General features: G+C 61.2%; 49 protein-coding genes (1 of these 49 only partly in view). 15 read left to right on the top strand and 34 right to left on the bottom strand.

The window, feature by feature from the left end; translation table 11 throughout:
* Positions 1-147 precede the first annotated feature (147 nt).
* The 26 genes from HX807_RS04095 to HX807_RS03970 form a co-directional block, all read right to left on the bottom strand.
* Positions 148-495, bottom strand: a complete 348-nt coding sequence (locus HX807_RS04095) for an Hpt domain-containing protein (protein WP_003214564.1) — start codon at positions 493-495, stop codon at positions 148-150.
* 30 nt (positions 496-525) lie between these two features.
* Entirely contained in the window at positions 526-2,244 is a 1,719-nt protein-coding gene (locus tag HX807_RS04090) for a fused response regulator/phosphatase (RefSeq protein WP_177049306.1), read from the bottom strand.
* Positions 2,241-2,546 carry an STAS domain-containing protein gene (locus HX807_RS04085; protein ID WP_003214569.1) on the bottom strand — a complete coding sequence of 102 codons (306 nt, stop codon included), beginning with the start codon at positions 2,544-2,546 and terminating at the stop codon, positions 2,241-2,243. Before HX807_RS04085 ends, HX807_RS04090 begins: the two co-directional genes overlap by 4 nt.
* An 88-nt stretch (positions 2,547-2,634) precedes the next feature.
* Positions 2,635-3,084 carry a flagellar export protein FliJ gene (gene fliJ / locus HX807_RS04080; protein WP_008434833.1) on the bottom strand — a complete coding sequence of 150 codons (450 nt, stop codon included), beginning with the start codon at positions 3,082-3,084 and terminating at the stop codon, positions 2,635-2,637.
* Positions 3,085-3,087: 3 nt separating this feature from the next.
* Positions 3,088-4,446, bottom strand: a complete 1,359-nt coding sequence (gene fliI, locus HX807_RS04075; RefSeq protein WP_087694334.1) for a flagellar protein export ATPase FliI — start codon at positions 4,444-4,446, stop codon at positions 3,088-3,090.
* On the bottom strand, positions 4,436-5,200 hold the full coding sequence (gene fliH, locus HX807_RS04070) for a flagellar assembly protein FliH (RefSeq protein ID WP_008434837.1): 765 nt from the start codon (positions 5,198-5,200) through the stop codon (positions 4,436-4,438). The genes fliI and fliH overlap by 11 nt, the downstream gene beginning before the upstream one ends.
* A 10-nt stretch (positions 5,201-5,210) precedes the next feature.
* Positions 5,211-6,230: a flagellar motor switch protein FliG gene (gene fliG, locus HX807_RS04065; protein WP_003214577.1), complete on the bottom strand. Its 1,020-nt coding sequence runs from the start codon at positions 6,228-6,230 to the stop codon at positions 5,211-5,213.
* Positions 6,223-7,998 (bottom strand): flagellar basal-body MS-ring/collar protein FliF, encoded by a 1,776-nt coding sequence (gene fliF, locus HX807_RS04060; RefSeq protein ID WP_008434839.1) that lies wholly within the window; start codon positions 7,996-7,998, stop codon positions 6,223-6,225. The genes fliG and fliF overlap by 8 nt, the downstream gene beginning before the upstream one ends.
* 14 nt (positions 7,999-8,012) lie before the next feature.
* The gene (gene fliE / locus HX807_RS04055; protein ID WP_003214581.1) at positions 8,013-8,345 is read right to left on the bottom strand and encodes a flagellar hook-basal body complex protein FliE; all 333 of its coding nucleotides are present in this window, start codon (positions 8,343-8,345) and stop codon (positions 8,013-8,015) included.
* Between the two features lie 129 nt (positions 8,346-8,474).
* A complete protein-coding gene (locus HX807_RS04050; protein ID WP_087694335.1) occupies positions 8,475-9,857 on the bottom strand; it encodes a sigma-54 dependent transcriptional regulator in 1,383 nt (460 codons plus the stop codon).
* Positions 9,858-9,863: 6 nt separating this feature from the next.
* Positions 9,864-11,075, bottom strand: a complete 1,212-nt coding sequence (locus HX807_RS04045; RefSeq protein ID WP_032899354.1) for a PAS domain-containing sensor histidine kinase — start codon at positions 11,073-11,075, stop codon at positions 9,864-9,866.
* A 110-nt stretch (positions 11,076-11,185) separates the two neighbouring features.
* Positions 11,186-12,661: a sigma-54 dependent transcriptional regulator gene (locus HX807_RS04040; RefSeq protein ID WP_003214588.1), complete on the bottom strand. Its 1,476-nt coding sequence runs from the start codon at positions 12,659-12,661 to the stop codon at positions 11,186-11,188.
* 171 nt (positions 12,662-12,832) lie between these two features.
* Positions 12,833-13,129: a hypothetical protein gene (locus tag HX807_RS04035; protein WP_008434847.1), complete on the bottom strand. Its 297-nt coding sequence runs from the start codon at positions 13,127-13,129 to the stop codon at positions 12,833-12,835.
* Between the two features lie 24 nt (positions 13,130-13,153).
* Complete coding sequence (gene fliS, locus HX807_RS04030) at positions 13,154-13,549, bottom strand: flagellar export chaperone FliS (RefSeq protein ID WP_003214591.1); 396 nt, start codon at positions 13,547-13,549, stop codon at positions 13,154-13,156.
* 129 nt (positions 13,550-13,678) lie between these two features.
* Entirely contained in the window at positions 13,679-15,058 is a 1,380-nt protein-coding gene (fliD, locus tag HX807_RS04025; RefSeq protein WP_177049304.1) for a flagellar filament capping protein FliD, read from the bottom strand.
* 80 nt (positions 15,059-15,138) lie between these two features.
* Positions 15,139-15,495, bottom strand: a complete 357-nt coding sequence (locus HX807_RS04020) for a flagellar protein FlaG (RefSeq protein WP_177049301.1) — start codon at positions 15,493-15,495, stop codon at positions 15,139-15,141.
* Between the two features lie 74 nt (positions 15,496-15,569).
* A complete protein-coding gene (locus tag HX807_RS04015) occupies positions 15,570-17,030 on the bottom strand; it encodes a flagellin (RefSeq protein ID WP_177049299.1) in 1,461 nt (486 codons plus the stop codon).
* 266 nt (positions 17,031-17,296) lie between these two features.
* A complete protein-coding gene (locus HX807_RS04010) occupies positions 17,297-18,226 on the bottom strand; it encodes a ketoacyl-ACP synthase III (RefSeq protein ID WP_003214601.1) in 930 nt (309 codons plus the stop codon).
* Between the two features lie 303 nt (positions 18,227-18,529).
* Entirely contained in the window at positions 18,530-20,113 is a 1,584-nt protein-coding gene (locus HX807_RS04005; protein WP_003214602.1) for a flagellar hook-associated protein 3, read from the bottom strand.
* A 14-nt stretch (positions 20,114-20,127) separates the two neighbouring features.
* Positions 20,128-22,164 (bottom strand): flagellar hook-associated protein FlgK, encoded by a 2,037-nt coding sequence (flgK, locus tag HX807_RS04000; protein WP_177049297.1) that lies wholly within the window; start codon positions 22,162-22,164, stop codon positions 20,128-20,130.
* Between the two features lie 10 nt (positions 22,165-22,174).
* Positions 22,175-23,437 (bottom strand): flagellar assembly peptidoglycan hydrolase FlgJ, encoded by a 1,263-nt coding sequence (gene flgJ / locus HX807_RS03995; protein WP_177049295.1) that lies wholly within the window; start codon positions 23,435-23,437, stop codon positions 22,175-22,177.
* A 4-nt stretch (positions 23,438-23,441) separates the two neighbouring features.
* Positions 23,442-24,530 carry a flagellar basal body P-ring protein FlgI gene (locus HX807_RS03990; protein WP_032899355.1) on the bottom strand — a complete coding sequence of 363 codons (1,089 nt, stop codon included), beginning with the start codon at positions 24,528-24,530 and terminating at the stop codon, positions 23,442-23,444.
* A gap of 27 nt (positions 24,531-24,557) precedes the next feature.
* Positions 24,558-25,253, bottom strand: a complete 696-nt coding sequence (gene flgH, locus HX807_RS03985) for a flagellar basal body L-ring protein FlgH (protein WP_003214607.1) — start codon at positions 25,251-25,253, stop codon at positions 24,558-24,560.
* A 53-nt stretch (positions 25,254-25,306) separates the two neighbouring features.
* Positions 25,307-26,092 carry a flagellar basal-body rod protein FlgG gene (flgG, locus tag HX807_RS03980; RefSeq protein WP_003214609.1) on the bottom strand — a complete coding sequence of 262 codons (786 nt, stop codon included), beginning with the start codon at positions 26,090-26,092 and terminating at the stop codon, positions 25,307-25,309.
* Between the two features lie 63 nt (positions 26,093-26,155).
* Positions 26,156-26,896 carry a flagellar basal body rod protein FlgF gene (locus HX807_RS03975; protein WP_003214611.1) on the bottom strand — a complete coding sequence of 247 codons (741 nt, stop codon included), beginning with the start codon at positions 26,894-26,896 and terminating at the stop codon, positions 26,156-26,158.
* A 307-nt stretch (positions 26,897-27,203) separates the two neighbouring features.
* The gene (locus HX807_RS03970; protein WP_003214613.1) at positions 27,204-28,769 is read right to left on the bottom strand and encodes a sigma-54-dependent phenylalanine hydroxylase transcriptional regulator PhhR; all 1,566 of its coding nucleotides are present in this window, start codon (positions 28,767-28,769) and stop codon (positions 27,204-27,206) included.
* Positions 28,770-29,035: 266 nt separating this feature from the next.
* On the opposite strand from HX807_RS03970, the gene phhA reads away from it, so the two are divergent.
* The 3 genes from phhA to HX807_RS03955 all read left to right on the top strand — a co-directional run bounded on the left by phhA (position 29,036) and on the right by HX807_RS03955 (position 31,484).
* The gene (phhA, locus tag HX807_RS03965; protein ID WP_003214615.1) at positions 29,036-29,827 is read left to right on the top strand and encodes a phenylalanine 4-monooxygenase; all 792 of its coding nucleotides are present in this window, start codon (positions 29,036-29,038) and stop codon (positions 29,825-29,827) included.
* Between the two features lie 104 nt (positions 29,828-29,931).
* Positions 29,932-30,288: a 4a-hydroxytetrahydrobiopterin dehydratase gene (locus tag HX807_RS03960; protein WP_003214616.1), complete on the top strand. Its 357-nt coding sequence runs from the start codon at positions 29,932-29,934 to the stop codon at positions 30,286-30,288.
* Positions 30,288-31,484: an amino acid aminotransferase gene (locus HX807_RS03955; RefSeq protein WP_177049293.1), complete on the top strand. Its 1,197-nt coding sequence runs from the start codon at positions 30,288-30,290 to the stop codon at positions 31,482-31,484. The genes HX807_RS03960 and HX807_RS03955 overlap by 1 nt, the downstream gene beginning before the upstream one ends.
* A 149-nt stretch (positions 31,485-31,633) precedes the next feature.
* Here the strand turns inward: HX807_RS03955 and HX807_RS03950 are convergent, their stop codons facing one another.
* Entirely contained in the window at positions 31,634-32,443 is an 810-nt protein-coding gene (locus HX807_RS03950) for a UDP-2,3-diacylglucosamine diphosphatase (protein WP_003214618.1), read from the bottom strand.
* Between the two features lie 133 nt (positions 32,444-32,576).
* On the opposite strand from HX807_RS03950, the gene HX807_RS03945 reads away from it, so the two are divergent.
* Both HX807_RS03945 and HX807_RS03940 read left to right on the top strand, forming a co-directional pair.
* Positions 32,577-33,368 carry an AraC family transcriptional regulator gene (locus HX807_RS03945; RefSeq protein ID WP_102606513.1) on the top strand — a complete coding sequence of 264 codons (792 nt, stop codon included), beginning with the start codon at positions 32,577-32,579 and terminating at the stop codon, positions 33,366-33,368.
* 154 nt (positions 33,369-33,522) lie between these two features.
* Positions 33,523-34,413 carry a DMT family transporter gene (locus HX807_RS03940; protein WP_102369680.1) on the top strand — a complete coding sequence of 297 codons (891 nt, stop codon included), beginning with the start codon at positions 33,523-33,525 and terminating at the stop codon, positions 34,411-34,413.
* Here HX807_RS03940 and HX807_RS03935 read toward each other — a convergent pair.
* Positions 34,407-34,694 (bottom strand): SelT/SelW/SelH family protein, encoded by a 288-nt coding sequence (locus tag HX807_RS03935; RefSeq protein ID WP_003214624.1) that lies wholly within the window; start codon positions 34,692-34,694, stop codon positions 34,407-34,409. The two genes, HX807_RS03940 and HX807_RS03935, sit on opposite strands and share 7 nt — an antisense overlap.
* An 83-nt stretch (positions 34,695-34,777) precedes the next feature.
* On the opposite strand from HX807_RS03935, the gene HX807_RS03930 reads away from it, so the two are divergent.
* A complete protein-coding gene (locus tag HX807_RS03930; protein ID WP_177027712.1) occupies positions 34,778-36,967 on the top strand; it encodes a patatin-like phospholipase family protein in 2,190 nt (729 codons plus the stop codon).
* Between the two features lie 132 nt (positions 36,968-37,099).
* Here HX807_RS03930 and HX807_RS03925 read toward each other — a convergent pair whose 3' ends face one another.
* Positions 37,100-37,534 carry a MarR family transcriptional regulator gene (locus HX807_RS03925; RefSeq protein ID WP_004371158.1) on the bottom strand — a complete coding sequence of 145 codons (435 nt, stop codon included), beginning with the start codon at positions 37,532-37,534 and terminating at the stop codon, positions 37,100-37,102.
* Positions 37,535-37,655: 121 nt separating this feature from the next.
* Entirely contained in the window at positions 37,656-39,782 is a 2,127-nt protein-coding gene (recQ, locus tag HX807_RS03920; RefSeq protein WP_004371161.1) for a DNA helicase RecQ, read from the bottom strand.
* A gap of 276 nt (positions 39,783-40,058) precedes the next feature.
* On the opposite strand from recQ, the gene HX807_RS03915 reads away from it, so the two are divergent.
* Together HX807_RS03915 and HX807_RS03910 are read left to right on the top strand one after the other, a co-directional pair.
* The gene (locus HX807_RS03915) at positions 40,059-40,646 is read left to right on the top strand and encodes a YecA family protein (protein ID WP_004371163.1); all 588 of its coding nucleotides are present in this window, start codon (positions 40,059-40,061) and stop codon (positions 40,644-40,646) included.
* A gap of 20 nt (positions 40,647-40,666) precedes the next feature.
* Positions 40,667-41,059: a YbaN family protein gene (locus HX807_RS03910; protein ID WP_004371165.1), complete on the top strand. Its 393-nt coding sequence runs from the start codon at positions 40,667-40,669 to the stop codon at positions 41,057-41,059.
* Positions 41,060-41,176: 117 nt separating this feature from the next.
* Here HX807_RS03910 and HX807_RS03905 read toward each other — a convergent pair whose 3' ends face one another.
* Together HX807_RS03905 and HX807_RS03900 are read right to left on the bottom strand one after the other, a co-directional pair.
* Positions 41,177-41,863, bottom strand: coding sequence for an HAD-IA family hydrolase (locus HX807_RS03905; protein ID WP_004371166.1), 687 nt, complete (start codon positions 41,861-41,863; stop codon positions 41,177-41,179).
* A gap of 104 nt (positions 41,864-41,967) precedes the next feature.
* A complete protein-coding gene (locus HX807_RS03900) occupies positions 41,968-42,816 on the bottom strand; it encodes an oxidoreductase (RefSeq protein ID WP_087692746.1) in 849 nt (282 codons plus the stop codon).
* A gap of 97 nt (positions 42,817-42,913) precedes the next feature.
* Here HX807_RS03900 and HX807_RS03895 point away from each other — a divergent pair, with 97 nt between their 5' ends.
* Together HX807_RS03895 and HX807_RS03890 are read left to right on the top strand one after the other, a co-directional pair.
* Complete coding sequence (locus HX807_RS03895; RefSeq protein ID WP_177049292.1) at positions 42,914-43,810, top strand: LysR family transcriptional regulator; 897 nt, start codon at positions 42,914-42,916, stop codon at positions 43,808-43,810.
* Positions 43,811-43,834: 24 nt separating this feature from the next.
* Complete coding sequence (locus tag HX807_RS03890) at positions 43,835-44,191, top strand: DUF2784 domain-containing protein (protein ID WP_008434882.1); 357 nt, start codon at positions 43,835-43,837, stop codon at positions 44,189-44,191.
* Here the strand turns inward: HX807_RS03890 and HX807_RS03885 are convergent.
* Positions 44,178-45,146, bottom strand: coding sequence for an SDR family oxidoreductase (locus HX807_RS03885; protein ID WP_177022179.1), 969 nt, complete (start codon positions 45,144-45,146; stop codon positions 44,178-44,180). The two genes, HX807_RS03890 and HX807_RS03885, sit on opposite strands and share 14 nt — an antisense overlap.
* A 97-nt stretch (positions 45,147-45,243) precedes the next feature.
* On the opposite strand from HX807_RS03885, the gene HX807_RS03880 reads away from it, so the two are divergent.
* The 5 genes from HX807_RS03880 (at position 45,244) to HX807_RS03860 (ending at position 48,375) form a co-directional block, all read left to right on the top strand.
* The gene (locus HX807_RS03880; RefSeq protein ID WP_177049290.1) at positions 45,244-46,128 is read left to right on the top strand and encodes a LysR family transcriptional regulator; all 885 of its coding nucleotides are present in this window, start codon (positions 45,244-45,246) and stop codon (positions 46,126-46,128) included.
* A gap of 54 nt (positions 46,129-46,182) precedes the next feature.
* The gene (locus HX807_RS03875) at positions 46,183-46,761 is read left to right on the top strand and encodes a DUF4337 domain-containing protein (RefSeq protein WP_134327118.1); all 579 of its coding nucleotides are present in this window, start codon (positions 46,183-46,185) and stop codon (positions 46,759-46,761) included.
* Between the two features lie 68 nt (positions 46,762-46,829).
* Entirely contained in the window at positions 46,830-47,492 is a 663-nt protein-coding gene (locus HX807_RS03870) for a M24 family metallopeptidase (RefSeq protein WP_102606416.1), read from the top strand.
* 17 nt (positions 47,493-47,509) lie between these two features.
* Complete coding sequence (locus tag HX807_RS03865; protein ID WP_177049288.1) at positions 47,510-47,863, top strand: gamma-glutamylcyclotransferase family protein; 354 nt, start codon at positions 47,510-47,512, stop codon at positions 47,861-47,863.
* Positions 47,864-48,105: 242 nt separating this feature from the next.
* Positions 48,106-48,375, top strand: coding sequence for a short-chain dehydrogenase (locus HX807_RS03860; RefSeq protein ID WP_087692753.1), 270 nt, complete (start codon positions 48,106-48,108; stop codon positions 48,373-48,375).
* A gap of 75 nt (positions 48,376-48,450) precedes the next feature.
* Here the strand turns inward: HX807_RS03860 and HX807_RS03855 are convergent, their stop codons facing one another.
* Positions 48,451-48,734 carry the 3' portion of a DUF2442 domain-containing protein gene (locus HX807_RS03855; protein WP_134327119.1) on the bottom strand. 175 nt of this gene lie beyond the right edge of the window, so 284 of the gene's 459 nt are visible here — the last part of the coding sequence; its start codon lies off the right edge, out of view; its stop codon occupies positions 48,451-48,453.

The following is a 48,734-nucleotide window of genomic DNA, read 5'->3' as shown; positions in this document are numbered from 1 at the left end:
CTCCCACAGAAAAGCAGCTCTGCTTTCGCTCTGGTTTTTGATGGGGCAGAGCGCTTTGGTTACTGTGCCGCTTTTGCAAAGTGACTCGCTGCAAGAGCGAAACCATAAGCCGCCGTTACCGAAGAAACGGATATACACACAAAAGCGTCAGAGCTGAAACCGCCCCCGCTCATGCTCATACAACGGCCGCACCAGCGCGAATTCATGGTCAATCTCATCCACCAACTGCGCCAAATCCGCAACCACAGGCTTGGCGGACTTATCCTCGAGCAACTGACAAAGCTCAGCCAACCGCACCGCCCCAAGATTACCGCTACTCCCCTTGAAGCTATGCGCAATCCGCCCAAGCGCCTTGGCATCATCCCGAGCCCGGCGCAACGCCTCTACCCGCTTTTGCGAGTCATCGAGAAAAGTGTCGAGCAGCTTCGGATACTCGCCCTCCATGACCTCCTGCAAGCCAGTCAGCACATCGGGGTCCAGATGAATCTCTGCCACTTGTTCGCTCCTTGATCAAGAATCGGCGGATTATGCCAGAGCCTTCCATGAAAACTCCACGCACACACACCGCCCGCCGTCAGACCAGCCTACATCGCTGCTCAACTGGCGCACCAGGCTCAATCCCCTACCAGACAGACGGTCAACATCCAGCGGCCTGGCCAGCACCTTATCCACATCAAACCCGGCCCCACTGTCCTCGATCCGCAGCGTCAGACACCCCCCCTCCCCGGTCGGCACCACATCCAGGTGCACCCGCACATACCCGCTATCCAACCGCGCCAGCCGCTCATTACGCTCGCGGTAATACGCAGCAAACCCCTGTGCATCCCGCTTGAGCCGCGAATCCAGCCCCAGCACACCATGTTCAAGCGCATTGGAATACAACTCCGCCATCACGCTGTACAACGCCCCGCTCTGCTCCCGCAGCCCATGAATCTCCAACAGCAACTGCAACAAATACGGCAAAGGGTTGTAGGACTTGAGCGTCTCGGCACGAAACTCAAAACTTACCGACCAATCCAGCGGCGACGACTGCCCACTGTCGGAATACACCACCGACGACGAACGCAACGGCTCATCCGCCTGCAGGCTGATCTCCACCATGCTGATGTCATCGCGCACCTCACCGCGAAAACCCGCCAAGGCCTGTTCGATCTCCTCGAACAACCGGTCCGGCTCGCGATTGGCCGCAAACACCTGCTGCAACCGCTCGGCGCCAAACAACTGTTCATGGGCATCGGCGGTATCCAGCACACCATCCGACAGCAAAAACACTCGGTCACCCAGCGCCATCGGCCAGACTTCAGTGCGGTCATCAAACGCATCGGCCGCCAGCACGCCCAATGGCAAATGCCGCGACACCAGCGGCGTACGCTTGCCGGTGGTGACGTCATGCACGTAGCCGTCGGGCATGCCGCCATTCCACACTTCCACCACCCGTCGCTGGGCGCTGAGGCACAGCAAGGTGGCACAACAGAACATGTCCACCGGCAGGATGCGCTTGAGCTTGGCGTTCATCTCCCGCAGGGTTTGCGCCAATCCGTAGCCCTTGGCAGTCATGCCGTAGAACACTTCCGCCAGGGGCATGGCGCCGACCGCCGCCGGCAAACCGTGGCCGGTAAAGTCCCCCAGCAGCACATGCATATCGCCCGACGGCGTGTAGGCGGCCAACAGCAAATCGCCGTTGAACAGCGCGTAGGGCGACTGCACATAACGAATATTCGGCGCGGCGTTGATGCAGCCCGAGTGGGCCACCTTGTCGAACACCGCCTTGGCCACTCGCTGCTCCTGCAGCAGGTAGTCGTGGTGCCGGGCGATCAAGTCGCGTTGCTGCAACACCGTGGCCTGCAAGCGACGCAGGCGATCCATGGCATTGATCTTTGCCGCCAGGATCACCTGGTTATAGGGTTTGGCCAGGAAGTCGTCACCCCCGGCATCCAGGCACTGGGCCAGGGCTTCGCTCTCGCGCAGGGAGGTGAGGAAGATGATCGGCACCAGCGCCTCCCCCGCCCGCTGCTTGATCTGGCGGGCCGCCTCGAAGCCGTCCATCACCGGCATCAGGGCGTCCATCAACACCAACTGCGGCCGTTCACGGGTAAACACATCGACCGCTTCCTGGCCGTTGCTGGCGGTCAGCACCTGGTGGCCCTGGCGGCGCACGATGGTTGACAGCAACAACAGGTCGGCGGCGCTGTCTTCGGCGATCAACACCGTCAGCGCCTCGAGGACCGGGGCCAGGACGCTCAAGTGAGGTCGAACAGTTTGTCGAAGTTGGAAATGGCCAGGATCTTGCGCACATCGGAGTTGGCGTTGACCACCTGCACTTCGGCATTGTCGCCTCCGGCATGGTCACGCAACAGCAGGAGCATGCCCAGGGCCGAGCTGTCCATGTAGGTGGTTTCCTTCAAGTCCACCACGTAGATCTCGGGCACCTTGTAGAACCGCTCGTAGGCATCACGAAAGGCCTGGTGGCTACCGAAATCGAATCGCCCCCTGACGGTGATCGTCAACTTCGTCCCGTCCAGGGACACTTCTGATTCGACTGACATACGACTGCTTCCTTGTCATTGGCAATGTGCAACAAGGTGTAGCAGGTGATAGGGAAGTGGGCAAATCCATGTAGGAGCGAGGGCGTGGTTAATAGGGGTTTTGGCGGGGAAGACGCTGGGACAATTCATCCAGCAATTTCTGCTCGCGCTTGTCTTCCAGTGCACGGGCTTCGTCGATGTAGCGCTGCACCAGTTTGCGCAGGCCTTCGACCCGGGCATAGGCCTGTTGCCAGCTGTCGCGGGCCTTGTCGACGTTGGCCTGGTGCCAGGCCAAGCTCTGGCGCTGCTGGCCGACGGCGGTTTCCAACTGGTTGAGAAAGCCCTGGTAGCCCATCAGCCACTGCCCGGAGACGCCCTTGCTGCCACGCTCGATCCACTGCTGCTGATACTCGCCGCGAAAGCGCTCCAGGTCCCCCAGCTTGCTTTCCGCCAGGCGAACCTGGCCCTGGAAGTACCCCAGGCGCTGGACGGCGGTCTTTTCAGCTTTTTCGGCCATGTCCACTACCGGGGCAAGGCGCGCGGCGCGAGTGTTGGCCATGGTTTATCCGCCCGGCGCCGGCGCGAAGATGGTGCCCAGGTGTGCCTCGCTTTCACCCATGCTGATCTTGTCGTTGAGGCCCTGGCGCAGGTACGTCACCAGTTGCGGTTGCAGGGCAATCGCCAGGTCGGTCTCGCGATCGCCGCCGGCCACATAGGCGCCGACGCTGATCAGGTCGCGGCTCTGTTGATAACGCGACCACAGTTGCTTGAACTGCTGCGCGCGCATCATGTGCTCCGGGGTGACCACCGACGGCATCACCCGGCTGATGGAGGCTTCGATGTCGATGGCCGGGTAGTGCCCTTCTTCGGCCAGGCGCCGGGACAGCACGATGTGCCCGTCGAGCACGCCCCGCGCCGAGTCGGCAATCGGGTCCTGCTGGTCATCGCCCTCGGAGAGTACGGTGTAGAACGCAGTGATCGAACCACCACCGGCTTCGGCGTTACCGGCACGCTCCACCAGCTTGGGCAGCTTGGCAAACACTGACGGCGGATAGCCCTTGGTGGCCGGCGGCTCGCCGATGGCCAGCGCAATTTCCCGCTGGGCCTGGGCGAAACGGGTCAGGGAGTCCATCAGCAGCAGGACGTTCTTGCCCTTGTCGCGAAAATATTCGGCGATGCGCGTGCAGTACATCGCGGCGCGCAGGCGCATCAGCGGCGCGTCATCCGCCGGTGAGGCCACCACGACCGAACGCTTGAGGCCTTCTTCGCCGAGGCTGTGCTCGATGAATTCCTTCACCTCCCGGCCCCGCTCGCCGATCAGCCCGACCACGATGATGTCGGCCTCGGTAAAGCGCGTCATCATCCCCAGCAACACCGACTTACCCACGCCGGTACCGGCAAACAGGCCCAGGCGCTGGCCGCGGCCCACCGTCAATAAACCGTTGATGCTGCGAATGCCCACGTCCAGCGGCACGCTGATGGGGTTGCGCTTGAGCGGGTTGATGGTCGGGCCGTCCATCGGCACCCAGTCTTCGGCCTTCATCCCGCCCTTGCCGTCGAGGGCGCGCCCGGCGCCATCCAGCACGCGGCCGAGCATGCTCATGCCCATCGGCAGGCGGCCGGTGTCGGCCAGCGGCACCACGCGAGCGCCGGGGGCAATGCCGGCAACGCTGCCGACGGGCATCAGGAATACTTTGCTGCCGGAGAACCCCATCACTTCGGCTTCGACCTGCACCGGGTGGTAGCTGTCGTCGTTGATCACCATGCAGCGGCTGCCCATGGCGGCGCGCAGGCCTTCGGCTTCCAGGGTCAGGCCGACCATGCGCAGCAGCCGGCCCTCCAGGATCGGCTGGCCGGGCAACTCGGTGACTTCGGCATAGCCACCCAGGCGCTTGGCGAAGCTGGTGCGGTCAAGGCGCATCGGGGGTGTCCAGCTCGACGCTCAAGTCCGGCTCTGCCGGGTGCAGCGCCTGCTCGTGCAACTGATCGAACAGCTTGGCCATGATCTGCGTGATGCGCGTCTCCACCGTGGCATCGATGCGGCTGTGCTCGGTCTCGACCCGGCAACCACCGGGCAGCAGCGCGGCGTCTTCGACGATGCGCCAGGTTTCTTCATGGCGCTCGCGCAGGGCTTTGACCTGTTCGAAATCCTGCGGGTTGATGTACAGCCGCACGTTGCCGACGCCCAGGGGCAGCAGCTTGAGGGCTTCGCGCATCACGCTTTCGATTTGCGTGGAGTCCAGGGCCAATTCGCGCTGAATCACCTGGCGGGTGATGTGCTCCACCAGCCCGACCATGGCTTTTTCAATCTGCGAGTCCTGCTCGGCGATGGGCTCGAACAGGCTGCCCATCAGGGTTTCCAGGCTGGCCAGCTTGACGCTCAGCGCGGCCTCGGCTTCCTGGCGAACCTTGAGGGTGGTGCTGCGAAAACCGTCCTTCTCGCCGGTGGAGAAACCTTCGTTGTAGGCTTCCTGGCGAATGCTTTCGAGCTCTTCCAGGGTCAGTGGCTGGACTTCCTCCAGCGGCACTTCTTCCATCTCGGCCGGGGGTTCTTCTACCGGCTCCGGCTCAGGCTCCGGGCGATGCGGGTCGAAACTGGGCAGCGACCAGACGTCGAACCCTCCGACGTCCCGTGCGCGAATCAGATCGCTGGGCGTCTCATCTTTGTTCGACATGCGCGGCGCCTTAAATCATTTCTTCGCCGCCCTTCCCACCGAGAACGATTTCTCCGGCTTCGGCCATACGGCGGGCAATGGTGAGGATTTCCTTCTGTGCAGTTTCCACGTCGCTGACGCGCACCGGGCCCTTGGCCTCGAGGTCGTCGCGCAACAGTTCGGAAGCCCGCTTGGACATGTTCTTGAAGATCTTTTCCTTGACGCCCTCGTCGGAGCCCTTGAGCGCCAGCACCAGTACGTCGGAGGACACTTCCCGCAGCAACGCCTGGATGCCACGGTCGTCGACGTCGGAGAGGTTGTTGAACACGAACATGAGGTCTTCGATCTGCACCGACAGGCTGTCGTCGATCTCGCGGATCGAGTCCATCAACTGGCCTTCCACCGAGCTGTCGAGGAAGTTCATGATGTCGGCCGCACGCTTGATGCCGCCCAGGGTGGTGCGCGAAGCGTTGGAATTGCCCGAGAACTGCTTCTCGAGAATCGTGTTCAATTCTTTCAGGGCCGCCGGCTGTACGGTGTTCAACGACGAGACGCGCAGGATGATATCCAGGCGCACCTTATGGTCGAAGTGGCCGAGCACTTCACCGGCCTGGTCGGGGTCGAGATACGCCACCACGATCGCCTGGATTTGCGGGTGTTCGTAGCGGATCACATCGGCCACGGCCCGCGGTTCCATCCACTTCAGGCTGTCGAGGCCGCTGGTGTTGCCACCCAGCAGGATGCGGTCGATCAGGCCGTTGGCCTTGTCTTCGCCCAGGGCCGAGGTGAGCATCTTGCGAATGTAGCTGTCGGAGCCGACGCCCAGGCTGGTCTGGTCGCCGACGATCTCGACGAACTCGCTCATCACCTGCTCGACTTGCTCGCGGTGCACATTGCGCATTTGCGCCATGGCCACGCCGACACGCTGAACCTCTTTGGGCCCCATGTGGCGCAGCACTTGGGCGGCGTCGGTTTCTCCGAGGGACAGCAACAGCACGGCGGCTTTGTCGACCCGGGAGAGTTTGGCTACTGCAGCTCGGCTATCACTCATCTGCGTTAATCCACTCTTTCACGACCTGGGCCACACGACCCGGGTCTTCGGCCACCAGGCTCTTGATTGCGTTCAACTGAGCGTCATAACCCTCGCTCGGGCTCGGCAACAGAATGCTTTGCGGGCCACCGAGGCTCACGCGGTCGTTGGCCAGTTCGCCATCGAGGCCGCCCATGCCACCCAGTTCGACGTCGCCGCCGGCCAGGGCCAGTTGCTTCTTGCCGTGGCCGGTGATGTTGTTGAGCACCGGGCGCAGTACGCCGAACACCAGCAACAGGATGAACAACACCCCGAGCACTTGCTTGACGATGTCCCAGAACCACGGCTGAGTATAGAACGCTGCCTCGGCGATGACTTCGCCACGCTCGGCGGAGAACGGCATGTTGATCACGCTGACGCTGTCGCCACGGCTGGCATCGAAGCCCACCGCGTCCTGCACCAGGCGAGTGAAGCGCGCCAATTCATCGGCGCTCCATGGGGCGCGGGTGATGGCGCCGTCTGCGGCGTTGACCTTGACCTGGTCATCCACCACCACCGACACCGACAGGCGATTGATCCGACCCTGTTGCTGCTTGGTGTGGCTGATGGAACGATCAAGCTCGAAGTTCTTGGTGGACTGGTTGCGCTTGTCGGCCGGGTACGGCGCGAGCATGGGCTGGCCGGTGGCCGGGTCCATGATCTGCTGGCCGTTGGCGTCCAGCAGCGGCTGGCCAGGCTGCACCGCGCCTGCGGTAGCGGCAGCGCCACCGGTGGTTTGCGGGGCAGTGGCCGGGGTGGGCGGCTGGTTGCTCAGGGCACCCGGCACGCCTTGCGGGCCATTGCTGGCGGTACGTTGCTCGGTGGTCGATTGCTCACTGCGCAGGGCCGGCTGGTCCGGGTTGAACTGCTCGGAGGTCGATTCGACGGCGCTGAAGTCGACGTCGGCCGACACTTCAGCCTTGTAGCGATCATTGCCCAACACCGGTTGCAGGATGTTGTGCACACGCTGGGTCAGCATGCTTTCCATGCGACGGCTGTAGTCGAACTGCTTGCCGGCCATGGTCAGCGAGGAGTTCTCCGCGAGGTCCGACAGCAGGTTGCCCTTCTGGTCGACTACGGTGATCTGCGACTTGCTCAATTCAGGAACGCTGGTGGCCACCAGGTTGATGATCGCCAATACCTGGCCAGGCTCGAGGGAGCGGCCGGCAAAGAGTTCGACCAGGACCGAGGCGCTGGGCTTGCGTTCATCGCGCACGAACACCGAGCTTTTCGGAATCGCCAGGTGCACGCGGGCGCCCTTGACGTTGTTCAGGGCAGAGATGGTGCGCGCCAGTTCGCCTTCCAGGCCGCGACGGTAGCGGGTGGCTTCCATGAACTGGCTGGTCCCCAGGCCCTGGTCCTTGTCGAGGATTTCAAAGCCGATATTCGCGTCGGACGGGGTTACGCCGGCAGCCGCCAGCTTCATCCGCGCACGGGCCACATCGTCGGCCTTGACCAACAGGGCGCCGGAATTCGGTTCGACGGTGTAGCTGATGTCTGCCGCCGCCAGGGTTTCCATGATCTGCTTGGAATCCATGCCGGCCAGGCTGCCGTACAACGGACGGTAATCCGGTTGCTGGGACCACAGCACCACGGCAAAACCAATCGCCACGCTGGCAGCCAGGCCGACCATCAGGCCTACCTGACGCAACATGGTCATCTCGGAGAGGTTTTCCAGGAACGACAGGCCAAACAGCGGCGGCTTGCCGTCTGCCTTGGCGGGTGCGTTATCCACGAGTGCTTCTGCCATGACTCAAATCGTCCTTAAACCGGCATCTGCATGATGTCTTGATAGGCTTGAACCAGTTTGTTGCGCACCTGGGTCAAGGCCTGGAATGAAACGCTGGCTTTTTGCGAGGCGACCATCACGTCGGTGAGGTCCACGCCGCTCTTGCCGATCTCGAAGGCGGTCGCCAACTGATTGGATGCCTGCTGGGTGTCGCTGACTTTGTTGATGGCCTGGCCGAGCATGTCGGCAAAGCTGCTCTGGCCCAATTCCGGTACGGCTTGCGCGGCGGATTTCGGTTGAGCCATGGCATCCATTTGCATGGACCGCATATCCAACATCAACCGATTGAACTCAACACCTTGGCTCATGAACTTTCTCTCCGACGACCCGCAATTTTTTGACACTACACAGCGATTACAGGGGTGGTAGCAACAAGGGTGCCAGCTCCGTGGCATTCTGTAAGAAAAGGCGACTGGCCCTGTCGGCTTTGAGAATTTTCAGGTGGCGTAGAGGTAGGCTTCCACGTCCATCCCGGCGTCACGCATCTGCGCCAGCTTGTAGCGCAGGGTGCGCGGGCTGATGCCCAGGCGCTCGGCGGCTTCTTTGCGGCGCCCGCGCTCGGAGCGCAGGGTGTCGATGATCATCTGGAATTCCCGGCGACGCAGGTCGTCGCCCAGGGCGCCGGCGGATTCGGCAGGCACGGCTTCGACCTGTGGCGCGGCAGCCAGGCTCGGCTGCGGGGCTGCGCCCGCGCCCATGGCCAGGCAGAAATCCTGGGGCTGGATCAGGCCGCCCTGCTGCAAAATCAACGCACGCTGGATCGCATTGTCCAGTTCCCGCACGTTGCCGGGCCACGGGTAACTGATCAGACAGGCCTGGGCCTCGGCCGACAGGCGCGCCTGGGCATGCTTCATTTTATTGACGTGCTTGCCCAGCAGGCGCTCGGCCAGCGGGATGATGTCGGCCGGGCGCTCGCGCAACGGGCGCCAGGCCAACGGGAACACCGAGAGCCGGTAGAACAGGTCCTCACGGAAGCGCCCCGCCGCCACTTCGCCCGCCAGGTCGCGGTTGGTGGTGGCGACCACACGGATGTCCAGCTGGATCGGCTTGCGTGCGCCCACCCGCTCCACTTCGCGCTCCTGCAATACCCGCAGCAACTTGGCTTGCAGGCCCAGGGGCATTTCGGAGATTTCGTCGAGCAGGATGGTGCCGCCGTCAGCCTGCTCGAACTTGCCGGCCTGCGCCGCGATGGCGCCGGTGAACGAGCCCTTCTCATGGCCGAACAAGGTGGCTTCGAGCATGTTGTCGGGAATGGCCGCGCAGTTGATCGCAATGAACGGCTGGCTGGCACGATGGGATTGCTGGTGGATGTAGCGCGCCAGTACTTCCTTGCCGGTACCGGACTCGCCGGAGATCAGCACGGTGGAGTCGCTGCGGGCAACACGGGCCGCCAGTTCCAGCAATTGCGCGCTGGCCGGTTCGAAGGCAATCGGACCTTCACCCTCGGCAGCGCCCAGGGTGCCAAGGGCATGCCGGGCGACCAGTTCGATCAAGGCTTTGGGTTCGAAGGGCTTGACCAGGTAATCCGCAGCGCCCTGACGCATGGCGTCGACGGCACGCTCCACGGCGCCGTGGGCGGTCATCAGCAGCACCGGCAGTTGCGGCTGGCGCGCACGCAACAGGCCGAGCAACTGGTGTCCGTCCATGCCCGGCATGTTGACGTCGCTGACCACCAGGCTGAAAGACTCCTGCTCCACCGCGTCCAGGGCTTCTTCGGCAGAACCGACCGCCCGATAGTCATGGCCCGCCAGCAACAGCGTGTCAGCCAATGCTTCACGCAGGGCGCGATCGTCTTCAACCAATAAAACCTTGATAGCCATGACCTTTTACTCCGCGCTGACGGCGCATGAAAACAGCGGCAGCGTGATCAACGCGCACGTGCCACGACCCAACCGGGAATGCAGCTGCAATTCTCCCTGATGTGCACGGGCGACTGCCTTGACCACGGTCAGGCCCAGGCCGGTCCCGTTGGTCTTGGTGGTAAAAAAAGGCTCGCCGAGGCGCTGCAGCACCACCGGGTCAATCCCGCTGCCGCTGTCGCTGATGCTCAGGCGCAGGGTCTCGCCACGGTTGTACAGGTGCACCTTGAGCCGCGCCCCGGGGCCGCTGGCCTGGGTCGCGTTTTCGATCAGGTTGAGCAGCGCGCCCACCAGGGTGTCGCGGTTGCACAGCAACTCGCCGTAATGGCTGTCGCACTGCCAACGGACTGACGCTTCCTGGATATGAGTGGCGGCCGCCGCTTGCAGGGACTGCATCAAGGCGGCCGGGGTGACGCGGTCGGTCAGCGGCAATTCGCCGCGGGCAAACACCAGCATGTCGCGCACCTGATGCTCCAGTTCGTGCAGGCGCTCCTTGAGGCGGCCGGCAAAACGCTGGTGGGTGGCGGCGGGCAATTGCTCATCAGTCAAATGACTGGCGTAAATCAGCGCGGCCGACAATGGCGTACGAATCTGGTGGGCCAGGGAAGCGACCATTCGCCCCAAAGACGACAGGCGCTCATGGCGGGCCAACTGGTCTTGCAGGTGCCGGGTTTCAGTCAGGTCGTTGAGCAACACCAACTGGCCGGGCTCGGCATCCAGGGAACGCGTGGCGATGGACAGGCGGCGCCCATCCTTGAGGGAGATTTCGTGGCCGTCGTCTTCCCGCGGGGCAAAGCAGCGGGTGATGACCTCACGCCACAGTTCGCCCTCCAGCGGCAGGCCAAGCATGTTGCAGGCCGCCGGGTTGGCTTCGCGCACACGGCCCTGCTCGTCGATGACGATCACGCCACCGGGCAACAGGTCGAGGAGGTTTTGCAGACGGTTGGCCAGTCGCTCTTTCTCGGCCAGCTCTTCCATGCGCTGGGCACTGACCACGGCCAACTCGCCTTTAAGCTCGGAAACCCGGGCTTCCAGCAGGCTGTAGGAGTCAGTCAACTGGCTCGACATCTGGTTGAACAGGGAAAAAGCCTGTTCAAGCCCGAGGCGGCTGATCTGCTCTACGGAGGGAGCCGGCCCCTGAGTGTCAGGGACCGAAGATAGTTGGGCGGCGTGGGGCATCATGCTCTCTCGCTTGGCTGACCGTCAGTTAAACGGAACGTTGCGAGTGCTGTAGCAATACCCGTGCCTAAAAAAATAGGCTTGGTTTTCAGTCAGTTGAAAAACAGGCGTCAATCATCCGCCTGTTCATCACCTTCCTTGCGGCTCATGCCGTACTTGCGCATCTTCTCCACCAGGGTGGTACGACGGATGCGCAGGCGCTCGGCGGCACGGGCGACGATACCGTTGGCGTCGTCGAGTGCCTGCTGGATCAGGCCTTGTTCGAGGCTGCCGAGGTAGTCCTTCAAGTCCAGGCCTTCCGGCGGCAGCATGGCGGTGGAGCCGAAGTCCGGTGTGTGGCCGTTGATGGCCACGCGCTCTTCCAGGTCGCTGCGCAGGCTGTCCACCAATTGCTCGTCTTCGTCGTCGACGTAGCGGAATTTCTTCGGCAGCTCGACCACGCCGATCACCCCGTACGGGTGCATGATCGCCATGCGCTCCACCAGGTTGGCCAGCTCGCGGACGTTGCCCGGCCAGCCGTGGCGACACAGGGACATGATCGCCGCCGAGTTGAAGCGAATCGAACCACGCTTTTCGTGTTCCATGCGCGAGATCAGCTCGTTCATCAGCAACGGGATGTCTTCGACGCGCTCGCGCAGGGGCGCCATTTCGATCGGGAATACGTTGAGGCGGTAGTACAGGTCTTCGCGGAAGCTGCCGACCTCGATCATGCTTTCGAGGTTCTTGTGGGTGGCCGCGATGATGCGTACGTCGACGCTCTGGGTCTTGTTGCTGCCCACGCGCTCGAAGGTGCGCTCCTGCAATACCCGCAGCAGCTTGACCTGCATCGGCAGCGGCATGTCGCCGATTTCGTCGAGGAACAGGGTGCCGCCGTTGGCCAGTTCAAAACGCCCGGCACGGCTGGTGATCGCCCCGGTAAAGGCGCCCTTCTCGTGGCCGAACAGTTCGCTTTCCAGCAGCTCTGCCGGGATCGCCCCGCAGTTGACCGGCACGAACGGCCCGTCACGACGCTTGGAATGGTAGTGCAGGTTGCGTGCGACCACTTCCTTGCCGGTGCCCGACTCGCCAAGGATCAGCACACTGGCGTCGGTGTCGGCTACTTGCTGCATCATCTGGCGCACGTGCTGGATCGCACGACTGGTGCCGACGAGGCTGCGGAACAGGTTGGGTTCGCGGTGACGGCCGCGCTCGCGGGCCTGGTCGTACATCTCGCGGTAGACCTGGGCACGGTGCAGGGAGTCGAGCAATTTGCTGTAGCTGGGGGGCATTTCAAGGGTGGAGAGCACGCGGCGGCGCTGGTCTTCCGGAAGGTCCACGGAAGAAATATCGCCCATCAGCAACACCGGAAGGAACTCATCCCAGGTCGACAGTGTCTTTAACAAGCCCAGAACTGCACCAGGAGCGTTTACCGTCCCGATCAGCACACAAATGACTTCGCGGCTCGACGACAAAGAGCTGACCGCCTGCTGCCAGTCGTGGCTGCCACAGGGTAGATTTTCTTCGCCAAGAAAATTCAGGATCACCGCCAGATCGCGGCGCCGAACGCTATCGTCATCGATCAGCAGAATTTTGGTTTCACGCCACATGCAATAGCAACTTCCCTAGTAAAACTCTAATGCCCTCGAGTTGGGGCAATCTAGATTGCTGTAGGCATTTTCTGCGCTACGGCTTTCTGACGTCTGAAAATAGCACTAGTTAAGTCAAAAAATCGTGCACAGTCAAATTTATGACGCGCGGTGTTCGGATTAACTGAGCCTTCAGCCGAACATATGGTAAACCTTTGACGCATGTTTAGCTCGGTTGAACTGCGACATCTCTTCGAAAATAGCCTGTCGCTCCCCTGTCGTCGCCTCAAGCAACTGCTGGTAGACCGAAAGCAAGTCTTCCAGTTTTGCCCGAATGGCTGCCTCATCCGCCGAATCCTCGTTGAGCGCAGCATCGATCAACGCGCGGCAGCCCAAATCCAGTTCGCCGATCGCCCCCCAGTTGCGTTCAGCCAACGCCTCGGACAGCGCCTCACGGGTCTCGTCGATTTTTTGCAATGCTTGGCTCATGACATCGTCCTCAGGCCTTACGGCCTACTGTACCTCTGTGGCAATACCGTCCCAGCCTTCCTTGAGCGTAATCATCAGACCTGCGACCTCATCGATCATCGCAGCGTCATTCTGACGGTTGGCTTCCAGCAGGCGCATGGTCATGAAGGCATACAGGTTATCCAACTGCTGCAGTGCAATCGGGTCCGGGGTCTTCTCGGGGTTCAGGCCGTCACGCAACCCGACGAGGATGTCCACCGCCTTGCCCAGCATCAACCCCTTCTGCGCGATATCACCGCGAGCCATCGCACCCTTGGCCTGCGCCATACGATCCAGTGCGCCTTCCATCAGCAACTGCACCAGGCGGTGCGGGCTGGCTTCGGAGATCTGGGCGTGGGTGTTGACCTTCTGGTATTGGCGAAGGGCTCTCATGGGATTCATGTTTCTACCTCGTGACAGGCGACAGCTAAAAGGGTGGACGCTGATTATTATGTCGACGGTGTTACACAAAACTTTAGCCCGCCTGGCGCTTTGACTCAGCGCCTTCGGCGGGCTTTATCCATCCGCCAATCAGGTGGACTTCGGATTGTTCAGCGAGTTGAGCGTGGTCATGACGCTGTCGCCCTGAGCCTTGAGCTGGGCAACCAGGGAGTCCATGGCGTTGTATTTCAGGGTCAGGGAGGCCGTCAGGGCATCAGAACGCGTGTTCAGGGCGGTCTGCTGGTTGGTCAAATCCCTGAGGTTATCCTGCAGCGTCGAGGACTTTTCGGCGAACACCCCGGTCTTGCTCAGCGCAAAGTTGGCGGTGGCATTCGTCAGGCTTGCCAACAGTCCGCTGGGCCCGGTGAAGATGCTGTTGATGTCGGAGCCATTAGTGAGGACCGCCTTGTCAAACGCCACATCACTGACGCTCAGGGTGCCCGCTGTCTGGTCCGTGGTCACGCCAAACTGCGCCAGGGATGAAAACGAGCCGCTACCGGTCACCGAGTTCATCACGTTGCGGATCGACGCCATCATGCTGCGCACCGAACTGTCCCCGGTCAACGGGCCTGGCGTGACGGAACCGTCGGCATTGGTGGTGACCTGAGTCTCGGCATTCACAGCCTTGACCAACGCACTGTAGGTATCTGTGAAGCCCTTGACTGCCGACTTCAGGGTTGCGCTGTTCGCAGACACTTTGATCGTCGAAGGGGCATCGGTCCCCGAAACCCCCGTCAAGGTAATGCTCACACCACTGATTGCGTCGGGCAGGGTATTACTCTTGGACTCTTGAGGGCTGCCATCAAGGTTATATATGGCGTTCTGCGGCGCCGAGCCCACAACCGTCGCACCCGTATCCAGGCCCGAGGAGCCCTTGAAGGTGATGTCGCTACCGACACCGGTCGTCGACGATGTGACCACCAACCGCGAACCGTTGGAGTCAGTCAGGATGTTGGCACTCAAGCCCGCGTTGCCGTACTGCGAGTTGAGCGAATCGCGCACCTGCTGCAGGGTTCCGCCCGGTGGCACACTGACGCTGTAATTCTTGCCGGACTGGGAGACCGTAAACACCGTCGCCGAGACCCCGGAATTGACAACGGCCGTCGGCCCGCCAGGAATTACTGCCGTGGAGACCTTTGACGCCGTGGCCAATTGGGTGACACCCAGCGTAAAGTTGCCGGCGGCGGCACCTGGGCCCAACGTGACCGTCGCGAGCTTGTCGTTCGACAGCGCCGAACTCAAGCCGCTGAAGTTAACAGTCTTGGTCATGGTGTCCAACGCGCCCCGGAACGCGTCCAGAGCCGCCTGGATCTTGCCGATCGAAGTCAGTTGCGCAGTGGATGTTTTGGTCTGGCTGTCGATCTGCGCTTGCTTGGGTGCGGTTTGCGACCCCACCAACGACTTAACAAGACCTTGAACGTCGATGCCCGTACCCGGGCCGTTGACCGTTAGACCTGCTACGACTGTCATCGTCTTTCTCCTAATCCGGGGCTGATGCTTTATTGACGAATCACGCTCTAGGCAGTTTTCGCAACAAAGTTCATGCCAGTTTAGACCTTGGCGTCAAACAGCAAGCTGCTGGCGTCATGAAGGCTCTGGGCGAGTTTCAGGGCCAATTCCGAAGGAATCTGGCGAATGACTTCACCGCTCTCGGTTGCGATGACCTTAACCACAACCTGGTGGGTGGAGTCATCAATGGAAAAATCCAGTTTGCGCTGGGCAGCCTGGATGAATTCGTTTATGTCGTTGACGGCTTTTTTCAAGTCGGTGTGGCTCGGCTGCTGGGCATCTTTCGCGCCAGCAACGGCGTCCACCTTGGGCTTCTGCGGATCGGCACTGACAGGAGCAGGTGCATTCTGTGGCGCTGCCGCAGGGTAAGACAGGTTCAGTTTGACGCTCATGTCCATGACCAATCACCTCATTAGACAAAAGACAAAAGGGCACGTAAACGCGCCCTTCCGTCAGTTACCAAGCGCCGTTATTACTGAAGCAGCTTCAGTACAGCGGATGGCAGTTGGTTCGCCTGGGACAGGATCGCAGTCGAAGCCTGTTGCAGGGTTTGTTGCTTGGTCAGCTGAGCGGTTTCAGCAGCGAAGTCAACGTCCTGGATCACGCCACGGGCAGAAGTGGAGTTGTCCGAGATGCTCTGCAGGTTGGCGATGGTGTTGTCGAAACGGTTTTGTACAGCACCGAGGTCAGCACGCTGGGAGTCGATGGTGGACAGTGCCTGGGTCAGCACGTCAACAGCGCTCTGTGCGTTGGCAGCGGTGGTCACGTCGGTGTTGCTGACAACAACTTTCGCCGAGTTGACAGCGTTGACGCCAGTTGCACCGAACAAGCCAGCAACACCACCACCGGTACCAGTCAGCGAGTAGCTCGAGCTGGAGTTCAACGAGATAGCGCCGGTAGCAACCAGCGGACCTGCATCCAGTGGGGTAGCAGTCGCGTTGAACTTGCCGTCGCCGCCTTTGGTAGCGATGCTCATCAGCTGACCGCCAGCGTCAGCGTTATCAAAGGTGAAGTTCTCACCCGAGTCGGATTTGATCGACAGAGAGCCGGTCGACTGGTCGAAGTTAACGCTGATGCCCAGCTTGGCAGCGTTGGAGTTCAGTTGGTCGGCCAGGTCAGCAGCGCTGGTGATACCGGTGAACGAAACAGTAGTGGCGCTAGGACCGCTACCGACTGTCAGGTCGAACTTACCGTTTGGAGTAGCAGCCGGGAAGCTGGCAGGTACAGTGAACTTAAGTTCAGTGCTGGCGGAGGCCTGCAGGCCGCCGACTGCGCCGTTCAGTTGGGCAGCGATATCCTTGGCCGAAGCACCCTGTGCGATGGTCAGCGAAGCAGAGGTCTGGCCGCCACCGGTCACACTGATGGTACCGGCTGCAATACCGTTAGCAGTTGGCGTTTGAGCAGAAGACAGCAGCTGCTGCGAACCAATGTTGTTAGCCGCTACGTTGCCCAGGCTCATGTTGATGGTCTGGTTGGCGTTGGCGCCCACTTGGAAAGCGGTAGTACCGAAAGAACCGTCCAGCAGGTTACGACCACCGAAAGTGGTGGTAGAAGCGATACGGGTCAATTCAGAAGTCAGAGCCGCGTACTGAGCCTGGTTCGACTTACGGTCGTCAGCGCTGAGGGAGCCGTTAGCGGACGACAGAGCCAGGGAACGCATGGTCTGCAGGATGTTGGTGGATTGCTGCATCGCGCCTTCAGCAGTTTGCGCGATGGAGTTACCGTCACCGGCGTTCTTGATGGCAACGCCCAGGCCGTTGATCTGGCTGGTCAGACGACCAGCGATTTGCAGGCCGGCCGCATCGTCTTTGGCGCTGTTGATACGCAGGCCGGAGGACAGGCGCTGCATGGAAGTTTGCAGGGCGCTGGAAGCCTTGTTCAGGTTGTTCTGAACGGTCAACGAAGCAAGGTTGGTGTTTACTGTTAATGCCATGACGAAATCCTCGTGGGTGGTGTACTGCGGCTTCCGGCCCTGGCAACCGCCGGGTGTGGCCTAGAGAACCTTCGTAATAGTTATCGTCGTGAAAGCAGGTTGCTTGAGGACTTTTTTGATTTTTTTTACTGGCGCCGTGCCACCCCTTTTAATTCAAGCATTTACGATAGCCCAAACCCCAGCAATTGTTGGCTTTCTGGCGCCAAATAAAAAACGCCCATGATCTTTCGATCATGGGCGTTTTTTTGTGCAGCGCCTTTAAGTCGTCAAGGGCGGTGCAAAATCGCCGAGCCCCAGGACAGCCCCACACCAAAACCACTGATGGCGACGCGCTTCCAGGTGGAGTCGAGCATGTGCTTTTCCAGCAGCAGCGGAATGCTCGAGGACACGGTGTTGCCGGTCTCGACCATGTCCTTGATGAACTTGTCCACCGGCGCGTCTTCGAAACGTCGGGCCACGGCGTCGACAATCGCCGCACTGCCCTGGTGGATGCAGAACGCATCGATCTCGTCAGCCTTGAGGTCCGATTCGTTGAGCAGCTCGTGCAAATGCGCCGGCACCTTGAGCAAGGCGAAGTTGAACACCTGGCGGCCGTTCATGAAGAACACGCCATCGCTGACCTTCAAGTGCGGCGCACCGGAGCCGTCAGTGCCGAACTTGGACTTGCCCAACTGCCACGGCGCGTCTTCACCCATCCAGGTGGCGGTAGCGGCATCGCCGAACAGCATGGTGGTGTTGCGGTCTTCCGGGTCGACGATCTTCGAGTACGGATCGGCGGTCACCAGCAGGCCGTTCTTCAGGCCGGTGGCTTCCATGAAGCCCTTCATCGCATAGATGCCGTAGACGTAGCCCGAGCAGCCCAGGGAAATATCGAAGGCCGCCACGTGCGTCGGCAGGCCCAGCTTGTCCTGGACGATGGCGGCGGTGTGAGGCAAGCCCTCTTCGTCGCCGTTCTGGGTAACGACGATCAGCGCATCGATGGACTCGCGCTTCAAATCGGGGTTGTTGGCAAACAAGGCGTTGACCGCCTCGACGCACAGATCGGAGGTTTCCTGCGCGGCATCCTTGCGCGGCAGGAACGCCGAACCGATCTTGCCAATGATGAATTCTTCATCCTTGGCGAATTTGGCACCCTGGGCGTAGTTATCAATCCCGTCTGCCGGCACGTAACTGGCGATGCTTTTTATGCCAATCATTGTGGCTTCCCAATACTAAATAGCTGGAGAACACCCCGCGAGACACGTCGCCGGGTGCTGACAATAATGGGGATGACCCCGCAAAAAACTCGCCGAAAACCGCCTTTGTACCCTGGCGGCAGGCCCTCGCAGAGACCTGGCGACGACCTATCCTTTTCACACGATACAGTGAAGATGCGCTTTATGACTCACAGGTCACTCAATTTTCTGCGCTTTGTGCGAAACACGGGGACATACAAACGCCAAAAACCACAACGGCCCACCCCGTTTCCAGGGTGAGCCGCCGGTTTGCAGCTGCAGACATCACATTTTGTTGAACAGGCTCAACTGAGAGATTTTCACAAAGGCCAACTGAGAGGCCTGCAGCATGGTTTGCTGAAGCTGCAGGTTGATCGCCGCCTGACCCATGTCAACGTTGCCCAGGGAACTCATGGTGTTGGTATTGGCAGTCCCCAGGCTGGTGTTTTCATCCGTTTGAAGATCCAGGGCATTCTGGCGAGCACCGATGGAGCCGCGCACCTGGTCAATCTGTGAACTGGCGTTGTTCAGGTTGCCGATGGTTTTGGCCACCACATCCTTGAGGTTGTTCTGCGCGACCAGGTTGCCGTCAGCCGGCGTTTCCAGGGCTTTGCGCAATTGGCTCAATGTGTCCAGGGCGTTTTCGTTCTTGTTGCTGACGGCGCTGACCGCAAACTGGTCGCCCGCCCCTGGCGCACCACTGATGTCGAACGTCACGCCGGCCGCGTTGATCGAGGTGGCACCGGCAGCCATGGTGCCGGTCGCGATGGTCTTGCTGTTCGGACTGTAGGGCTGCGCATACACCTCATACGTGGTGCCGCTGGTGAATTTGATCACCGCACCGGTATCAGGGAAGGTGCTGGCGTAGGCCGCCTGATCCGTCACCTGGCCACCGGTCACTTGTGCAGTCGACGCGTTGCCTGGCGAACGCGAAGCACTGAAGGTGTCCGGCTTGGATTGCAGGGTGAACGCCTTGCCCGCCACCAGTGCGTCGGAGTCAGCGCCGGGCGCAACGTCCGCGCCGAGCGTCAGGCTGATATCGAACTTGACGCCGCGCAGGTTGACGCTGGATGCGCCCTCTTTGGTCGCATCGAAAGTGCCGTTGCCGGGAATCTCCGAGGTAACGTCGTTACCGTCCTTGTCGGTCACGGAATACTGCGTGCTGCTGCTGAAGGTCAGCTTGTAGGGCTGGCCGTCGGTAAAACTCTTGGTGTAGGTGACACCGGAGGTCACCGTGCCCGCCGATACCGCGACCTTGCCGTCATTGACCGCAGGCGGCAACAACGTAGCCTGGGTGCGACCGGTGTTGGTCGAACTTTCCATCATCGACTTACCGGTGTCGCCCCCCGCCATCGACAGATTGTCCGAGATCTGCAAGCTCAGCGGCGTCTCGTCACCCTGATACGTGTAGGTGCCGTCGTTATTGCGGATGTAAGGCGGCGTGTCGGTTTTCGACCCGGAAAACATGTAGTTGCCGTTGGCATCCTTGGAGTTGAGCAAGCCCAGCACCTGGTCCTCAAGCGCGCCCACTTCGCTGGCGATGGATTTACGATCGTCATCGCTCAAGGACTGGTTGGCCGCACGCAGCGCCAGTTCATTACCGCGCTGCAAGGCGGTGTTGATGCTCTTTAACACCGATTCTTCGTTGGTCAGCGAGTTCTGCAGGGTGTTGATGTTGCCGTTGAACTGGCCAAGCATGTCTTTCTGTTGCTGCAATTGCAGCAAGCGCGCGGCGGCGACCGGGTCATCGGAGGCGGTCTGCACCCGGATACCGCTGCTCGCCTGGTCCTGGGCTTTCACCACACCGGAATAGTTCGTCTGGTACTTGCTGGCGCTGGTGTCGAAATACTGCTGTGTAGAAATACGCATCGTCCCAGACTCCTTTAAAGGGCATTAATCAGTGTGCTGAAAGTTTCTTGCGCAGCCTTGATGATCTGCGACGACGCGGTGTAGTACTGCTGGAACTTGATCATGTCACCCGCCTCTTCATCCAGGTTGACCTGGGACACCGAGTTGCTGGCCGCCTTGTTCGCTGCCAACAGCGCACCCGTCGCGGTGGAGTCGGTAGCGGCCTGGCTGGCTTTGGAGCCCACCTGCGACACGAGTCGGGCGTTGGCGCTGACCAGGCTCACACCCGGGCTGCCGTCGCTGGCGCCTACGGTGGCCTTGGTCTGCAAGTCCAGCAATTGCTGGGCGTTGCGGTTGTCGGAGGTGCCCGAAGCGTTGAACGAGAAAGTCGTGCTGTCACCATTGGCAGGCGAGCCGCCGACCGTGGTGTCGAAGTTGAAGCTTTTGCCCGGGATCAACGCACCGGAGGCATCGCGCATCGGTACGTTGATGCTGATCTTGTTGCCCTGGCCCGGGATGATGGTGCCACTGCCGATCGGATTGCCTTGCGCGTCGCTCACCGTATACGACTGGGTGCCGTCGGCGGCCGGCTTGCCAAAGAGCATTTTTACCGGCATGGAGTTTTCGATGCCGACGCGCAACTGGGCGGTATCAGCGCCGCCATGAATATCCAGCGGCACGGTCAGCTGAGGCGGTGTGAACGTACCGGTGCCGGTGTTGGTCTTGCTTGCGTTCCCCGCCAAGGGGCCCGCGAAGGCGAGCTTGTTGACGTCCTTCAGGTCGACACCGATGCCCGTGGCCCCGTTGGCCGTGGGGCTGACCTTGAAGCTGTCACCGGCAGCCATGGGCCCTTTGCCGTCCAGTGCCAGGGTAAAGCCATCAATCACCGGCGGCGGCGTGGTGGTGGTGTCGAACGAACCCATGGCCTTGCCGTCGGAGCGGACGACGTTGTACTGGTTACCGCTGGTAAACGTGACCTTGTAGTCGTAGGTCGTCAGCTGGCTGCTGTCCTTGATCGTGACATTCAGGTTGCCAGACCCCGCGCTGTTGCCGGCGGCCCCTTGGCTACGCTGGGAAATCGCCGCCGCGCTGTTGATATCGGTGAACAGCGACGAACCGAATTCGCCGTTGAGGTCCAGGCCCTGGCCCAACTGGTTGTTGATCGTGTCGGCCGTGGCAATCGCGATGCGCCCCAGATCATTGATGGCCGGCATCAGCACGTCACTGCGATAGCGCAGCAAGCCACCGATACTGCCGCCGGTGACTACATTGCCAAGGTCAATGGACGAGTCGCCCATCGAGAGTTGGATGGTGTACTGGCTATTGTCGGTGCTACTCGGTACCGCAGAGATATTATTGGATATCCCGCCTTCCACCAGCGACTGCCCCGTACCGGTCGTAATACTGAACTGTCCGTTTTTTTCCGTGGCCGTAACGCCGATCAGCTCGTTGAGCGAGCGCACCGCTTCGTCACGCGAGTCCAGCAGGTTGGCCGGCGCACTGCTGGAAGTCCCCTGGGCCTGGGCAATCTGCTTGTTGAGCGAGGCGATCGAGGACGTCAGCTTGTTGACCTGGTCCGTCATGGTGCTCAACTGACTGTTGATCGTTTGTTTCTGCTGGTTCAACTGGCCGGAAATGGAGTTGAAGCGGTTGCTCAGGGTCTGGGCGCTGGTCAGCAGCAATTGGCGCGCGGACACGTCGCCCGGGGTGGCAGAAGCCGTCTGCGCCGCCGCGAAGAAGGCACTGAGCACCGAAGACATGCCGGTGTTGGAATCCGACAAGGTCTTGTCGATGGCACTGGCCTGGTCCAGGTAGGCGTTGGCATCGCTGTCGAGTGCCGTGCTGTTCTGGTAAGCCGTGTTGAGGAACTGGTTGTACACCCGACGCACGTCCGCCAGGGTCGTACCGGTGCCGATAAATACGCCGCCGTAGGCGTTCGACGCATTCGCGGTCTGAGCGCTCTGTTGACGCGAGTATCCCGGGGTGTTGACGTTGGCGATGTTGTTACTTAAGACCGACAACGATCCCTGGGCGGCATTGAGCCCCGACATCCCGATATTGAGCAAACTCATGATTCAGACCTTATAAATGAGTGGAAGCGCCCGCGGCAGCGTAGTTCTGGTAGCTGTTCATCGTTTTTGCGATCTGCGAAATCTTGCTGGCGTAATCCGGGTCGGTTGCATAACCGGCTTTTTGCAACTCGCGCACAAACTGTTCCGGGTTGTCGGCTGATTTCACAACTTCTTTATAGCGATCATTGCTTTGCAGCAACGTGACCAGGTCATGGAAGCTGTCCTGGTAGGAATTGTAGGAACGGAACTGCGCCGTCTCCTTGACCATCGCGCCATCGCGAAACTCGCTGGTGATCGCCCGGGCCTGTTCGCCCTGCCAACTCTGGCCGGCCTTGATGCCGAACAGGTTGTGGCTGCTGGTGCCATCCTCGGCACGCATCACCGATTTACCCCAACCGGTTTCCAGGGCGGCCTGGGCCACCAGGTAGCGTGGGTCGACGCCAATCCGCGCGGCGGCCTGCTTGGCCATCGGCAACATGGTGGCGACAAATTCATCCTGCGAGCTGAAGGCTTTCTTCGCCGGTGCCAGCGGTGGCTGGGCGACGGCGCGGCCGTAAACCTGCATCTGCCCGCGAAGCGGTATGGCGGCAAGGCTGCGGGCGGTGCCGTTGACCACGCCATCATCGGCAGCGCTGTTGCGCAGCGGCGCGGCCTTGGCGGCAGTGGTAGCCTCGGCACCCGGCACGATGCCGGCCAGCAGGCGATCCGTCAGCTTGCTCGGCAACGAGATGCGCCGCTGGTTCATCAGCGCCATGTCGTTGGCGTGGGAGTTGGTGCCTTCAGGCACCGCCACGCGGTATGCCCACAATGGCCGCTGACCATTGCTGCGGCCCAGCGGGCCATCGGCCTTGGTACCGGCGGCAATTTCAGTCGGCACATCCACCTTCTTCGCGGGCGCAGCCGGGCCTTGCAGGGTGGCCGCCTGGGCGTCCACCGGTTTGTTCTTCTGCATCTGGCGCAGCAGCACGTCCGCCAGGCCGATACCACCGCCCTCGCGAGACAGGGAAACCGCCAACTGCTGGTCGTACATTTCCTGGTACTGCTTGGCCGCCGGGGTATTCAGCGGGTTGTCCTTGCCCAGGGCTTCGGTAGCCGAACGCATGGACTTGAGCATCTCGCCGAGAAACAGCGACTCGAATTCCTGCGCGACCTTGCGCATGTTGCCGTCGCTGTTCTTGTCGCCGACCTTCAACTGGTTAAGCCGGTTGAGGTCGGAATAGGAACCCGAATCCGCCGTGCTGGTCAGGCCGCTCTTGCGCATGTCCATGGCCATGGCGTCAGATCACGATCAGGTCGGCTTGCAAGGCGCCGGCCTGTTTCAATGCTTCGAGGATCGCCATCAAGTCGCCGGGCGCTGCGCCCACCTGGTTCACCGCACGGACAATCTCGTCCAGGGTGGTGCCGGGGCCGAACTTGAACATCGGCTTGGCTTCTTGCTGGGCATTCACCCGCGAACGGGGTACCACGGCAGTCTGGCCGTTGGACAACGGGCCAGGCTGGCTGACGATCGGGTCTTCGGTGATGGTCACGGTCAGGCTGCCGTGGGTCACGGCCGCTGGCGAAACCTTGACGTTCTGGCCGATCACGATGGTGCCGGTCCGCGAGTTGATGATGACTTTCGCCACCGCCTGGCCCGGGTCAACCTCAAGGTTTTCCAGCAGAGACAGGTAGTCCACACGCTGGCTTGGGTCCAGCGGTGCCGTCACACGAACCGAGCCGCCATCGATGGCCTGGGCCACGCCCGGGCCGAGCAGCTCATTGATCTTGTCGACCACGCGCTTGGCGGTGGTGAAGTCAGAGCGGTTGAGGTTCAGGGTCAGGCTGTTGCCCTGGTTGAAGCCGCTGGGCACGGTGCGCTCCACCGAGGCACCACCGGGAATCCGCCCGGCCGACGGCACGTTGACGGTGATCTTCGAACCGTCGCGGCCTTCGGCATCAAAGCCACCCACCACCAGGTTGCCCTGGGCAATGGCGTAGACGTTGCCGTCGATACCTTTGAGCGGGGTCATCAGCAAGGTGCCGCCGCGCAGGCTTTTCGAGTTACCCATGGACGAGACGGTGATATCGACCACCTGCCCCGGCTTGGCGAACGGCGGCAAGTCAGCGCTGATGGACACCGCAGCGACGTTCTTCAACTGCACGTTGCCCGAGCCCGGCGGTACCTTGATGCCGAACTGCGAGAGCATGTTGTTGAAGGTCTGCAGGGTGAACGGGGTCTGGGTGGTCTGGTCACCCGTGCCGTTAAGCCCCACCACCAGGCCGTAGCCGATCAGCTGGTTGGACCGCACGCCGGAAATGCTCGCGATGTCTTTCAAGCGCTCGGCCTGGGCGCCTGCGCTCAGGGCCAGCAGCAACATCGCAGCCATCAGCTGTTTGAAGTTCAAAGTGATCACCTAGAAAGGGAACAGCGGGCTAAGGAAGAAACGGTCAAACCAGCCCGGCTGACTGGCGTCAGCAAACGAACCCGTACCCGAGTAGGTGATGCGTGCATCGGCAATCCGTGTCGACGGCACGGTGTTGTCGGTGGAGATATCGTCGGCGCGAACCATGCCCGCAATGCGCACCAGTTCGTCACCGGTGTTGAGGGTCATCCACTTCTCGCCGCGTACGGCAATGATGCCGTTGGGCAGCACGTCGGCCACGGTCACGGTGATCGAGCCGGTCAGGCTGTTGCCCTGCCCTGCCGCACTCTTGCCGTTGGTGGCGCGGTCGCCGCTGTAGCCGGCGTCCAGGCTCAGGTCACCGCTGCCCAGCGGGTTGTTGGTGTTCGGTACACCGCCAAACAACGAAGTCAGGCCGATGCTGGTCTTGCTGGTCTTGCCGATCTGCGAGTTGGCGTTCTTGCTCGCCTGGGTCTTCTCGTTCAGCGTGATGGTGATGATGTCACCCACCCGGAAGGCCTTGCGGTCGCTGTACAGGTTCTGTTCGAACCCGGCCTGGTAGATCGAGCCATTGTTGGCGGCCGCCGGCAACGGCGTGCGCGGCAACACCGGCGCATAGTACGGGTCATTGGGCTTAGGCGTCGGGGCGACACAGCCCGCGAGCACAGCAATCCCACTCAATGCCAGAACAGAAACATAGCGATTCATGACCCATACCTCACGGTGTTGCAGGCGCCTTCAAGGGCGCCCCATAGACTTGATTACAGATTCTGCGTTACGAACGAAAGCATCTGGTCGGCGGTGGAAATCACCTTGGAGTTCATCTCGTAGGCGCGCTGAGTGGTGATCATGTTGACCATCTCTTCAACGGTGCTGACGTTGGACGTTTCCAGGGTGCTTTGCAGGGTGGTACCAAAACCGTTGAGGCCCGGGGTGCCGATTTGCGGCGCGCCGCTGGACGCGGTTTCCAGGAACAGGTTGTTACCGATCGCCTGCAGGCCGGCTGGGTTGATGAAGTCGGCGGTTTGCAGGTTGCCGATCACCTGGGACGCCGGGTTGCCGGCCACGGTGATCGACACGGTGCCGTCGTTGCCGACGGTGAAGGTCTGGGCGTTGTTCGGCACGACAATCGCCGGCTCCAGCGCGAAGCCATTGGCGGTCACGACTTGGCCGTTGGAGTCCAGGTGGAACGTACCGTCACGGGTGTAGGTGGTGGTGCCGTCCGGCTGCAGGATCTGGAAGAAACCCTTGCCGTTGACTGCCAGGTCCAGCGGTTGGCCGGTCTGCTGCAGGTTACCGGCGCTGAAGTTCTTCTGGGTGCCAACGATTGCCACACCGGTACCCAGTTGCAGGCCCGACGGCAATTCGCTGTCCTGGGTCGACTGGGCGCCAGGCTGCTTCTTGATCTGATAGAGCAAGTCCTGGAACTCGGCGCGGTCACGTTTGAAACCCGTGGTCGACACGTTGGCCAGGTTGTTGGAAATGGTGGTCAGGTTGGTGTCCTGGGCGGACAGGCCTGTCTTGGCAACGTATAGAGCCGGAAGCATGTTCTTCTCCTTCGTGCGCCTGTTTTATGGCGCCGCGCTACAAAAATTAGTGTGTGGCTGCTATCAGCTCATCGCCAGGACGCGGGTCATGGCCTGGTCGTCTTCTTTGGCGCTGTTCATCATCTTGATGTGCAATTCGAACTGCTTGGACAGGGCCAGGACTGCCGTCATTTCTTCGACGGCGTTCACGTTGCTCGCCTGCAGGAAGCCCGACGTCAGCTTGACGTTGGCATCGGCCTGGGCCGGCTGGCCATCCTTGGTGTGGATGGTGCCGTCGAGGCCCTTGGTCATGTTCTTGAGGTCGGGCTGCACCAGCTTGATCCGGTCCACTTCAGCCATCACCCGCGGGCCTTCGCCCATGGCGCGGATGCTGATGGTGCCGTCCTGGCCGACTTCGATCTGCTGCTGGGGCGGCACGGCAATCGGGCCGCCGTTGCCCATGATCGGCATACCGTTGCCGGCCCGCAGCACGCCCAGCGCATCGACGTTCATGCTGGCGCTGCGCACGTAGGATTCGCCGCCATCCGGGTTTTGCACGGCCATCCAGCCGTCACCGCTGACGGCCACATCGAGGTCACGGCCGGTTTCAATCATCGCGCCAGGGGAAAAGTCCGTGCCTGGGCGCTCGGTCAAGGCAAAGGCCCGCGCCGGAAAGCTGTCACCGAACACCGGCATCGAGCGCGCCTGTTCCAGGTCACGCTGGAAACCATTGGTGGAAACGTTCGCCAAGTTGTTGGCGTGGGCCTTCTGCGCCAGTGCATTCTGGCTGGCGCCGGTCATTGCCACGTAAAGGTACTTATCCACGCTCTTTCCTCTTTCTGACGGACGCTTGCCGCCCACCGCTGTACTGATGAGGCTTAAGCAATTTGCGAACCAACTTTTTGAAATGAGGGAAAGTCCAGGCGGGGCGGGGGTTTGCCGGCAGGTAGCAGCTGAGGGCAGTTGGAAGAGAGTCGAAAAAACGGCGGACTTATGCCGCTAACGGCAAGTGCAGGTATCAAGACCGACAAAGAACCCATGTGGGAGCGGGCTTGCTCGCGAATGCGGAGTGTCAGTCACCGGATAATTCGACTGACCCACCGCATTCGCGAGCAAGCCCGCTCCCACAGGTTTAACCGCGTTCGGCTTTGACGACTTCGTAGTCACGCAATTTGTTGGCGATGGTGGTGTGGGACACGCCCAGCCGCTTGCCCAACAGCCGGCTGCTGGGATGTTCGGCATACAACTGCGCCAGCACGGCCTTTTCAAAGCGCCCGACGATCTCCTCCAACCCGCCTTCCAGGGAAAAATCCCCCAGCGGCTGGCGCACGCCATAGTCCGGCAGGCGAATGTGCTCGGCCTTGACGGTGCCGCCCTCACACAGCGAAACCGCCTGGAACAGCACGTTCTCCAACTGCCGCACATTCCCCGGCCAGTGGTAATGGCTGAGGCGTTCCATCGCCGCCGGTGCGAGCTTGGGCAGCGGACAGCCGATCTGCCGGCTGGCCTGATCCAGGAAGTGCTCCACCAGCGGCGGCAAACCGTCGAGGCACTCGCGTAGCGGCGGGATATGCAGCGAGAGCACATTGAGACGATGGTAAAGGTCCTGGCGGAATTCGCCCCGGGCGCACAGTTCGGAAAGGTCCACCTGGGTCGCGCAGATCACCCGCACATCCAGGTACACCTCTTCATCACTGCCTACACGGCGAAAGCAGCCGTCCTGCAGAAAGCGCAGCAACTTCACCTGCAACCGCGCGCTCATTTCGCCGACGCCGTCGAGAAACAACGTACCGCCCGCCGTCAGCTCCAGCAGTCCCAACTTGCCCTCCGCCCTCGCCCCTTCAAAGGCGCCGGGACCATAGCCGAACAACTCGGTCTCGGCCATGGACTCGGGCAAACCGGCGCAGTTGAGCGCCATCAACGGCGACTGGCCGCGCGGGCTGGCCAGGTGGCAGGCGCGGGCCAGCAACTCTTTGCCGGTGCCGGTTTCGCCTTCTATTAATAGAGGCGCATCCAACGGCGCCATGCGCCGAGCCTCACGCACCACGGCGGCCATGACCCTGGAGCTTTGGAAAATGCTGTCGAAGCCGCGCAGCTCCTGCTTGCGCACATTGTAGATACGCTCACCCACCCGGTCGGCGCGGTGCAGGGTCAGTACGGCGCCGGCCATGGCTTCGCTGTCGTCATGCTCGGAGGATTGCAGCGGCGCAATATCGGCCAGGAATACATCGCCCTTGACCTTGACCCGCAGGCCATTGATTCGCGATTTGCTGGCCCGTACCAGTTCCGGCAAATCGAAATCTTCGGCGTAACGCGACAACGGAATGCCCGGCACCTCATCCACCCGTACTCCGAGCAACTGCGCCGCCGCGCGGTTGGCCGCGACGATGGAGCCGCCCATGTCGATGGACAGCACCGGAAACTCCAGCGCCCCCAGCAGCGCGTTGAGCTCCATATGCCGACGCTCGCTGGGCATCAGCCCTACCCGCTTGACGCCAAATACCCCGGCAATCGCCTCGAACTGCGGGCGCAATGCCTGGAACTGCAGGTTCACCAGGTTCGGGCAATAGAGGTAAATGGCGTTGCCGTGCTCGCCACCGACCTCGCCCTTGGCAACGTTCACGCCGTACTCCACCAGCAGGTTGAGGATGTCCCGCAGGATGCCAATGCGGTTCTGGCAATGCACTTTGATACGCATGAGAAGGCCCGAAGAGGTGGAGTCGCTGCGTCTTTTTGCCGCCGGCCGCAGATAATCGTCAAGATTATGTGACAGCTGCATGGCGATTCACACCCAAAATACGCCACAGGGAGAACGAATCGCTTCATCCGTAACGAAAACTTTACGAATCTCAGTAACTTTTCCTACAAAAGCGTGGCACAGGAGGATGGCTTCCTGGCCCAGGCGGCGTATCAATAGGCTCATCCCAGGACATAACAAGAACGAATGCCTAGCAGGAGAGCAGTATGAAGCAGACGCAGTACGTGGCCCGCGAGCCCGACGCGAACGGTTTTATCGACTACCCGCCCGAAGAACACGCGGTGTGGAACACCTTGATCACGCGCCAACTGAAAGTGATCGAGGGCCGCGCCTGCCAGGAATACCTGGACGGCATCGACAAGCTCGGCCTGCCCCACGACCGCATTCCACAGCTGGCGGAAGTCAACAAAGTGCTGGCCGAGACCACGGGATGGCAAGTCGCCCGGGTGCCGGCGCTGATCCCCTTCCAGACTTTTTTCGAATTGCTCGCCAACAAGCAGTTTCCGGTGGCGACGTTTATTCGTACCCGTGAAGAGCTGGATTACCTGCAGGAACCGGACATTTTTCACGAGATCTTCGGCCATTGCCCACTGCTGACCAACCCCTGGTTCGCGGAATTCACCCACACCTACGGCAAGCTCGGCCTGGCCGCCACCAAGGAACAGCGCGTGTACCTGGCGCGCCTGTACTGGATGACCATCGAGTTCGGCCTGGTGGACACGCCCGAAGGCCGGCGCATCTACGGTGGCGGCATCCTGTCTTCGCCCAAGGAGACCGTGTACTGCCTCTCGGACGTGCCCGAGCATCAAGCCTTCGACCCGCTCGAAGCGATGCGCACGCCGTATCGCATCGACATCCTGCAACCCGTGTACTTCGCCCTGCCCAACCTCAAGCGCCTGTTCGAAGTGGCGCAGGAAGACATCATGGGCATGGTCGAACGCGGGATGCAGCTGGGGCTGCACGCACCGAAGTTCCCGCCCAAGCCAAAAGCTGCTTGAACTGCGGCTTTTAGGGCCAGGTGAGTCTGTTCCCTGGCCCCGCGTTGCTTTAGGGTGACGCTACTGACGACCGTTTCCAAATACTCGATTTCAGGAATACCCACATGACCACGTTGAACCAAGCCCACTGCGAAGCCTGCCGCGCCGACGCCCCGCAAGTCAGCGACGAAGAGTTGCCGGTGCTGATCAAGCAGATCCCCGACTGGAACATCGAAGTACGCGATGGCGTGATGCAGCTGGAAAAGGTCTTCCTGTTCAAGAATTTCAAATTCGCCCTGGCCTTCACCAACGCCGTGGGCGTGATCTCCGAAGCTGAAGGCCATCACCCGGGCCTGCTCACCGAGTGGGGCAAAGTCACCGTGACCTGGTGGAGCCACTCCATCAAGGGCCTGCACCGCAACGACTTCATCATGGCCGCGCGCACCGACGAAGTGGCCAAGGATGCCGAGGGCCGCAAGTAATGCATTTCGACGCAATTGGCCGGGTACCCGGGGACCCGATCCTCGGGCTGATGGAGCTGTATGCCCAGGACCCGAACCCGCTCAAGTTCGACCTCGGCGTGGGCGTGTACAAGGACGACCAGGGCCTGACGCCGATCCCCCATTCGGTAAAACTGGCCGAGCAGCGCCTGGTGGAACAACAAACCACCAAGACCTACATCGGCGGCCATGGCAATGCCGCGTTCGGCACGCTGATCAGTGAGTTGGTGCTGGGCGCTGGTTCGCCGCTGCTGAGTGAACGCCGCGCCGGCGCCACCCAGACGCCTGGCGGCACCGGCGCGCTGCGCCTGAGCGCCGACTTTATCGCCCACAGCCTGCCCGGCCGTGGCGTATGGCTGAGCAACCCGACCTGGCCGATCCACGAAACCATCTTCGCCAAGGCCGGGCTCAAGGTCAGCCATTACCCGTACGTGGGCAGCGACAATCGTCTGGACGTAGCGGCAATGCTGGCCACCCTGTCGACGGTGCCTGAGGGCGATGTGGTGCTGCTGCACGCCTGCTGCCACAACCCGACCGGTTTCGACCTGTCCCACGATGACTGGCGCCAGGTGCTGAAGATCGTCCAGGAACGTCAGTTGCTGCCGCTGATCGACTTTGCGTATCAGGGTTTTGGCGATGGCCTGGAACAGGATGCATGGGCCGTGCGGCTGTTCGCGGCTGAGCTGCCCGAAGTGCTGATCACCAGTTCCTGCTCGAAGAACTTCGGCTTGTACAGCGACCGTGTCGGCGCGTTGATTGTGTGCGCGGCGGACGCCGAGAAACTGACGGATTTGCGCAGCCAGCTGGCGTTCATTGCGCGTAACTTGTGGTCGACGCCGCCGGACCATGGTGCTGCTGTGGTGGCGACGATTCTCGGTGACGCCGGGCTGAAAAAGCAGTGGGCCGAGGAAGTGGAAGCGATGCGGGCGCGGATTGCGCAGCTGCGTTCCGGGCTGGTGGAGGCGTTGGCGCCCCATGGGTTGTCGGAGCGGTTTGCGCACATCGCGGCGCAACGCGGGATGTTTTCCTATACCGGGTTGAGTGCGGATCAGGTGAAGCAACTGCGGGACAAGCATAGCGTGTATATGGTCAATTCCGGGCGTGCGAACGTGGCGGGGATTGATGCGACGCGGTTGACACTGTTGGCCGAAGCCATCGCGGATGTTTCCCACACCTGACTGAACAAACCGGATCCAAGTGTGGGAGCGGGCTTGCTCGCGAAGGCGGTGGGTCAGTCGAATTATCTGGTGACTGACACTCCGCATTCGCGAGCAAGCCCGCTCCCACATTTAGACTGAGTGAATCTGTGAGTCTGTGGGTTTGAGGCTTAGCCCGCGACCATTTCGGCTTTTAGCTGTGCCTCTTTCGCCTGGGCATCCGCCAATCGATACAGCTCGATATGCCCGTCCCAGTGCTCGATCAGCGCCGTGCACGACTCCACCCAATCCCCGCAATTGAGGTAGTCCACCTCGCCCACCTTGCGAATCTCCGCATGGTGGATGTGCCCGCACACCACGCCATGCAGCTCGCGCTTGGTCACTTCGTGGGCGATCGCTTCTTCAAAATCACTGATAAAGCTCACCGCCGTCTTGACCTTGTGCTTGAGGTACGCCGACAACGACCAATAGCCGTAGCCATAGCGCGCCCGCCAGTGGTTCAGCCAGCGGTTGAGCGTGAGGGTGAATTCGTAGGCCGAATCGCCAAGGAACGCCAGCCAGCGGTGATACCGGGTGATCACGTCGAACTGGTCGCCATGGATCACCAGCAAATGCCGGCCATCGGCAGTCACGTGCACCGCCTCGTCCACCAACTGGATATTGCCAAGGATCAGCTTCGAATAACGCCGCAGGAATTCATCGTGGTTGCCGGTGACGTAGATCACCTCGGTGCCGCGCTTGCTCATGGTCAGCAGGCGGCGGATCACGTTGGTATGGGCCTGGGGCCAATACATGCCGCTGCGCAGCTTCCAGCCGTCGATGATGTCGCCCACCAGGTAGACCTTGTCGGCGTGGTAGCCCTTGAGGAAATGCGAGAGGTGTTCGGCCTGGCAATCCCGAGTGCCCAAATGCACGTCGGAAATCCACAGGGTACGCACGCGTTGCTTGCGGCTGGGTTTGGCGAGTTCGGCGCTGGTCATGGGCATGCCTCACGGTGTTTTCGCGAGCTTGCGCCCATGGGATTAATAGCCCATGACAGTGTTGCGTCAGTCTGATGACAGCGCCCACAGGCGGCGAAGCGATGTAAACTGCGGGCCTGCCCAGGAGACTGCGATGAGACCCAACCTCACGCTACGCCACTACCCCGATGCGCCTATCGCCCATAGCCACGACCATGCACAGCTGGTGTTTGGCCTGTCCGGGCACCTGGACTTCGAGGTGGATGGCCGGGGCGGCCAGGTGCAGCACAGCAGTGTGATGGTGCTGCCCTACTCCGCCCATCACGCGTGCCGCAGTCGCGATGGCAGCCGCTGCCTGGTGCTGGACGTGCCCGATGAGCACTGGCTGGCGCAGTCCCTGGGCGAGCATGCCGACGCCAGCCGCCGCTTGCTCGACCGGTGCGCACACCTGACCCTCGACAATCGCCAAAGCCAACTGGTGCAATGGCTGGCAAGCAGCCCGGTGGACGACCCGCTGATCGCCCAGCAAGGCGCCGTATTGCTGCTGGCCAGCCTCAACCTTGCGCAGCCGCCGGTGGGCAAGCGCCTGCCCTATGCCGCGTTCGATGCGCATATCCAGCGGCACGCCGCGCACCCACTGCAAGTGGCGGACCTGGCGAAGCTCGCCGACCTGTCCGTCGCCCGCCTGCATGCACGGTTTATCGCGGAAAGCGGGCAGACGCCGATGGACTACATACGCACCCGGCGCTTGCAGATGGCCCGCGGCCTGTTGCGCGACAGCCAGCTGCCCATCGGCGAGATTGCCGCGCGGGTGGGCTATGGTTCGCAAAGTGCATTTGCTGCGGCGATGCTGCGCGAGTTTGGCCTCTCGCCCCGAGCCTTCAGACGAGCACCGCCCGGTGTGGGAGCTGGCTTGCCTGCGATAGCATCACCGCGCGCTATATGAACGACCGAGTTGCCTGCATCGCAGGCAAGCCAGCTCCCACAGGGATCTTCACCAAGCAAGAGTCCTGCGACAAAAGCCGCGAGCCCAACGACAGACGCGAATGCCTGCAACCCTCTAGACTGCGATCCTGTAAACCCGTCGTTTAAGGATCGCAATGACTCCCCGCACAGCCCTCGGCGCCCTGCATATCGGCGCATTGATGTTTGGCCTCACTGGTGTGTTCGGCAAACTGGCGGCCGCTTCGCCGGCGATTATCGTGTTCGGCCGCGCCGCGTTCGCGGTCATTGCCCTGGCGATCTTTGCGCGCTTTGCCAGCAACACGCCCTGGCAGAAGCTGCAAGCCCGCGACTGGCGCCGCCTGCTGGTCAGCGGCCTGCTGCTGGCCGGGCATTGGGTGAGTTTCTTTATTGCGGTAAAGGTCGCCGGTGTGGCCATCGCCACCTTGGGCTTCGCCACCTTCCCGGCGTTCACGGTGATTCTCGAAGGCTTGATTTTCCGCGAGCGGATTCGCGCCAACGAGATCCTGCTGGTGGTGCTGGTGAGCATCGGCCTGGTGCTGGTCACGCCGGATTTCAATCTCGCCAGCCAGGCCACCAGCGGCTTGTTGTGGGCGGTCGGCTCCGGGTTGTTGTTCTCGCTGCTGTCGCTGAACAACCGCGCCAGTGGGCGCATCCCGCCGGTGCAGGCCGCCTTGTGCCAGAACGTGGTGGTAGCGCTGTGCCTGTTGCCCGTCGCCGCGCCCGGGCTGGCCGAAGTGCGACCAGTGGACTGGCTGTGGATCGGTCTGCTCGGGGTGTTCTGCACCGGCCTGGCCCATAGCCTGTTTGTCGCCAGCCTCGCGGTGCTCAAGGCGCGCACGGCGGCGGTGGTGTTTGCCATGGAGCCGGTGTACGGCATCACCGCGGCCTGGCTGCTGTTTGCTGAAACGCCGACCCTGCGCATGCTGATGGGCGGCGCGCTGATCATCGTGGCCATCGTGGTGTCCGGGCTGATGGGCGGCGCCAAACCGGCCAAGCAGCCGGCCACCACGGCCGAGGTTCATTGAGTACGGTCGTTATGCCCCAGGTCCCGTTGCGGGTCGATCTGGTCACGTACCCGTTGCTTGAGCACCTTGGCTTCCGGGAAGCCCCCGTCGGCCTTGCGTTCCCAGATCTGCACACCGTCGCAGGTAATCCGAAACGCACCGCCGGTGGCCGGCTCCAGGGCCACTTTGCCGAGGTCATCGGCGAACGTGCTCAGCAGTTCCTGGGCCAGCCAGGCGGCGCGCAGCAGCCACTGACACTGGGTGCAATAGGTGATGACAATCTCGGGCTTGGCCGCTGACATGAATTGACTGGCTCCTGCTTGGCGGGTTGAAAGGATCGAGTGGCTATAATACCGGCCTTTATCGTCCTGCCTTGAGATTGATGATGCGCCGCCTGTTGTCCTGCCTGTTGCTGTGCCTGTTCCCTGTCCTCGTCCAAGCCGTCGAAAATCCGCGCCCGAAGATCGGCCTGGTCCTCTCCGGCGGTGCCGCCCGTGGCCTGGCGCACATTGGCGTGCTCAAGGCCCTGGAAGAACAGGGCATCCACATCGATGCGATTGCCGGCACCAGCATGGGTGCGGTGATCGGCGGGCTGTATGCCTCGGGCTACAAGATCGACGAGCTGGAAAAACTCGCGCTGAACATCGACTGGAAGCTCGCCCTGTCCGACGCGCCACCGCGGGAAGACGTGCCATTCCGGCGCAAGCAGGATGACCGGGATTTCCTGGTCAAACAGAAACTCAGCTTCCGCGACGACGGCAGCCTCGGCCTGCCACTGGGGGTGATCCAGGGTCAGAACCTGGCCTTGCTGCTGGAAAGCATGTTCGCCCACACCAGTAACGTGCGGGATTTCGACAAGCTGCCGATCCCCTTTCGCGCCGTGGCCACCGACATCACCAGTGGTGAAAAAGTGGTGTTCCGCAAAGGCCACCTGCCCCAGGTGATCCGCGCCAGCATGTCGATCCCGGCGGTGTTTGCCCCGGTGGAGCTGGATGGCCGGCTGCTGGTGGATGGCGGCATGACCGATAACATCCCGCTGGATGTGGCGCGGGAAATGGGGGTCGACATCGCCATCGTCGTCGACATCGGCACCCCGCTGCGCTCACGCAAGCAACTCAACACCGTGGTGGACGTGCTCAACCAGTCCATCACCCTGATGACTCGGCGCAATTCCGAAGAACAACTCAAGGCCCTGGCGCCCCGCGACGTGCTGATCCAGCCGCCCCTGGCCGCCTACGGGGTGACGGATTTCGGGCGCGCCAAGGACATGATCGACGCGGGCTACCGCGCCACCCGCGCACTCGACGTGCGCCTGGCGCACCTGCGCCCGGCCGAACCGGTGGACCCGTCGCTGGTGGCCGCGCGAACGGCCGGCGAGCGCAACCCGGTGATCACCGCAATCAAGGTAGAGAACGACTCCAAGGTGGGCGACGAGGTGATCCGCTACTACATCCGCCAGAACCTCGGCGAGCCTCTGGACCTGGCCCGCCTGCAAACCGACATGGGCACTCTGTACGGCCTGGATTACTTCGAACAGGTGCAATACCGCGTGGTGAAAAAGGGCAAGGACAACACCCTGGTCATCAGTGCCCGGGGCAAACGCAGCGGCACCGACTACCTGCGCCTGGGCCTGAACCTGTCGGATGACATGCGCGGCGACAGCGCCTTCAACCTCGGCGCCAGCTACCGCATGAACGGCATCAACCGCCTCGGCGCCGAATGGCTGACGCGGGTGCAGATCGGGGACAAGCAGGAGTTGTACAGCGAGTTCTATCAGCCGATGGACACCGGTTCACGCTACTTCGTCGCGCCCTATATCAGTGCCCAGGCACAGAACGTCGAACTGATTGAAGACAATAACCCGATCTCCGAATACCGCCTGGAACGCTACGGCTTCGGCCTGAACGTGGGCCGGCAGATCGGCAACAGCGGCGAGATTCGTTTCGGCGTCGGCGAGGCCTGGGGCAAGGCGGATGTGCGCATTGGCGACCGGAATTCACCGAGCATCAACTTCAGCGAGGGTTTCTATGAGCTGAAGTACTCCTTCGACTCGTTCGACAACGTGTACTTCCCCCATACCGGCGAAGACATTGGCCTGGCCTTCCGGGAGTTCGAACCGGGGCTGGGTTCGGACCAGCGCTATCGCCAGTGGGAGTTCAAGCTGGACAAAGCCATGAGCAGCGGGCCGGACACACTGATCCTCGGCGGGCGGTATGGGCGCACCCTGGATAAGTCGGACGTGGTGATTTCCAGCTTCCTGCTGGGGGGCGCGCGGCAGCTGTCGGGCTTCCGGGAGGATGCGATTGCCGGGCAGAACATCAGCCTGATGCGCGCGGTCTACTATCGCCGGCTGACGCCGCGGTCTTATTTGCCGCTGGATTTCCCGTTGTACCTGGGCGCATCACTGGAGCGAGGGCGGGCTTGGAACAACGACAATGAATACGACAGCGGGTACATCAACGCCGCCAGTATTTTCCTGGGGTTTGATACGCCGCTGGGGCCGTTGAATTTCAGTTATGGGTTTAACGATGACAGTCAGCAGGCGGTGTACCTGAACCTGGGGCAAACCTTCTAACTACGCCGCAAAACCCATGTGGGAGCGAGCTTGCTCGCGAAGGCGGTGTGTCAGTCAGCACATGTATTCACTGACACTCCGCCTTCGCGAGCAAGCCCGCTCCCACATTTTTGATCTTCTGTGTACCTGGGGTCAGGACTTCTCGAGATTTCCAAGGATGTGTTCATGCACCCGCATGCACACCCGCAGATCCTCTTCATCGACACCCACAAACAGCTCATGGCGCAAGGCCGTGGCGATGGTCTCGATCTGCTCGATCAGCGGCTTCGCGGTGTCGCACAGCACAATGCGCTTGGCGCGGCGGTCTTCCACCACGGCCTGGCGTTGCACCAGGCCCTGGCTTTCCAGGCTGTCGAGCAAACGGGCCAAGGTGGGCCCCTCTACCCCGACGCTCTGCGCCAGCTCACGCTGGGTAGGCGGTTCGGTAAAACGGGCCAGGTGCAGCAGCACCAGCCAGCGTGCCTGGGACAGTCCCAAACCTGCCAAGCGGCGATCCAGCTCGGCACGCCATCCTCGGGACATATGCGCCAACTGCATGCCAAAACGGTGTTGATCGGTTAACGGCATAAAAAACTCATGGATTAGACTGAAAATAAAGTGTGGCTAATTATTAGTCAGCTAAGCATGACCCATGCCAGTAGGCAAGACCCGGTATGTACTGATTCGTTACATTGTCGTAATTGGCACATCAAATCTCGAATTCCGACTGCAAAGCGGCCCTTACGCAGTACAAAACGCCCTCGGGAACGCGGCCGGTAAACAGCGGCGCAATCTCGGAAACGGGTGGCAATTCGCCTTCTCCATCCAGGAATGCATCCTGGATTTCACCGAGCAAATCTTCCGGCAGATCAAGGGCCTGCTCCAACGACAACTGCTGCTTGCCAATGGACTCGGCGAGCAAGGTGTAGACGTTCTTCTCCGAGCACTGCAGCTGCCCGGCAATCTGGATCGGGGTCATGCCGGCACGGGCGAGGCTGATCAACTCGTGGCGGATGTCGGCGACCTCTTTCGGCGCCTCGACCTGGCCGCCGAGCACTTCGAGGAAGGCCTGGCCATAACGCTCCAGCTTGCGCGCACCGACGCCGCTGACCCTGGCCATCTCGCCGAGGGTAGTGGGATGGTCGCGGAGCATTTCCAGCAAGGTGGAGTCCGGGAAGATGACGTAAGGCGGCACGCTGTGTTCCTGCGCCAACTTCTTACGCAGCGCGCGCAGGGCTTCCCACTGTTCGCGCTCTTCGAAACGCACCAGTTGGCTGGCCTGGCTGGTGCTGCTCTTGGCGGTGGTTTGCGGCTTGAGGTCGCGGCGCAGCTCCAGGCTGACTTCGCCCTTGAGCAGCGGCCGGCAACTGTCGTTCAGGCGCAGGCCGCCGTAGCCTTCCAGGTCGATGTCCACCAGGCCACGGGCGACCATCTGCCGGAACAGCGAGCGCCACTCGCCTTCGGCGCGAGCCTTGCCCACACCGTAGACCGAGAGTTTTTCGTGGCCGAAGCTGCGAATCTTTTCATTGTCCTTGCCCAGCAACACGTCCACCAGGTGGCCGACGCCATAGCGCTGACCGGTGCGGTAGATCGCCGACAACGCCTGGCGCGCCGGCTCGGTGGCGTCCCAAGTCTGCACGCCGTCCACGCAGTTGTCGCAGTGGCCGCAGGGCTTGGGCATGTCTTCGTCGAAGTAGGCGAGCAAGGTCTGGCGACGGCAGCGGGTTTCTTCACACAGCGACAGCATCGCGTCGAGCTTGTGCTGTTCCAGGCGCTTGTGGCGCTCGTCGCCTTCGGAGTTCTGCAGCATCTGCTTGAGCATCACCACGTCTTGCAGGCCGTAGACCATCCACGCATCCGCCGGCAGGCCGTCACGGCCGGCACGCCCGGTTTCCTGGTAGTACGCCTCGAGGGATTTGGGCAAATCCATGTGGGCCACGAAGCGCACGTTGGATTTGTCGATGCCCATGCCGAACGCGATGGTGGCGACCATGATCAGGCCTTCCTCGTTGAGGAAGCGCTTCTGGTGGTAGGCCCGCAGTTCGTTGGGCAAACCCGCGTGATACGGCAGTGCCGGGTAGCCTTGTTCACTGAGGAATGCGGCGACCTCATCGACCTTCTTGCGCGACAGGCAATAGACGATGCCGGCGTCGCTGCGCCGATCGGAGAGGAACGCCAGCAGCTGCTTGCGCGGCTGTTCCTTGGGCACAATGCGGTAAAAGATATTCGGCCGGTCGAAGCTCGAGAGGAAGCGCTCGGCGTTCTGCAGGTGCAGGCGCTCGACGATTTCTTCGCGGGTCCGCTTGTCGGCGGTGGCGGTCAGGGCGATGCGCGGGACGTTGGGGAACAGCTCCGCCAGTTGGCCCAGTTGCAGGTATTCACGACGGAAATCGTGGCCCCATTGGGACACACAGTGGGCTTCGTCGATGGCGAACAGGGCGATTTCCAGGCTCTGCAGGAACGCCAGCATCCGTGGCTGCACCAGGCGCTCGGGGGCGAGGTAAAGCATCTTCACTTCGCCGCGCTTGATCCGGGCGGCGAGGTCGCGCTGCTGTTCGGCGCTGAGGGTGGAGTTCAGCGAAGCGGCCGCCACGCCGAGCTCTTCAAGGGTGGCCACCTGGTCGTCCATCAGGGCGATCAACGGCGACACCACCACCGCAAGCCCTTCCCGCAAGAGTGCCGGTACCTGGAAGCACAGCGACTTGCCGCCGCCGGTAGGCATCAGCACCAGGGCGTCACCGCCGTTGGCCACGCGCTCAATGATCGCACCCTGGCGGCCACGAAAACTGTCGTAGCCGAAGATGTCCTTGAGGACGCGTTGAGCCTGCTCGAGCATGAAAAACTCCAAATATCGCCGAAATCCCTCTGTACAGGCTGGTCGAAAAAGCACGCTTGAGCGGGAAATAATCCGTAAGCGAACTTTTCCCGCGACTGGCGCTTGGCCTGCAGGGGCATCACAAAACGCGGCAGTATACCCGAGCGTTACCCGGCAAAGGGTGCCGTTGGTGAATTGCCGCCGGGCTCAAATACCTCTCAAATCTGTGCTGCGGCTGGCCTGGCAGCTCAAGAAAGCCTAGAATTGCCCATCGTTTATTCCCAAGGTAGTCCGTCAATGTCCTTCGCTGAGCAACTAACCCGCCTGCAAGCCTTCCTCGATGCCGATGAGCTGCACGACGAGGCGCTGGACTACGTGGCCGCCCACGGCTATCTGACCGCGCTGTCGATATGCTCCGATGTCGTTCCCGACCGTGAATGGATCGACGCCCTGTTCTCCGAAGAGCCTCACTACAGTGATGCCGCCCAGCGCGAAGAAATCGAATCGACCCTGCTGGCCCTCAAGGCTCACATTGGCCGCCAACTGGCTTCCGATGAAGAGTTCGAACTGCCTTGCGACCTGGACCTGGGCGAAGACCCGGACGACTCCGAACTGCGCGGCTGGTGCATCGGTTTCATGGAAGGCGTGTTCCTGCGTGAAGAGGCCTGGTTCGAAACGGCTGAAGAAGAAGTCAGCGAAATGCTGCTGCCGATCATGGTCGGTTCCGGCCTGTTCGACGAGCAACCTGAGTTCTCCGACATCGCCGCCGACGCCAACCTGATGGACGACATGATCGTTCAGATCCCGGAAGCGCTGACCGCCCTGTACCTGCTGTGCAACGCACCTGACGAAAAGCCGGCGATCCTCAAGCCTCGCCACCACTAAGACCGTTGCCCGTGGCGCCCATGGGCAACCGTTCCGTGATCCTGCGTTACGTTCTGCTGGCCATCGGCTGGTTGAGCGTGGCGCTCGGGGTAATCGGCATCTTCCTGCCGGTGCTGCCCACTACCCCCTTCCTTCTGCTGGCTGCCGCCTGCTTTGCCCGTAGCTCCCCGCGCTTCTACCACTGGCTGGTGGAACACCCGCGCCTGGGGCCGTGGATTCGTGACTATCTGGATGGCAACGGGATTCCGCTCAAGGGCAAGGTGTATGCCATTGGGTTGATGTGGGTGAGTATCGGGTTTTCCTGCTACCTGGTGCCGCTGATCTGGGCGCGAGGGTTCATGCTGACCAGTGCGGTGTTGGTGACGGTTTATATTTTGCGGCAGAAGACCTTGCCCAAGGCACCGCAGGACTAAATGTGGGAGCGGGCTTGCTCGCGAATACGGTGGATCAGTCAGCACATGTATCGGCTGACACACCGTATTCGCGAGCAAGCCCGCTCCCACATTTTTAATCCAGTCGCTTCAGAGGGATCAACGCATCGGCGGCAAGCCATACGCCGCCAAATCAAAGTCAGCCAACTTGCGAATAATCTGGTCGGCATGGTGGTACTTGCTGTCCGCCATCGCCTCATCCGGCACCGCAATCGCGGTCATGTGCGCAGCCTTCGCCGCTGTCACGCCAAACGGCGAATCCTCAAACACCAGGCAATCCTCTGGCGCCACACCCAAGCGGCGCGCCGCCGTCAGGAAGATATCCGGCGCCGGCTTGGCCGCCCCGACTTCCGGGTCATCCGCCGTGACGATGGTGTCGAACAACCCAAACCACTCACGGTGCAGCGTGGTCTTGTGACCAAACGAATTGCGCGACGAACTGGTGCCCACGGCAATCGGAATGTTATGCGCCTTCAAGTGCCGCACCAGCGCCTCAGCACCCGGCATGCCCAAGGCCTTGGGGAAACGCTCGCTCATCAGCGGCTCGCGGATCACCAGGAATTCTGCGGGGGTAATCGGCAGGTCCAGCGCCTTGACCACGTAATCCGCCAGGTCCTGGGCGCCGCGACCAATGATGTGCTGCTTGATCCCCCAGTCATAGGTACGGCCATAGCGTTCGGCGATGATCTGTGTGACTTCGGTGTAGATGCCTTCTGTGTCCAGCAACAACCCGTCCATATCGAAAATGACAGCCTTGATCGGGACAGCGGTACGCGGTGCATTCATCACTACAGATCCGTGGGCAAAAGGACTAAAAGGATTCAGCACAATAACGGCCAGCGTTACCTGCAAGCAACCGTTACGGCCTTGTGCCGAATCCAGTCAGTGCTTCACTCGGGAAAATCCGCCCCCTCAGTTACCTCAGCCCACGCATCAAAATCCGCACTCAGCGCCTTCACCTTGGTCCGCGCAAAGGTCAACGCAGCCTTGCCCAGCAACAGGCGCAATGGCGGTTGCTCAGCCTCCACCGCCTTGACGATGGCAATCGCCGCGCGCACCGGATCACCCGGCTGCTTGCCGCTGTAGTTGCGAACCATATTGGCCCGTGCCACCGCCGTTTCCTTGTAGTCGGCAATCCCGTGAGCCGCCTCGTTGGCCGAACGCCCGGCCCAGTCGGTGCGGAACGGGCCCGGCTCGACCAGCAACACCTTGATCCCCAACGGCGCGACTTCCTGGGACAGCGCTTCGGAAAGGCCCTCCACCGCAAACTTGGTCGCATTGTAGAAACTCAGCGACGGGAACGCCGCCACACCGCCCACCGAGGAAATGTTCACGATGCTGCCCGAGCGCCGGGCGCGCATGCCGGGCAAGGCCGCGCGGGTCATGGCGCTCAAGCCCCACACGTTGATTTCGAACATGTTGCGCACGTCATCCAGGTCGCTTTCTTCGAAGGAGCCGAAGTAGCCGACACCGGCGTTGTTGACCAGTACGTCGATATGGCCGAAACGTTCTTCAGCCGCTTTGACAGCCGCCTCGACCTGGGCCTGGTCGGTAACGTCCAGCGTCAGGACCAGCGCGTTTTCTTCGTGACCGGCAACGATGTCTTGCACCTGCTGCGGATTACGCGCGGTGACCACGGTCGGGTAGCCGAGGCTCAGGGTGTGCAACGCCAGTTGGCGGCCGAAACCGGTGGAGCAGCCAGTGATGAACCAGACGGGTTTTGCGGTGGAAGTCGTCATAAAGGGCCAATCCTCGTGTGTGTAGGAAAAGTATGCGCGCCGCTGTTCTTGCTAAAAAGATGCATAATCTGCAAGGCCCTTTCGGAAATACCACACAATGGACACGCCCGATTTCCAGCAGTTGCGACTGTTCCTGCAGGTCTCCCGCTCGAAAAGCTTCACCCAGGCAGCCGACGCCAGCAGCCTCTCGGTGTCGACCGTCAGCCATCGCGTGCGCGCCCTCGAGAAACAGTTGGGTGTGCAACTGCTCAACCGCACCACCCGCAGCGTCAGCGTGACCGAGGCCGGCGAGCAGTTGATCCAGAAGATCACGCCGCTGCTGGAAGAACTGCAAACCAGCCTGCACAGCGTAGCAGCGGCGACGGTCGACGCCGCCGGCACCTTGCGCCTGAACATTCCCTCCACCGCCAGCCGAATGGTCCTGCAACCGTTGCTCCAGCGCTTCCTGCGCAAATACCCGGGCATCAACCTGGAAGTGGCGGTGGACAACAGCCTGGTGGACATCGTCGCCCAGGGTTTTGACGCGGGCATCCGCTACGACCATGTGCTGGCCGAAGACATGGTGGTGGTGCCGGTGGCGACGCAGTTGCGATTCGTCATCGTCGCCACGCCGCAGTATTTGCAGGGGCGCAAACTGCCCACTCATCCCCACGACTTGCTCGAGCATGAGTGCGTCAACTACCGCAGTGCGCAGACCGGCTCGCTGCACCGCTGGGACTTTGAAAAAGCCGGCAAGCAGATGCGGGTTACGGTAAAAGGCCGGCTGGCGACCAACGATGTTGAATTGATGGTGCGCGGTGCGCTGGACGGGTTTGGCTTTGCCTACGTGGCGCGCTCCAGCGTCGAGCAGTACCTGCAACGCGGTGAGTTGGTGGAGGTGCTGGACGACTGGATTGCCCACAGCGCGCTGTATTTGTATTACTTCAACCGTACGAACACGCCGAAGAAATTGCGGGTGTTTATCGAGTTCCTGAAGGAAGAATTCGGGACCTGATCCATTCAAAAAGCGAACCCCATCATGCTCTACCGCTTCGCCGCCGACGGCCTGGTGCTGTTTCATTTGTCGTTCATTCTGTTCGTGCTGTTTGGCGGTTTGCTCGCCCTCAAATGGCGACCGGTCATGTGGCTGCATTTGCCTGCCGCCGCGTGGGGCGTTGCCGTTGAAGTGTTCCATCTGCCCTGCCCGCTGACCCGCTGGGAAAATCTGTTTCGTCATTTGGCCGGGCAGGACGGTTATGGCGGCGGGTTTATCGAGCATTACATCCTGGCCCTGATCTACCCGGCCGGGCTGACGCCGCAGATTCAATTGGGGCTGGGCGCGCTGGTGCTGTTGATCAATATCGCGGTGTATGTGCGGCTGATCAGGCGCGCTTAGGCAAGCAGCCGATACCCACCAATGTCGCCTCAACCGCCTCGTCCAAAGGCGTGTGCGGTTCACTGCCCAATATCTGTACGAGGCGGCGGTTGTCCATGCGCACCTCGGTTTGCCACAGGTAACGCATTTCCTGCATCTCGCGGAAGGTGGTGACAAAGGGCGCGGCCAGTTTCAGCAGCCACCACGGGAAAGCACGTACAGAAGGCTGTTGGCCGGTCCTGCGTGACACCACCCGCTGAATCGCCTGGCTCATCTGCCGACCATCGGCATCTATGTGCCCCGCCATATGAAAACGGGCGAAGGCATCAAGGCTGTCGCGGCGGGCAATCAACTCGACCATGGTCCTCGCCACATCAGGCAGGTAAGCCCACTGATGCCCCACGCCTGGCGCCCCTGGATAGCTCACGTTGGCCACCGGTTTTGCGGGCTTGACCAGGCCTTGGGAAAACCAGCTGCTGCCGGCCTTGGCGCCGAAAAAATCGCCTGCCCGCACGATCAGCGCTCGTGCGCCCTGCTGGGTCGCCTCAAGCAAACGCTGCTCCAGCTCTACCCGGATCGCGCCCTTGCGGGTAAGTGGATGCTGCGGCGAATCTTCCTCCAACCGCGCGAAGGCATCAGGCCCGAAGTTGTACACCGTGCCCGGCAAGACAATCGTCGCCCCTTCCGCGACTGCCGCCGCGATGCTGTTGTCGATCATCGGCAGCACCAGCTCCGCCCAGCGCTGGTAACCAGGCGGATTCACCGCATGCACGATCACCGAACAACCCCGGGCCGCTGCGACGACTTCCCCACGGTTCAGCGCATCACCTTTTATCCAGGTGAAATCGGCGTTCTGTTTGTGGGCCTTATCCACATCCCTCGTCAGGGCACATACCTGCCAGCCGGCAGCGAACAACTGCCGCGCCACCTCGCCACCAATCCCGCCTGTCGCGCCCAATACCAGAACCTTGTTCATGCTTTTTTCCCCTGAGGGTAATGTGATGGAGCGATTCTGTTCGCCAGCGGGCTATAGAGGAATTGCCGAAGATCATCCAGACGCTATACATTTATGCATGGCATCAAATATTGGTTGGGAGCTTTACCGGTCGTTCCTCGGGGTACTCAAGGAAGGATCGTTGTCGGGGGCCGCACGGCAGCTCGGCATCACGCAGCCCACGGTCGGGCGGCACATCGCTGCGCTGGAAAAATCCCTCAACGTGGTGCTGTTCACCCGCTCCGCCAGCGGCCTATTGCCCACGGCGGTCGCCCTCACCCTGCGCACCCATGCCGAAACCATGGAAACCACGGCTGCCGCACTCGAGCGCGCCGCGTCGCCCCAAGGCCCCGAAGTGCGCGGCGTGGTACGAGTGTCTGCCAGCGAAGTGATCGGCGTGGAAGTCCTGCCGCCGATCATCACCCGACTGCGCCAGCAGCACCCGCACCTCAAGGTCGAACTGGTGCTGAGCAATCGCCTGCTGGACCTGCTGCAACTGGAGGCCGACATCGCCGTGCGAATGGTCCGACCCAGCCAGGAACAACTTCTGGCGAAAAGGATCGGCGTTATCGAAGTCGGCCTGCATGCGCGCAACGACTACCTGCAACAACATGGCACACCCCAGAGCCTGAATGATCTCTCAGCTCATTCAGTCATCGGCTACGACCAGGAAAGCGCCTTCATCCGCAGCCTGGCCGTCAAAGGCTTCGAGCGCAGCGCCTTTTCCCTCAGCAGCGACAGCGACCTCGCACAACTGGCCCTGATCCGCGCCGGCGCCGGCATCGGTGGCTGCCAGGTCAAACTGGCCCGGCAAGACACCCGCCTGAGCCGAGTCCTGCCGGACGCATTTGCCCTGCAACTGGACACCTGGGTCACCATGCACGAAGACCTGCGCAACAGCCCGCGCTGCCGCGTCACCTTTGACGCCCTGGTGGCCGGTTTGCAGCATTACGTACAGGATTGAGACAGCTTCGCTGGTGAAGAATCAGAGTCCCTCAAACCCTTCATAGACGCCCCCATGTCCGAAGCCTTCGAAGTCCCCAGCCCCCACGAAAAACACGTCGAACACGCCACCGAACGTGCCCACCGCAGCGGAGACAATTTCGCCAGCCGCATCGCCGTGATGACCGCCATCATGGCCACCGTCGGCGCCATGCTCAGCTACCAGGCCGGCTCCACCGAAAGCGAAGCGGCGATGGACAAAAACAACGCCGCCATCTTCAAGACCGAAGCCGCCAACCAGTGGAACTACTACCAGGCCAAATCCAGCCGGCAGAACCTTGCGGAGCTGGCGACGCATATTCCGGGGGTTGATGCCAAGCACTACACCGACGAGATCGAGCGTTATAAAACCCAGAAGGAAGACGTGCGCAAACAGGCCGAAAAGCTCGAAGCCACCTCGAAGGAATGGGATGAAAAGTCAGAACAGGCGCTGCATCAGCATCACCGCTGGGCGCAGGCGATGACCGCGATTCAGATCGCGATTTCGCTGGCGGCGATTACCTTGCTGACAAGGAAGGAATGGTTGAAGCGCATGGCGTATACCGCCGGTGGTGTGAGTGTGGTGTTGGGTGGGATGGCGTGGTTGCATATTTAGGTTCCATCCTGCCATCGCTATATAGTAAAACGCATAACGCCTGACACTATAAAGCCGAGGAAAAGCCGGTGACCGCACAATCATCCAAGGAAGCTGTGGGCGTCGCCTACAGCATCGACTCAATGCGCTACGCCCAGGCCATGACTTGGCGCGCCATCGAAGCTCTGTCCAAACTCATCCGCCCCGGCATGCTCGAATCCGAAGCCCGCGAGCTCGGCAAAAAAGTCCTCGCCGACCTCGACATGCAGCGCATCTGGCACCCGCTGCTGGTGCGCTTTGGCGCCAACACCCTCAAGACCTTCAAGGAGCGCTCCGACGGCGACCCGGTGCTGGGGGAAAACGACATCTACTTCATCGACATGGGCGCCGTGTGGCAAGGCCATGAAGGTGATGCGGGGGCGACATTCAGCACCGGCAACGACCCCGAGCTGAAGGCGTGTGCGAGCGCGGCAAAAGAGTTGTTTGATCGGGTTGAGCGGCGCTGGAGGAACGATAAAGTCGTCGGCCTGGAGCTGTATCGTTTTGCCGAAGAGCAAGCGAAGGCAATGGGTTGGGTGCTGAACCTGGACATCAAAGGGCACCGTGTCAGCGACTTTCCCCATGCGATTTACCGTGGCGGTGATCTTGGGGATTTTGACCAGTATCCGAATGAAGGGCTGTGGATTCTGGAGATACAGATCGCGCACCCGAGCGGGGCTTATGGTGCGTTTTACGAAGATTTGCTGGCTTAATTTTTCAAGGAATAAAGATGGAACGCTCGACCGAATTTCCCGTGCTGTTGTTTTCTTACGGCACGTTGCAGGACAAAGCCGTGCAACTGTCCAACTTTGGGCGGGAGTTGGTGGGTCAGCAGGATGCGATGCTGGGGTATTCAAAAAGCTGGGTGGAGATAACCGATCCCGAGGTGTTGGCGGCCAGTGGCAAGACCCATCATCCGATCGTTGCTCCGAGCGGGCGGAATGAGGACAGTGTTGAGGGTACGGTGTTTCAGATTACCGAGAAGGAGCTGGCGGCGGCGGATGCGTATGAGGTATCGGACTATAAGCGGGTTTCGGTGGGGTTGGCTTCGGGGTTGACGGCTTGGGTGTATGTGCAGGCTTGAGAGCGTGCAGTTGATCAATCGGAGTGATTTCCTACAGATCAATCTGAAAGTATGCCCTGCCCGCTTCGTAATGCCAGGTCTATAGTCTTTCGGTCGCCGTCATGGCGACCGAGTTTGGCGACTCGAAGACAAATCTGAAAACTAAAACTCTGCGATCCAGTTTTTCAGGCGACGGCTGTTTTATGAAGGTCTAACTTGAAAAAGGTTAGCTATTTTTCTATTTGTCTCAGATGGACTCCCGTATGAATCAATATATGGCACTCACCAGCAACGACTGCACCACACCCGCCCTTTTCGTAGACACCACAGCACCGCTGGATGTCCTGCTTGATGCTGCAAACTATCGGATTCGCGCCGTAACCCAAGTTCTAGAAAACCTGGCGCTGCGTGCAGAAATCAGTAGTGATACGGTCGTGCTGGGCGACTTTTCCTTGCTCTGCGCAATTCCGTTACGCGATGGATGCGATCTGCTGGATGTCATAGGTCGGAGGATGGCAGCGCAGTATTCCTGAACCCATTGGCTTGACCCCGCAAAAACGAAAAAGGGACGACCTCTCAGTCATCCCTTTTTGCGAACATTACCCAACCTAAACGCAACGTGTGCCACGAGCCTTATGCTCGTACTCCCACCCCTTACACGCCAACCCTACATGCTTGGGAATCAGAGCGGCGCCGCTGCTGTAGGAAGTAATGGTCCTACGAGTGAAGCCTAGTTCCACAGCCGCAGCGGAGAGCGACAGATTGTTGCTGAGCATCCACTTTCTGAAGTCCTGCGTCAGCATGACCTCGCCGGACTGTTCCAGCGCCAAACGATGCAAGGTGCCGGAGGACAACTCAAGGTCATTGCCCCAAGTCACGTCAAGGCCCCACT

It is taken from the genome of Pseudomonas sp. D8002, from assembly GCF_013385695.1.
GTDB lineage: Bacteria > Pseudomonadota > Gammaproteobacteria > Pseudomonadales > Pseudomonadaceae > Aquipseudomonas.
Note: the sequence above shows the minus strand (reverse complement) of the source record. Positions and strands in the feature narration are given on the sequence as shown.

Excerpts from the sequence above, each read along its gene's own strand:
- fliG (WP_003214577.1), bottom strand. The coding sequence starts at position 6,230 with ATGAGTGATAGCCGAGCTGCAGTAGCCAAACTCTCCCGGGTCGACAAA.
- HX807_RS03940 (WP_102369680.1), top strand. The coding sequence starts at position 33,523 with ATGACTCCCCGCACAGCCCTCGGCGCCCTGCATATCGGCGCATTGATG.
- HX807_RS03885 (WP_177022179.1), bottom strand. The coding sequence starts at position 45,146 with ATGAACAAGGTTCTGGTATTGGGCGCGACAGGCGGGATTGGTGGCGAG.
- flgG (WP_003214609.1), bottom strand. The coding sequence starts at position 26,092 with ATGCTTCCGGCTCTATACGTTGCCAAGACAGGCCTGTCCGCCCAGGAC.
- flgH (WP_003214607.1), bottom strand. The coding sequence starts at position 25,253 with ATGAATCGCTATGTTTCTGTTCTGGCATTGAGTGGGATTGCTGTGCTC.
- HX807_RS03955 (WP_177049293.1), top strand. The coding sequence starts at position 30,288 with ATGCATTTCGACGCAATTGGCCGGGTACCCGGGGACCCGATCCTCGGG.
- HX807_RS03890 (WP_008434882.1), top strand. The coding sequence starts at position 43,835 with ATGCTCTACCGCTTCGCCGCCGACGGCCTGGTGCTGTTTCATTTGTCG.
- HX807_RS03865 (WP_177049288.1), top strand. The coding sequence starts at position 47,510 with ATGGAACGCTCGACCGAATTTCCCGTGCTGTTGTTTTCTTACGGCACG.
- HX807_RS03950 (WP_003214618.1), bottom strand. The coding sequence starts at position 32,443 with ATGACCAGCGCCGAACTCGCCAAACCCAGCCGCAAGCAACGCGTGCGT.
- HX807_RS04040 (WP_003214588.1), bottom strand. The coding sequence starts at position 12,661 with ATGTGGCGTGAAACCAAAATTCTGCTGATCGATGACGATAGCGTTCGG.
- HX807_RS03960 (WP_003214616.1), top strand. The coding sequence starts at position 29,932 with ATGACCACGTTGAACCAAGCCCACTGCGAAGCCTGCCGCGCCGACGCC.
- fliH (WP_008434837.1), bottom strand. The coding sequence starts at position 5,200 with ATGTCGAACAAAGATGAGACGCCCAGCGATCTGATTCGCGCACGGGAC.
- phhA (WP_003214615.1), top strand. The coding sequence starts at position 29,036 with ATGAAGCAGACGCAGTACGTGGCCCGCGAGCCCGACGCGAACGGTTTT.
- HX807_RS03915 (WP_004371163.1), top strand. The coding sequence starts at position 40,059 with ATGTCCTTCGCTGAGCAACTAACCCGCCTGCAAGCCTTCCTCGATGCC.
- fliI (WP_087694334.1), bottom strand. The coding sequence starts at position 4,446 with ATGCGCCTTGACCGCACCAGCTTCGCCAAGCGCCTGGGTGGCTATGCC.
- HX807_RS03930 (WP_177027712.1), top strand. The coding sequence starts at position 34,778 with ATGCGCCGCCTGTTGTCCTGCCTGTTGCTGTGCCTGTTCCCTGTCCTC.
- HX807_RS04085 (WP_003214569.1), bottom strand. The coding sequence starts at position 2,546 with ATGTCAGTCGAATCAGAAGTGTCCCTGGACGGGACGAAGTTGACGATC.
- HX807_RS03970 (WP_003214613.1), bottom strand. The coding sequence starts at position 28,769 with ATGCGTATCAAAGTGCATTGCCAGAACCGCATTGGCATCCTGCGGGAC.
- fliS (WP_003214591.1), bottom strand. The coding sequence starts at position 13,549 with ATGAATCCCATGAGAGCCCTTCGCCAATACCAGAAGGTCAACACCCAC.
- HX807_RS04015 (WP_177049299.1), bottom strand. The coding sequence starts at position 17,030 with ATGGCATTAACAGTAAACACCAACCTTGCTTCGTTGACCGTTCAGAAC.
- HX807_RS04050 (WP_087694335.1), bottom strand. The coding sequence starts at position 9,857 with ATGGCTATCAAGGTTTTATTGGTTGAAGACGATCGCGCCCTGCGTGAA.
- HX807_RS04005 (WP_003214602.1), bottom strand. The coding sequence starts at position 20,113 with ATGCGTATTTCTACACAGCAGTATTTCGACACCAGCGCCAGCAAGTAC.
- HX807_RS03935 (WP_003214624.1), bottom strand. The coding sequence starts at position 34,694 with ATGTCAGCGGCCAAGCCCGAGATTGTCATCACCTATTGCACCCAGTGT.
- flgJ (WP_177049295.1), bottom strand. The coding sequence starts at position 23,437 with ATGGCCATGGACATGCGCAAGAGCGGCCTGACCAGCACGGCGGATTCG.
- HX807_RS03945 (WP_102606513.1), top strand. The coding sequence starts at position 32,577 with ATGAGACCCAACCTCACGCTACGCCACTACCCCGATGCGCCTATCGCC.
- HX807_RS03875 (WP_134327118.1), top strand. The coding sequence starts at position 46,183 with ATGTCCGAAGCCTTCGAAGTCCCCAGCCCCCACGAAAAACACGTCGAA.
- HX807_RS03895 (WP_177049292.1), top strand. The coding sequence starts at position 42,914 with ATGGACACGCCCGATTTCCAGCAGTTGCGACTGTTCCTGCAGGTCTCC.
- HX807_RS03910 (WP_004371165.1), top strand. The coding sequence starts at position 40,667 with ATGGGCAACCGTTCCGTGATCCTGCGTTACGTTCTGCTGGCCATCGGC.
- fliF (WP_008434839.1), bottom strand. The coding sequence starts at position 7,998 with ATGGCAGAAGCACTCGTGGATAACGCACCCGCCAAGGCAGACGGCAAG.
- HX807_RS03900 (WP_087692746.1), bottom strand. The coding sequence starts at position 42,816 with ATGACGACTTCCACCGCAAAACCCGTCTGGTTCATCACTGGCTGCTCC.
- HX807_RS03990 (WP_032899355.1), bottom strand. The coding sequence starts at position 24,530 with ATGGCTGCGATGTTGCTGCTGGCCCTGAGCGCAGGCGCCCAGGCCGAG.
- recQ (WP_004371161.1), bottom strand. The coding sequence starts at position 39,782 with ATGCTCGAGCAGGCTCAACGCGTCCTCAAGGACATCTTCGGCTACGAC.
- HX807_RS03860 (WP_087692753.1), top strand. The coding sequence starts at position 48,106 with ATGAATCAATATATGGCACTCACCAGCAACGACTGCACCACACCCGCC.
- fliD (WP_177049304.1), bottom strand. The coding sequence starts at position 15,058 with ATGACAGTCGTAGCAGGTCTAACGGTCAACGGCCCGGGTACGGGCATC.
- fliJ (WP_008434833.1), bottom strand. The coding sequence starts at position 3,084 with ATGGCCAACACTCGCGCCGCGCGCCTTGCCCCGGTAGTGGACATGGCC.
- HX807_RS03925 (WP_004371158.1), bottom strand. The coding sequence starts at position 37,534 with ATGCCGTTAACCGATCAACACCGTTTTGGCATGCAGTTGGCGCATATG.
- HX807_RS04045 (WP_032899354.1), bottom strand. The coding sequence starts at position 11,075 with ATGCCCCACGCCGCCCAACTATCTTCGGTCCCTGACACTCAGGGGCCG.
- HX807_RS04020 (WP_177049301.1), bottom strand. The coding sequence starts at position 15,495 with ATGGACATGAGCGTCAAACTGAACCTGTCTTACCCTGCGGCAGCGCCA.
- HX807_RS03905 (WP_004371166.1), bottom strand. The coding sequence starts at position 41,863 with ATGAATGCACCGCGTACCGCTGTCCCGATCAAGGCTGTCATTTTCGAT.
- HX807_RS03880 (WP_177049290.1), top strand. The coding sequence starts at position 45,244 with ATGGCATCAAATATTGGTTGGGAGCTTTACCGGTCGTTCCTCGGGGTA.
- HX807_RS04010 (WP_003214601.1), bottom strand. The coding sequence starts at position 18,226 with ATGATTGGCATAAAAAGCATCGCCAGTTACGTGCCGGCAGACGGGATT.
- flgK (WP_177049297.1), bottom strand. The coding sequence starts at position 22,164 with ATGAGTTTGCTCAATATCGGGATGTCGGGGCTCAATGCCGCCCAGGGA.
- fliE (WP_003214581.1), bottom strand. The coding sequence starts at position 8,345 with ATGAGCCAAGGTGTTGAGTTCAATCGGTTGATGTTGGATATGCGGTCC.
- HX807_RS04035 (WP_008434847.1), bottom strand. The coding sequence starts at position 13,129 with ATGAGCCAAGCATTGCAAAAAATCGACGAGACCCGTGAGGCGCTGTCC.